The sequence below is a fragment of the Snodgrassella sp. CS2 genome, assembly GCF_050310315.1.
Lineage (GTDB): Bacteria > Pseudomonadota > Gammaproteobacteria > Burkholderiales > Neisseriaceae > Snodgrassella > Snodgrassella alvi_E.
On the sequence record NZ_JBNPBA010000001.1, the window covers coordinates 343,470 to 401,140 of the forward strand.

Consider the following 57,671-nt stretch of genomic DNA (forward strand, 5'->3'; position numbering starts at 1 on the left):
ATTTGTGCCACACTGCAATCAACCAGTAATCCGGCAAGGTCGCGTCCATTAAAAGAAATACTGTGATTATTTTTATCTATCACTTCATTCTGATGGCCAATAATACCTGTCATGACCAGCTGCTGATTAATCAACACCTCACATTGCAAAGAACTATAATCCGCTAATAAAGCCTGATTTTGTGACACATTAGTAACAAAACTGAACGCATCTGCCGGTATCAAAAAATCACTGTCAATATCATAACTAAGCCAATCTTTATGTTCTTTACCGCCAACCCGCACCACCACTTCATTACCATAAGGATAAGGTGCCAAATCACTTTCATTTAACATAATAATTAATCCAGTCATTACGCTTAATGAAAGAGGGGTGGCACAAATGAGGATTGAGACGGATCAACTCACTAGCTCGGTTTAAATCTTGGTAAAGTAAATAAGCCAATTGATGAATCGTTCCACTTATTCCGGCTTTACGTGTACGCATAGGTGGCTTTTGATTAATGACAGACAAAATATAATCATTAAACTGAGCAGCTATATTGGCCAGCATCTGTATTAAAATTGTCGTCTGCGTATAAAAAGCAGCAGCATTAATACTTTTTATATTTTCAGCATAATCATAAGTTCCACGTAAACTATTAATTAAACCTTGTATACGTAGCCGTAAATTATTATTAATAAGTTGCAGCTCATTAGCTGTAACATGATCACTATTTATTTCAATGATATTAACTGTAATCTGAACCAAATACACAGTACTTAGAAATTGTAAAATCTGAGCAACCGGTTTCATCTGAATTTCCGCAATTCTCTGTACATGATTAATTGCTGCCTCCTGAGATTCCTGCACATTCTGATTATGAAGAATATTTTCTGGTAATTGGTTCAAAATATCTACACGATTACCTATCAAATCAAAAGCCTGTCTGCTGCTTAAACTACCTGTGCCAAAATTACTTTCGTTATTCAAACCAGAACACACCATACTGGCCATAGTATCAATTAGTCCCCTGACATCCTGACTAAAAGTAATTGAAGAATAATTTTTAGAAGTCTGATATAGCAAAGGATCAAGATCAAAAAAACGTCTCACACTCCCAGCTACCCCACATAAAGCAGCAAACACACCATTACTACTCCCCCAAATTAAGACCCCCCCCTCACGTACCGTTAACAATACGTTGCCATATGCCAATAACTGCTGCGTAAACTGATCAAGAGAATTCTGAATCTGTTCTAATTTGACCAACCATTGATTTTCAAATAAAAATAATGGTGCTGATTCTTTGGCTTCAAAAAACGTTATATCCAGTGCAACATAATTAACTGCTTCAGCCTCAGTACGAAAAGACCAGCTGGCAGCAATCATATTGGGCAACAAACCCAAAACCGGATGAACCAGCGTACCAGCACCAGGTTCTTCAAGCACGGTAAGAAGCTTCATCAACTGCGAATCAAAACTTGAACCAAAGTAAACAGCCGCAATCTGACATTGCCGCCCCTGTGCACCCAGGTCTTCAATATCAGAGCCATTGGCGAAAGGTCGGCCATGTCTTACCAGCGATTTTTCATTTTTATCATTAATAGAAATGACATCAAAAGCAATATTTTTATAATTGGCTTTTTGCAGATTATTTTTCCACATGGTCATTATTGTGCTCCCCCTCGGTTATACATTTCCACTTGATTACGTGAAACTATATTACTGATTACTCTCCCATCCAGCGTCAAAGTTACATTATTCTGTATAACCTGTTGCTGACTCGAAAGTATGGTAGCTATTTTGTCTAAACGTATACCCAGTTCCAGTACAATAGACTGGAACGCATTTTGAAATTGCTCATTCTGCTGTACCAACACAGATTGCCCAGCAGGCAACTGATTTTCATCAGCATGCATATTGGCAGGAATATTTTTATACGACATCATCATCGCTGTGGATGTCATCATATAATTGCCATTCAGCATCTGCTCCCTATCACTAGTCAATTTGAATTGGCTAGACAATGCAGGATTAGCGCCATAAGCATTATGCCAATCTGAAGAAACTCTCTGTCCACTGAATGTATTTGCAGCTGTATGTATATCTTCATTTTCGTTGGTTTGGGTAACCTTATCGCCTATTTTATCGCCCAACATACTGCCGCCGATGCCACCAATCAAACCACCAACTAGCCCACCCAAAACAGTACCTACACCTGGAAATATAAATGTGCCTATTGCCGCACCAATCTCTCCACCAGCCCATGCACCAGCCATACTTCCCGTTGTTGAGGATGCATTTTTTATTTGAGCGGTCTTTTTCTGTTCAGCAGTTAAACTGTCATCATTTGCAATTGCAATTCCATTAGCTACACCACCAATAGCAGATAAAGCTAAATTACCCCGGCCCAGCACTTTACCAGCCATTTTTGCCGGAAATTTTCTGGATTTCAAAGTTGTCTTAGAAGATGATGGCGTTTTACTACCTTTGTTTTTACTGTTTTTATTTCTTTTTTTATCAAAATCGTCACCACCATCAATCTCGATATCATTTTTCTGTCCAGATCCAGATAGTGAACTCAACGTTTGCAATGCAGTAGCAGCACTGCCTGCTGCTGCAGCTAAAGCAGTTACCGCTAAAGTCAGTACCGGAAACTCCGCTGACAATTCAGTTAATTTAGTTTGAAAGCCAACAAGTGGTTCTACAGCCTCACTTCTACCCAATGTTGTCAGCGCATGATTTTTTTCTTGCTGAAATTCTGGATTAGCAGCTAAAACAGCTGCATGTCTATCTGATGAACTTTCACCAGATTGCGTAAATAATTTTGTTTGCGGTTGTAACAGATTTTGGTTACTTAAATTAGCATGAACAGCATCTTTCGCCTCTTCTGGTATAAATGATAGAAGCTTATCTTGTCTAGCCTGCATCAGCTGACTGGAATACAAATCACCAGAGTCAGCTTTTTGCTTTAAATTCTGATAATTTTTATCTTTTGCTAAGATTTCAGTACAAACCTTAAGCAAAGATTGAACATCATTTAGGCCTTGCTTGCCACCCTCTTCTCTTATTTTATTCCAGTCTAAATGTCTGTTTGGTGAATTAGGATCTTTAACACGACTCAGTTTCTCTGTAAGACTAGGATCAGCCAGAGCCCCAAGCAAAGCCTTAACACTCTTACCAGCATCCTCATTCGAATCAGAATGGGTAGAAGTAGCTTGTAAACTAGAAATCAAATAATCAATACCACGAATATCTGTTAACCCAGCTTTTTTTCCAGATGATAGTAATTCTGGTAGCTCACCACTAAGCTCAGCTATCGAAAACTTACCCTGCTTAGTTGAATCAATAATATGATCAGAAACCTGATGATAATCTTGATTTTTTAAACCATAATCTGCAAAAGATTTAAACAGTTTAGCCGTATTTTCATGATCATATTTACCCACTTCAGTGGATGAATTTATCATACTACGATGGGCATAAGGAATAGTGGCTTTAACTTGATCAAGAGTCATGTTTTGTTGCAACATATCATTGATCAAATCTAGAGCAGCTTGTGAAGTCCCACCATTTGAGGCAACCAGTCCTTTCACCAAAGACTGAATTTCTTTTACACCCTCAGTTTTAATCCATTCAGTTGATTTACTTTTATCGGATACATAAGCTTTAGCAGCAGTTTGTAACACACCCGAACGTAATTTTTTTTCATCATCAATTGATGGACTAACAGCATCATATACAGCTTTGCCACCTTTAATAATAGCGCTACCTGCAGACTTAGCTGTATTCCATCCGGAATTTTTTGAAACCCCCGAATTTTTCTGAATTTTAGAGCTTTTTTCTAACTCTTTATTTAATTCGCGAATACTATTGCGTGATGCCTTACTAGCATTCTGAATCTGTTTTTGCGCAGCACTGGCTGTGGCCGCAAAATTTTTATAAGCATTCCCACTTTTGATGATTTCACGCTGAATCTGCTGCTCAGCACGCAACTCCTTGCGTAAACGTACTTCAGCTGTTCGTTGCTGTTCTCTCTGAATTTGCTGAATAATGCGAATTTGTGATTTACCCGCCTTTTCACTTTCCCGAATAGCAACTGCTGCCGTTCGTTTTATCTGCTGTTCAAGCTTTTTAACTTCTTCTGTCATTTTCACGATAGAAGCCTGCTGTTTTGCCAACGAATCCTGATTGGAAGACATATCAATACTCTCTCTTAATTATAGTTATATTAATTCCAAATGATTAAATGAATTGAAAGAAATGAATAGACTTCAGCAGCATCAATGCATAATCCCAGCCACAAGACAGGGATTATGCATTTAATCAGGCTAATTAGCGGCCAAACTTTCTTTAACCGGCTGAAAAGGTTTTGGTTTTCTCTGACGTAAAGAAATAATTACATTATCATCATCATTTTTGATGCCCATACTTTCCAGCACCGTCTCAATCCACACTGATACTTCTGAATGACACATCCTGCTTACCATTTCAGGAGTAATCAATGATTTGGCCAGTAATATACATGCCTGTCTATAATTTTTATGCGCTACTTCAAAGCTTCGTTGCTCTCGGCTTTTTCGGATGCCGCTGGGTCTGACCGGCCAGCGGCAATCGATTTTGACCGAAGTGATTCCATACTTGTTAAAATTGACTGATAATCTTCAGATGCCAGATTATTAAAAAGAAATTCAACACTTAGATTTTCTGGTTCTATACCTGGCACTTGCAACTGTTGCGCCCAATAAGCCAGAGTAGTAATAATCGCTTTTTCTGCATCTGGAACATCAGTGATTAAACCAGTATCCTCCAATAATTCCAGTGCCTTAAGTTCATCGGCCAAAGTCAATGGCTTAACAGTATAATCAAAATACATCTGCTGATTGTATTCCAGACCATAAACCAGTTTTCCAGTCTCTTTTAACATTATTCAATCACTTTATCCAATGCAAACATTTCAATATCACGACGTGCTTCATTTTCTACACTGTATTCTTCCGAGCATTTTGTACTGGTACAGCCAATATAACTAATGCGAGCTTCATCAGCATTACGCGGATAAATAGTAATTTTGGCGTTAGTAATATTGTCCCAATCAATGCCACTTTCATCCAAAGGAATAGCCGCACTAACACTCATGGTATATTCAGTCACACCATCCGCATAACCACGAACCTTACCGGATTTATTCATGGTTTTTACCACCTTGCGTCCGGTAGTTACTTCCGGCTTAAAGCTAATAATTTCCACTTCTCGTCCGTTTACTTCCATAATTACCGCACCTGCATATTTAGCACCTGTTTTATTTGCCATATAATTTCCTTTATATTTAATAAGGTGTTAATGAAAAATTAACACCTTTAATAATTAATTTATAAATACAGATCCACGCGTGCAGCCAATACATGCAATCCATTAACTACATCAGCCGGTATCACTGCATCCAAACGATTTGGATCGCTGGGATTACGCTGTACAATCAATTTTTCTTTATTTTCCATTACCTGTTCCAGAATTTCTGCGCTTTCACATTGATTTAAAACATCCAGAATTTCGGAACGGACTTTTAAAGGTGTACGTTCAGACAGTTTTTCTCGTGGAAAACGTAAAGCTATGCGTTGATTAATCGCATCTCGAACATAATCAAGAGTACGGATAGTAGTAATATCCAACAATGCCGGATCATCAGTACCAGTTGCATTTTTTACATATGTTGAGACTGCTCGCATAATCTGTACGCGGTTAGATACAATATGCAACGGTGAAAGACCATTGTATAAAGCACTATTAAACTCAGCAAATAAAGGCCAGCTGGCATCAGACGTAATACTTAGACCTTTTATTTCAAGAGTATTTAATGGGCGGGCGGGATCAGTTTCACTGGCAATTACAGCTGCATAGCCTGCAGCAATAATGGCATTACCTTCTACAGCATTTTTATACCATGCTATAGTAATACGTCCACTGTTGATGTTATTAGCAAAAGTTGTTCCCGTACTTAGGGTACCTCGCCAGCCCATTACACCTATACAGCCGCGCTTTTCAATTGCATTTGATACCAGATCTATATGATCCGATAATTTTTTAGCATTCAGACTATCAGTAAATGCATTACAAATAATCTGATAATGCTTACCGGCTACTCTCTGCAGAGCAGCACTGATATCGGGATTAAGCTGTCCACCTTCAAATGGTTTGATATCCAGCACTACACTGCTGGCGCTGGATGTGTCTGTATTAAATGATGCCGACAAAGTAATTTCATTACCAATCGAACCTTTATTTTTAGCGGTTAACTGAATTTTATCGCTTACAACCTCTGCTATAGCTAATGTGTTTACTTGGTTAATTATATTTGCCAGCCGGTTATAAACTTCTGCGTTAGTATCACCATTATTGACTGTCAGCTGACATTCCGTGCCGCCGATATTAATCGTAAGGATACCTGAGTTAGCACCCGGATCTGCAATCGTAATGGCTATGCTGGCTTTAGCAGCAATACTTTGTTCAGCATCATTTACACCAATAATAGTTAAATCCAAATAAGGATTATTAGTAAATGCCTGTTTGACACAATAATGAGCCCATGACCCCTCACCAAAGAGATTAGCAGCATCGGCGTCACTAAATAATTGTACGGGTGCTAATGCCGGCTGTCTGCCTGTTGGTAGCATAGGTGCAATCAGCAGCATCTTCTGCGGATTAGCGGGCAATCCTCTTACTGCTGTCCGGGTATTGAATTCAATATACCGTCCTGGTACACGAATATCATTTCGCACCGTATCAAACTGGATATTTTCTATCATTCATTCACTCCTGTTTTATTTTCTTCGAAATTTTCAGTTATCATTATCAGATCGCCATCAGCCACCAAACGACGGTAGTAGAGAGTGTCCGGTACGTTAACCAATTGAGTTGTTATATAAGAATTAACGCGTTTTTCTTTTGGTACGCGCAAACCATCTGCTGCTTTAACCTTCATCTTCTTTCTCATGAATAGTTAGAACTTAATCCTGCCAAACTTAATTTTCTATTTCTTCTATATTCACCGTCAGTGAAGTAAATGGAGCATGTGGTTCGGAATGACTACCATTAAATTTACTAAATAAATAGTCAGGATTACTTACATCGTTGGTATATTCGGGATATTGATCACTTTCCAGCCCATAGATATCAAAACCTGCCTCAAATTCAATGGCATAAATATTCAAATCTTTACTATTGGCATCAGGAGGATTAAAAAAAACCGGACGAACCGATTTGGGCTGCAAACCTAAACTATTTAAGTGTTCATTTAATCTCTGTCCACTCAGCAGACGTAATACGGCATAAATTAAGTCATTGATATTGGTATTCTGCAAAGATTCTGAATCATTAATCTCATTATTTACACAAACTACATAAAAATTAGCTATTAATTCGAAACGTTGGCGTTCAGAACTCTTTATTTTTATATGTGCTTGATTAAGAGTTAATAACACAGCTGGTTTTTTTTCTTTATTGATGAAAGCATCTTTATTTTCAAGCCCACCAAAAAAAACTTTTATATCTGTGACTAAACATCCCAACCCCTGATGTAATCGATCAATAATTGCATTTTGGATTTGATTAAGCACAATAAATACGTTTCTCCTTTCTTTAAAATACATATTAAGCATAAATAATATTTATACAATATATAATTAGATTATTCATACATTCACTTATCTATTAAATAAAAAATTTAATAAATTGTGCTTCATTCAGTTTTAAAAAACATGTATTTTTTATATAAATCATATATTTAAAATATATTAGTCATTGGCATATTTTCAGATAAAATTCATTTTTGTATAATTAAAAATTATTTTTCAAAAATATGATGAAACATAAATAATCAATGTTATGCCTTTACTGCATTTCTTGATGAGTGGGTTTTAATATATGTTTTGATCATCAAGCGTAGAGTGTTTATTCATTTTAGTTATTAACCCTAACTAGCGCAGTTACGATTTAATCATTCATTTAAAACAAGCTACAAAGATAAATTCAAACAACAAATTAAATTTAACTACTCTCTTAATTCTGTCATTTAGCTCGCAACTTATCCTTCCTAATATATAACATTACCTTATTCGCCTGTTATCCGATAATTTCCTTTGCTATATTTATAAGATGATAATTTTCATTTTACCTATGAGGATTCATAAATATCATTCAAAAATTAATACAGGTAATTTAAATTTGTTCTGAGCAATCTTAATGAATATCATTGCTCAATATATATCATCAAAACCTACGTAAAAAAATTTTTTTAATTTGTAAAATCAACAGCAAAAGTTAATAAATATAATACCTGCACCTATACTTAATCTAAAATGAATACTACTATAAATTCATATGCAATCAATTTATTTAAATAACATCCTATAATTTATTATAAAAAAGATGCATTAGCAGCTTTTTTATAGATTGGTAAATAAAAAGTTACGCGCTCAACTCTCTTAATTTCAATTTTGGCATAATAACCAAGTATCTAAAAGACTTGGACAAATCTTCCCATTTCAACCAATCACATCTAATCACTTAAGATTACGTCATCTTAGATAGTCTTTAAACGGTTCATCCATAAAAATACATCGGAAACTCTATAAATATAGCAAAATTGCTGAAGAGGAAGGGATTCGAACCCTCACTACACCATTAAGGTATACAATCTTTCAAGACGAGCGATTCCAACCCCTTATACATTTCTACGAAATTAAAAATGCATTACAAATTAAAATACACACATATTTCGTTCAAATTTTTCTCTATTTTTGATAAAAAACTCTTCTGTTAAAGGATCACCACCTCCAAAACCACTGATTTTTTCGTTATTTTTTGCACAAATCGAATAAATAATATTTTGATTTTTATCAATTATATCAGTACGCTTAAGTAATGAGCCAACTACTGGAAAGGCAAAATTTCCACCTTTTGGACACCACCAATAACCATCTTCTACCCATGAAGATCCATCATTATATGATGTACTATAATGTCCATATTGATATCCGTTTGGATTATTCTTAAAATCCGGTTTTGGTAACACCTTTTGTTCTTCACCATTGGTGCTGATAGAGATATTTAGTTTGTTTTCCATTTTTCACTCCTTTTAAATAAAAATAAATAAACTGCATAATGACATATCATGCAGTTTATTTATTTCTGATTTGCAAATTATTTTATAAAAAAGTAACAATTAATGTTATAAATTTTATATTCATAAAAAAATCCGCTTATTTGCTAAGCGGATTTTTCATTAAATCTGGCGGAGAGGAAGGGATTCGAACCCTCGATACGCTATTCACGTATACACGCTTTCCAGGCGTGCGACTTCAACCACTCATCCACCTCTCCAAGAAATGGAAGTGGGCGCATTATAACGAGCGAACCTCATTCTGGCAAGAACTTCAGGCAATATACCTATAGAATTAACGACAGTAATCCGGCAGCAATCAAAGGTCCCACCGGCACTCCACGCAGGAAAGCCACTCCGATAATCGTACCTATCATCAAACCAGTCACAATGGTGGGATTCATTTGCATTAGTTGTACTCCACGGCCACCCAGCCACGCAACGACCATGCCTACTACTACAGCAGCAATGGTTTTCCAGCTACTGGCCAAGGCTGCAATCTGCGCAGGCTGCACCTTACCTGTAATCAGCGGTGCCAATACACCGATCATCAGCAGCATAATTCCAAGCTGCAGCCCATATTTTTCTAATAGTGGTGCATATTTCAATAACGGCGTTTGCTGCACCAGTAGGATAATCAATGCAGAAATCGTTACTGAAGGATTATGTCCGAAAATACCCAACGCCACAAACAACAGTAGCAACAAAGCATTTGCATTACTTGCCCAAAAAGACATATCCATCCCTTAATTAAAGCTTACAGATTCCAAAATATTATGTACCACATTTAATCTAATAAAGTAGATCGGTACAAATGGTTAAACAATAAACTATAATTTATACTAGAGCAAATTCAATCTTTTTTTACGGCAGCTGTTTCGATTTCATGCGGATTCAGACGCGGGTTGTCTTCCTGTCCGAGCCCAACCAAACTACGCAGACGCGTCATATAAGCATTCACATCCAGCCCCTGCCCATAACGCTGTGCCAGCCAGAGGGTTTCCGCCAATGCTTCTATCATATCGTGCTCGGCTTTGACCCAGTCACCTGCATATTGTTTACATAACTGCTGATGGATTGCAGCAATACCAAATGGCTGATCAATCGCAACCTGCTCCTGTACTGACAAATGTAATGACAGATGCAGAAACGGATTCGTTTCCCCTTCTTCGGGACGCCATGTACGGTGAAGATACTGTTCAACATTTTCTAGGTAGGGAGCATATTCGCTATGCTCTGTTATAATCCGCAACGCTTTCTGCTGCAAAGCATCCAGCAACTGCGGCTGCTGACGCTTACGCCAAACATCTGCAAAAAAATGACGCACATCATCAGTATTGACATCGTACATATCAACTTCATTTCAGAATCAATAATACTAATTATAAATCAATACCATTATTCTGAGTAAATCTTCACTCAGTTCAAAAATAATATAAAATCTAAGTTTATTCTACCAAGAAAATTAAATTAATTATCAATTATTCAAAAACGTCAACACCCAAAAGCTAAATTATTATCGCATACAGTTTGCTTGAATAGGAGCTTCACTAATCTGACAATAACTTGCACCTTTAGCATATAACACTATGTAATGCCTAGTCCCTGCATACTTGCAGACTAAATAAGGTTCTATTTTCGAGTCAATAGACCATATTGCTTCATTCTTTTTAAATTCTGGTACTAATTCTACATTATCAGTTATTTTACCATCAAATAAACTGGCATTAGAGATGTGGTAGATACGATGATTATCAGAAAAAGTTGTTGGACAACTTACAACACGAGTCTGAGCATTGCAATAGAATGGTATTATGCTAAGTAACATAGCAATAATTACTATCTTTATATTTTTATTATTCAATAACATAAAATTGATCTCCATCATTAGATACGTAGCCCATACCCTTGAATTCTATCACACGATCATTTAATGGCCGTCTATTCCATTGATCATAAACGTTAATTCCTATTGTAGTTTGATTAATATATATCGCAGCATGACCATAATATCTTCCATTTTTATCAAATGTTGCAATTGCAGTACCAGGTTGAATATTGTTATTGCCTTTAACTTTGGCTCCCTTTTTCCAAATTATTGTTTGAGGGGCTTTGGCAAAATATTTTACTACAGCAACACATTCATGAGATTCTCCGACAAAAATTCCATTTTCCCTCTTTTTATTTTCATCAACGATTTTCTTAACATCATTTAGACTGGCTATATAAGGCATATATTTTCCTTTAATTTCAATTGGCATTTTTCAAAAATCAAACATTTTTTAAAAAGAAATAATTTTGATATATTTTGTAATTAAATGTCAATTACAATGACAATCTTTGAATAATTAAAGGTATAACTCGTTCTATATGTGAAAATTGAATAATCCCAAAATAATTTTATAAGGATGAAAGATTTTTATATCAATTTAAGATGCTTCTATTTTTTTCTTAGTAAACGAAGGTGAATTAAACCAAATCAATTTTTTAACACTATGCATATACATAAAAAAAAAGTATAATCGTTAGACCATCTGGGGGCGACCTTGGTTTCGACGGGGGCTGCAAAGCAGATGCGTGCATACCGGGGTCTCAGATTCCCGTTAAACCCTGAATTTATATAGTCGCAAACGACGAAACTTACGCTTTAGCCGCTTAAGGCTAAACGTTGCAACGGTTCGCCAATGGGCCGTGTGAGGCAACTCACCGCAACGACATTTACATTGGCTGGTTTAATGTCGTGTTGTCTGGCATTAAACGAGATTTATGGCAACTGGTTTACAAACAGCCTGTCTGTCGGCGGTTTGTGAATAAGATTCGAAGTTGGCAAGACTAAGTATGTAGATCGCTCTGTAGAGTACTTTCGGACGGGGGTTCGATTCCCCCCGCCTCCACCAACTCAACAGTATATTTCTTTTAAAACTATTTAATTTAATTCATTTCCATATCACCTGATTTTCAATCTGATTTTATTAAAACGTTTTTATATTCGTTTCCCCAGAACGCAAAAAAGCTCCCATTTAGGGAACTCATCTATTCAGCTGTTTAAGGTGAAGCATACCTTTGATTTGAATTTATTATAGCATTTATTATGTATAAGTCAATAAAATATTTTTAACCAATTGAAATAATTATATATTTAAATTTTAATAATTCGATTATCATATTTTCATCCAGCCAGACTTAATTCTGAAACAATTTACCCAAACAGATTTAATCATTCGTTTTTAAATGTTGATGAGATAAATATCAAGCCATTCTTATATATATTAAGTAAATTTTCCGATTATCATTCGAGTAATAAATTTGGAGGCAGATATTTAGCTTCTTAGAATAATCTAACTAATAGAATTGATCATATTTCTCAAACATGAATGATTGCTATATTCTTTTGTATTATCTCAGAGTCAAATTTTAGTTTCATCGCAGCATAATGATGAAATTATATAGACTATCCATTTTATGACAAATTTAATAAATGTATTGATTACCAATAAATAATGACAACAACACAACAATTCCATTAGTGCTATTCAGTGGAGTTATACCTCAAAATGAGGATAGTCTTTGCTAGTTTTCCAATCCCCACCCCATACAATTTTTACATTTAGTTCAGCTGCTGCTTGCTTCATTGCCAAAGCAATGGTGCGGAATTTATGCAAATCGTTCCAGTCTACTGGATACGGTACCAGATCTATTGCCTTACCAGTAACATGTTTACTGGCAAACGGATTATTTAACCAGGTAACTTTACTTACGGCTGGCTGTGCATATTTTGCTGGCACACCTTTTAGTGTACATTGCTGCTTGGTGCGGCCTTTACCGTAATTAATGCAACATTGTTCTCGTGTGCGTAGGCCTTCTGTTACCATAAAATCTTGAGTGGTCAGTTCTATTGCCCTTTTTACCACTCTAACTAAACCGTTATCTACCCCATATAGTCGCTGCAATGAGCGATTACTTAATTTATACATTTTTAATATCCAAAAAAAGCAGCCTTTCGGCTGCTGATACTCATTTATAATTATTATTTTGTTGTATCATCGTGACCAACAAATTGTTCTGCTTTTCTACTTACAATATCAATAATGCGCTTTGCCAGTCCTGGCGCGGCGGCTTTGAAGGCATCAAGAAAGGATGTTGTAGACATACCTGCAAATACTCCTACACCAGCAAAAAGCCATGGGCGGTTTGGCGGAAAAAAGTAATCGGTCACTGCTGCTGCAAATATCATTCCCAGTAATACAAACAGTATGGTCATAAACCAACCGTAGCGTTTATAATCGGTGACCAATAAAGAACCAGCTAGCCCGCCTATCAGCGCAAATAAAATACAGACGGAAAAAGCATTTTTTATTAACTCCATACTTTATCGTCCCTTGTGTTTCAAATCTTCAACCCGTTTTGTGTAGTTGATTTGATTACGTCCGGCTAGTGCACACACAATAGCTAATACCGGATAAGTTGTCATTCCGGTGGTCAGTGGTGGATAAGAAGCCCAAAACGTAGCCGATATGACTGCCCATATCAGTGCGGATAAAATCAGTAAATAACCACAAAGTACGTTGCAACGATTAGATTTAAATATGGTTACAAGCAATTGCAATACGGCCATACCAATCAACAGTACCGAAAGAGTCAACGGATGTAATAACAAAAAGCCTTTATACAGTTTGAGATTAAAAACCTCGCTACCGCCCAGCAGAAATATGCCGGCAAAACCGATCATAATCAGTGCGCTGGTTACGGTAATAACGCGTGTACCTGTATGAAACAACCATTTTTGTAATTTATCCGGCAAAAATCTTAAATCCAGCAGTGAATAAAGTAACTGTAATACCATTTCCACATTTTTCATAAATCAACCATCAAATCCTCAGAAAACAAAAAAACCGGCAAATGCCGGTTTTTGTACCCATTAATAATAAAATTTTCATATTTAATTTATTGTATAAATATTTGTTTTGTTTTTGCAATATTTCTCCTTCTGTGATTTAGTCATTAATTCAAGATTTTCTACCAGTTTCATCAAATGAAAACTGTTTATTATCATATTCTGTGCAAAGCAGTGTGTAAGTTTCGCTTAGTACCAAACTCTTGGGAAGATTACATCAGCTTAGCCAGATGCTTGCGCGCAGATTCTTTAATTTCTGATTCGGGCATTTTGTCAAATAAGGGTAGAAAAGTCTTATAGCAGTTATTAAAGACATGTTCTATTTCATAGGCATATTTATGGACCTGATTTTCATATTTGCTGCCAAAAATATGCAATGCTGGCAGTAAATGCTCAAACATAAGACGCATATTCTGTGAGCATACAAATGATTCATATAGATTATCTAGTTGAGCCGGTGGTACCATTATGTCAGTAAAACCATTGTTATCTGGTTGTGCATTACCGAGACTAACTTTTTTAACAGCTACGCGGCTGAGTAGACACAGCACTTCACTAAATTTGGATGCGGGTACATGCTCGTAGCTGACACCATAGCGGGTTTGTACTGCCTGCCATAATGTCATGGCCAGTTCTGCCTGTTTTTCTTTGGCAACGGATAATACAAGTTGCCGATGCAGTGCTTTTATCACAGCAATCTGGTCAGGTTGTAAGCCGGATTTATTTTTGTCTACTGGTTGTGGACAGCACGGCTTTTTTAACGTACGTGGTTTACGCCAGTAAGCCTGTATAGCTTCTGCACACTCGCTCTGATAAATTACTACGGTGTCTTTAAGGCTATCTTTCACTTTTTTGGGATTGATGCTCTGCAGCCAGTTACTTAGCTTTTTTAATGGAATTGCTAATATTTTTTTGGTGCCATTTTTAATTGGTATGGATAAAAATCCACAACCATACATTTGATAACAGCCTCTGAGTTTTCGATGCTGGGTCGACCAGTCTAGACCGATTCCGCTGACTACTGATTTCATGCACACGTAAACTGTATTCTTGATTTTAACTGTAGCCAGACTACTCCCATTAAAAGAAACAAATGTGATACTATTATTCATTCAAAACTCCTTAATTTGAACTTGGGATTTTGTTTACTTAATACCTCAAAGGTGGCAGCCTTTGAGGTATTTCCTTTTAAGTTGCTATTCTCATTAAATATATTTAATTTTTTTTATTTTCACCTTGTATTAGTTTATTGTTGATTTAAGTTTAAATAACTTAAAACTCCTTTGGGTTAAACTTAATGGCAGTTTTGACTCCATATAAATTAAGGTAATATACCTATTACGGTTATTTAATATAGCCATTTATGGCTATATTAAAATCTATAAAAGATAATTACAAGCATTTAGTGGCTATTTTTAACCATTCTTTGTCATTTTTCGATTAAATTTTTATTTATTAACATATTATGTTTTTACCATGAAATTTGCCATTCAACTTAAAGCGGCCAGATTGGCTGCTGGTCTTTCTCAAAAAGAGCTTGCCTTTAAAACTGGCATTACGCCTTCTCTAATTTCCCGTTACGAACTGGGTAAAGTTGCGCCCAGACTAGAAACGGTTAACCGGATTATGCAAATCCTTAATTTTCAGCCCAGTCAAAGCATATCGGATGGCCTGTTTAATGATGATGCGTTTATTCCGATTCCCCCTCTACCGTCTCAAAACACTCATTCAGAAACTTCTCAGCTTCAACTGTACCGAGAGGATATCAAGCTGAGTAATTTGCAGATAGACAATCTGGTTAGTATTACCATGAGTGGTGATTCGATGCATAATTTGTTAAAAGATGGTGACAAGCTTGTTGTGGATATTTCCAAAAAAATACCCGTAGACGGTAAGATTTATGCATTTAATCAAGGTAGTCTGCTCAGAATCAGGATACTGCAAAACTTACCTAATGAGCGGGTAAGAATGAAAAGTTATAATAATCATGAATACCCAGATGAAACTGTTGGATTAAATCAGATAGAAATTATTGGACAAATTGTATACAAAGCCGGTTTTATATAAATGTTCCCAGATTCAACTTTTGCTACTCACAATATTCAGTTTTTTGTTTGTGTAAAGCCGAATACGCTTTCAAGTATTCGGCTGATATAGTAAATACAGTTGTTGAGTTCTGTAATATACATATCATTCATTTTAAGGGAATAATGAGATAATTTTTACGTTTGTTATTTAACTTATGAGATTAGTTTAACATAGTCAGATCCCAAGCCATTTTATCTGAAATCTGACCAATTACGAATTTTCCTGACCATTTTCATTCTTCCTATGTTTATTAAAGATATTTTATTGTTAGTTTAACCTAAATAAGTTCATTTATAATGTTTGATTTTATGCGCTTAACAACTCAGATACCGTTGTTAATATAAGCTCATATCTGCTTTGTTAAATATTTTAGTTATGGTCTGGTTGACCGCATCTTCACTGCCTATAAAGGTATAAAAAAAACGGATTTCTGTACGCAAAATCCGTGCTGATGATAAATCTCTTATTTTTGTTACTTATGCGCTGCCATAATTTAACCGGTTTCGTAATCACCAGATGCAAAAAAGTTCCCTTGCGGGAACTTTATCAAACAGCTGTTTAAGGTGAAGCATACCTGTAATGTATAATTTATTATAAGCTGTGATGTGATTATGTCAAGTATTATAGCGAAAATATTTTTCAAATTGTGGCTGAAGTTTCATTTCCTGCCAAAAACGCCATAAGCTTTGTTCTATTGCTTGATTCCATTCTTTGCTGGAGTAGCGTCGGCGCTGGTTGCGTTTAACGGAGTTTTGATTCTGGCGTTTATATAAAGGGCTGAGTTTGCAATATTTACTAGACAGAGTGGCAAAGGCTTCGCGGTCTTTGTAAAACAGGTTGCCCATAGTGTTTTTTACCATGTCATACACTTCGGGCTGATAAGTAGGATAAAAAGCTTGCTGGGTGCTTTTAATAGGTGCTTCTGGCTGATATTTCCATTCTATACTTCGGCAATGTCCCTTTTTGATGCTATCTTTCATGCAGTACTCATACGCGCGCAGTACTTTTTCTGCAAGATCAATTTCTGATTTATAGTCTGTCATAGATTCACCTTGTGTAAGTGATGTGCCAAAACCATTAGGCGATACTTAATTAATGTATTGTTTAAGCAAAACTAGTTATTTGCTTTTTTTAAGTTACTCGCCATATTATGAGATAAATGTTTATTTTTAAATTTTCTTTTGAATCATATTTTTAAAATTTCAGAGTTTCTAAAATTTGAAATCAATCATATGACTGAATACTAAATCACTGTGTGAAGATTATTTTCTAACACCTTATTAATTATCGATAATAATTAACAAAATAGTTTATTTCGTTTTAATACGAATATAATATTAAGCTAATATCTAACAAAATGCAAATCATTGCCTAATTATAATAAGTCTAAATAAGATTAGGTAAACACTAAGGATAGTTATGTACACTGGTAAACAATTAGGTGATGCAATTAAAACTGCTATTGAGCTTAAGGGTGTGCGAAAAGCTGATGTGGCGCGCGCTTTTGCGATAAAACCTCCCTCGGTAACGAGCTGGATACAGACTGGGCGGGTTGATAAAGCTCATATTGATAAGTTGGTATCCTATTTTGCCGATGTTGTGAAGCCGGAACATTTTGGAATCGGTGCATTTGAAGATAATGAAGTTTTGTTTAATGGTTTTAAAATACCATTGTTGTCGTGGATAGATGCAGCTAAGCAGCTGGATAGAAAAACTTTACCGGTTGCCAGTAATATTTGGGTACCTGCATTGCGCAAGCCCAGTGCGCAGGCGTTTGCATTGGAAATCAAGGGCGACAGTATGGAACCAGAGTTTACGGCAGGCGATAAAATTGTAGTAGAGCCAGAGCTGTCGGTACAACATGGCAATTTTGTGGTGGTGCGCGAAAGTGGTAATGAGGCGATGTTTAAACAATATGTAAGTGAGGGTAATCGCCATTATCTGAAGCCGCTGAATAATCGCTACCCGATTATCGAGATGTCGGATCAGTTCCATATTTGCGGCATTGTGACTGAGAAATTTAAAATTTATATTTAAAATGTTACACAAGAATCTTACAGGCAAGTTGAGAGATACTGAAAAGTGACAACGCTGACTGGATGTAATAGACATTTTTTTGTGGATTACGCATTAAGAATGCGATGATTTCTAGCACATTATGCTAGATAAGCCTGTGGTAAATCAATTTTTTTAGTGGATTTATTTTTGCTACGGTTTGGCTGTCATAAATTTAAGGCAATACTGAATATCAGTATTGCCTTAAATTGTTCTAAGCAATTGTTTAATAACGTCTGCTTCTGACCAACTGGGCTTGGCGTTTTAGGTACACTAATGCGCCAAATCCACTCCAAATATGTACTAGCCGAGTAAATGGAAAGATAACAAATACGCTCATGCCCATAAATAGGTGAAGTTTGAAAATCGGATGAGTATGAGCAATGATGTCAGCTGCTCCGCTGCGGAAAGTGACGATATGCTGCGCCCATTGCATCAGGCTAATCATTTCCTCCCCGTCCAGATGGTGTGCGGAAACATGAATGGTTCCTAATCCCAGACACAGGGTAATTAGCAGCCAGATTAATACCAATTTATCACGCCACGTGCTGTTGGCGAGTAAACGCGCACTACTGAAACGGCGATAAATCAACATCATCAGACCGATTAAAGCCAGTGTTCCCATGATGCCACCGGCAATCATGGCTGTGAGCTGCTTGGTTTCATGACTGATGCCCAGCGTATCCCACACGAACACTGGTGTTAATAATCCAACTAAATGGCCAAAAAACAAACCCAGTACGCCGATGTGAAATAGGATATTACCCATGCGCAATAAGCGCGGATATAGTAGCTGGCTGGATTCGGATTTCCACGAATATTGGTTGGTATCAAATCGAATCAGACTGCCCAGAAAAAAGATACTGGCGGCAATGTAGGGAAAAATGCCGAATATGAATTGATTAAGATAATACATGCTGTCTCCCGGCTTAGCTGAGTTTTTTCTGGCGGAAAAATTGCACTTCCTGTACGGATGGCTGGTTTAACAGAGGTTCGAGTCCTTCTGCGGTGGGGCCAAATTTTTCCAGGGCTTCATCCATATTACGTACCGGTGCTGCCTTTAATGGCTGCGGTGCCACTGGCGACAAGGCCACTACTGCATCCATTACCGGCGCATAAATGGACTGGCTTTTATGCAGATTGGCCGCAATGTATGCAATGACATGCACGGCATCAGCTAGCAACTGCTGCGCCTGCTGGCTGTCGATGCCGGATAGAAACTCCAGAAATAAGGGCAGATAATCCGGCAGTTCGTTATTTTCTGGTTCTAGACCATGTGCCTGATATTCTGCTAGCAAGTCGACCATTGCCTGCCCACGTGCTTTGTCTTCACCATGCAGATGTTCAAACAGATGCAGGGCATGGTTGCGGTTGCGGTCGAAAGTATCGACATACACTTCCTGAAGGCTAATTTCATCGTATGCACGCAAATGATTAAAAAATGGTTCCAGCGCTGCGGACTGTTCCAGTGCAGCATACTGGTTGACAGCAGTATGCAGTTCTTCAATATGGCTCAGCCATTGTTGCCGCGGATAGCTCAGTAAAATGGATAATATCTTATACATTTTCTGTTTCCTTATACTGACTGGCGTTCGTTTTTCTTACGCAAACCATGAAATACTATCGGTGCAGCTTTACGAGTACCAAACAAGCTCTCTTTGCTATGGCCATTGTGGCAGCCATCACCAAAGGTGAAACCACATCCAGCTTTTTCTTCAAAGGTATTGCTAACCAGTTCTTTATGAGCACTGGGGATGACGAAACGATCTTCATAGTTGGCAATAGCCATAATCTGATACATTTCTTCGATTTGCTGCGCGCTCAGTCGGTGGCCTGACAGCTCCTGCAAAGCCTGTTCAGCAGAATGGATTGTTTTAGTACGCATGTATTTACGCATATCAATCATGGTTTGAAGGGCATTGACAATTGGTTCTGTTTTGCCGGCTGTGAGCAGATTGGCCAGATACTCGAGCGGAATACGCATTTCTCTAAGCTCTGGTATGAGGCCATGCTCACCAATCACTCCTGATTCCAATGCTGACTGAATCGGAGATAATGGTGGTATGTACCATACCATTGGTAAGGTGCGGTATTCTGGATGCAATGGGAACGCTACTTTCCATTCAACGGCCATTTTATATACAGGAGAATTCTGTGCTGCCTGTATCCAGTCGGCAGGAATGCCTTGAGCAAGCGCTTCGCGGGCAATTTCTGGATCGTTTGGATCAAGGAAAACATCTAGTTGCTGTTCGTATAAATCCTGAGGATTTTCTACAGCGGCGCTGGAGCTGATACGGTCGGCATCATACAGCATTACCCCTAAATAACGGATACGGCCAACACAGGTTTCCGAACAAATAGTAGGTTGACCACCTTCTATACGTGGATAGCAGAAAATGCATTTTTCTGCTTTACCTGACACCCAATTGTAGTAAATTTTCTTGTATGGACAGCCGGAAACGCACATGCGCCAGCCTCGACATTTATCCTGATCTATCAGTACGATGCCATCTTCTTCTCGTTTATAAATGGAGCCAGAAGGACAGCTGGCCACGCAGGCTGGATTAAGACAGTGCTCACACAGGCGTGGCAGATACATCATAAAGGTGTTTTCAAAAGCAGCATAAATGTCCTTCTGTATGCCATCAAACAGTTTGTCCTTTGAGCGTTTGGCAAATTCACCGCCCAGATCATCTTCCCAGTTTGGCCCCCATTCGATTTTGTCCATCTTCTTGCCAGTTAATACCGACACCGGCCGTGCCGTTGGTGGGGTTTGCATCAGTGGAGCAGCTTGCAAATGCTCGTAATCATAGGTGAACGGTTCATAGTACTGGTCGATGGCCGGCATATTTGGATTAGCAAATATATTTGCCAGTATTTTTAGGCGATTACCCTGCTTTAGCTTAAGTTTACCAGTACGTTCGCGTACCCAGCCGCCTTTATATTGCTCCTGATCTTCCCAGTTTTTTGGATAACCAATACCGGGCTTGGTTTCGACGTTGTTAAACCAAGCGTATTCCACACCATCACGGCTGGTCCAGACGTTTTTGCAAGTCACGGAACAGGTATGGCAACCGATGCATTTATCCAGATTCAGCACCATGCCGATTTGTGCACGTATTTTCATAATTTGTGTTCCTTACTTATTCAGCCGCCGGGGTTGTGGCCGGTGTATCCAGCCAGTCCACCTTGTTCATTTTGCGTACTACCACCAGTTCATCGCGGTTGGTACCTACCGTACCGTAGTAATTGAATCCCCAGGACAATTGAGCATAGCCACCAATCATATGAGTCGGTTTCATTACTACTTTAGTCACAGAATTGTGGATACCGCCACGTTTGCCAGAGAGCTCCGAACCGGGCACGTTGACAATTTTTTCCTGTGCGTGATACATCAGAATCATGGTTTCCGGCACACGCTGACTAACAACAACGCGCGCGGTTAATGTGCCGTTGACATTAAACACTTCCACCCAGTCGTTATCCTGCAAACCGGCACGTCTAGCATCGATTTCCGACATCCATACATGCGGACCACCACGAGATAGAGTGAGCATGCGCAAGTTATCAGAATAGGTACTGTGAATCCCCCATTTCTGGTGCGGGGTGATGAAATTCAGCACAATTTCTGGATTTCCGTTGCTTTGATGGCCTTTGACATTGAGGGTGGTCTTCAGGTCTACCGTTGGCCGGTAAGAAACCAACCCTTCACCAAACATGCGCATCCATTGATGATCTTGATAAAACTGCTGACGTCCTGTCAGCGTGCGCCATGGAATCAGTTCATGCACATTGGTATAACCAGCGTTGTAGCTGACTTTTTCACTTTCCAGACCAGACCAAGTTGGCGAAGAAATAATTTTGCGCGGCTGCGCCTGAACATCACGGAAGCGAATGGCATCGTCTTCACGTGCAATCGCCAGATGAGTATGGTCGATACCGGTATTTTTAGACAAAGCCTCCCAAGCCTTAACAGCTACATGGCCATTGGTTTCCGGCGCTAAAGTCAATATCATTTCTGCTGCATCAATAGCACTGTGTAGTTTCGGCTGTCCTTTCGCCACACCATCGCAATGTGTATTGTTAAGCTTGCGCAGTAAATCCACTTCTGCCGCGGTCTGCCAGCTAATCCCTTTGCCTCCGTTGCCAATTTTTTCCAGCAACGGTCCTACAGAAGTAAATTTTTCATAAATGGCGCCGTAGTCACGCTCCACTACCGTCATTTTTGGCATGGTTTTACCCGGTACTGGTTCGCACTCACCCAGTTTCCAGTCTTTAGGGTCAAATGGCTGAGCCAATTCTTCTGGACTGTCATGCATCAATGGTGTTAACACCAAATCTTTGCGCACGCCTAGGTAATCTTTTGCGATTTCGGAAAATGCCTTGGCAAGACCACGGTAAATATCCCAGTCTGTACGGCTTTCCCATAATGGTTTCACTGCCTCGCTTAATGGATGAATAAACGGATGCATGTCCGAAGTATTCAAATCGTCTTTTTCATACCATGTAGCTGTAGGCAGCACGATATCAGCATATAAGCAAGTAGTAGACATACGGAAATCTAACACTGTAAGCAAATCAAGCTTACCTTCAGCAGCAGGCCGTATCTTCACATCCATCGGCTTAATGGCATCGGTTTCATCGCTCATTAATGCATTCTGTGTACCCAGCAGGTATTTCAGAAAATATTCATGCCCCTTGCCCGAAGAACCAAGAATATTTGAACGCCATACAAATAGGTTGCGCGGGAAGTTTTGTGGATTGTCTGGATCATTACAAGCCATATCCAGCACACCGGCTTTCATCTGCTCAACCGCAAAAGTAATCGGGTCTTTGCCCTGCGCTTCCGCGTCACGGGTCACATCCAATGGATTGCGCGCCAGTTGCGGTGCAGAGGGCAGCCAGCCCATACGCTCCGCTTTTACATTGAAGTCAAGCTGACTCATATTGGCCATCTGGCCTGCATGAGTAGGTGCAATCACTTCTGCCATATCCAGCTTTTCGTGTCGCCACTGGCTGGTATGTGCATAAAAGAACGACGTACCATTCATTTGCCGCGACGGACGGTTCCAGTCTGCAGCAAAAGCAAGCGGCGCCCAGCCAGTTTGCGGACGCAGCTTTTCCTGTCCTACGTAATGGCACCAACCACCACCACTCTGGCCAATACAGCCACACATCATCAGCATATTGATAATGCCGCGATAAGCCATATCCATGTGGTACCAGTGATTCAGACCAGCCCCCACAATTACCATACTGCGGCCATGGGTTTCATGCGCATTTTGCGCAAATTCGCGCGCCACCTGAATCACCAGCTCTGGCTTAACACCCGTATGCTTCTGCTGCCATAGAGGTGTATACGGTACATCAGCCAGATAATCATCTGTCACACCATCACCACCAAAGCCGCGGTCGATACCATAATTGGCACACATCAAATCAAATACTGTGGTGACCAAAATTTCTTTGCCATCGACACCTGTAATTTTTTTAACCGGAATATTTTTCACAATTACTTCGGCTGCATCTTCGCCACCAAAGTAATCAAAAGACACCCCCATAATCGCATCATGATTTTCGGCCAACGAAATCTGAGCCTGAATATCGGCACTGTCGGATTTTTGCGCGCGTAGATTCCATTTTCCCTGCTCGCCCCAGCGGAAACCAATCGAACCTTTTGGCGCTACAATGTCGCCGCTATTTTCATCAATTACCAAAGTTTTCCATTCAGGATGATTAGTTTCATCCAGACCGCCGGCCATCTGGCTGGCACGCAGGAAATAACCCGGCAGCAAACGACCATTGTCCCGATTCAATACCACTAGATTCGGCATATCGGTTAAGCGGCGGCAGTAATCGACAAAATAAGCCGATGGATTCTGCAAATGAAACTCTTTCAGAATCACATGTCCCATCGCCATCGCCAGCGCTGCATCTGTACCCTGCTTCGGCGCCATCCAGATATCACTGAATTTCACCATTTCGCCATAATCAGAAGACACCGCAACTGTTTTCGTACCCTTATAACGTACTTCAGTGTAAAAATGCGCATCTGGCGTACGTGTCATTGGCACATTTGAGCCCCACACCATCAGATAGTTGGCGTTGTACCAATCCGCAGATTCAGCTACATCTGTTTGTTCGCCCCATGTCTGCGGACTGGATGGCGGCAGGTCACAATACCAATCATAAAAGGACAGCGGCACCCCGCCAATTAAGCTTAGATAGCGTGAACCAGCAGCATAACTCACCATCGACATTGCCGGAATCGGCGAAAAACCAATTACACGATCAGGGCCAAATTCCTTAATTGTAAATGCATTGGCAGCGGCAATAATTTCATATGCTTCATTCCAGTCCAAACGCACAAAACCACCCAAACCACGCTGAGATTTATATTTTTTTGCACTTTCTGGATTCTGAGTAATACTCTGCCACGCTTCAATCGCGCCCAGGCTTTTACGTTTCTCGCGCCACATGCGCAGCAAAGACGCACGAATCATCGGATATTTCACCCGCTGAGCTGAATATACATACCAACTGTAAGAGGCACCCCGCGGGCAGCCACGTGGTTCATGATTTGGCAAATCGGCACGCGTACGCGGATAATCTGTCTGCTGCATTTCCCACGTAATCAGCCCATTCTTAACAAACACGCGCCAGCTGCAGGAACCTGTACAGTTCACCCCATGTGTCGAACGCACCACTTTGTCATGCTGCCAACGCTGGCGGTAAGCATCCTCCCACTCGCGTCCTTCAGCTACCACCGCACCATGTCCGGCAGAAAAAGTTTCCTTGGTTTTACGTAAAAAATTTAGTCTGTCTAAAAAATGGCTCATGAATTTGTGCTCCACAGAGGCCTCAGCCCCTAACAGTTTCTTATTGATTTATAATTTTTAAGCGCTATCGTCCGCGACCACAGCGCCATAACAGCAAACTAGCAGCGCGTTACTGATTGCTTACGCACATAAAACCAGTAATTAATCAGCAGACAGCTCACATAGAAAACAATAAAGCCCCACAATGCCATCGAAACACTGCCAGTAGCCTCAATCGAAGAACCGAAACTTTTTGGAATTAGAAAACCACCATACGCGCCGATGGCACCCATAAAGCCCAGCACCGTGGCTGATTCTTTAGTAGCATGCAATTCCGCACTCTTAACATCACCCTGATGCAAGTGACGGTGAAACAACGAAAAAATCCGTGGTGCCTGCGCATAAGTCGAACCATTACCAATACCACTGAACGCAAACAACAGCATAAAACTACAAAAGAAACCAACAAAATTGCCAGAATTGCTACCGATCGGCTGGCACACCAGCACCCCGATTACCCCGACAATCATCATGGCATAGCTGATTTCAGTTAATTTTGCTGCCGACATCCGGTCAGACAGCCAGCCACCGACTACACGCAGTATCGCGCCAACAAACGGACCCAGAAATGCTAGCTTAATGGCATCAATATGCGGAAAAGAACGGCTAATCAACAACGGAAAAGCAGCAGAAAAACCAATAAACGAACCAAACGTACCCACATACAGCCAGCACAAAATCCAATTATGCAAACGTTTGAAAATAATTGACTGTTCTTTTAAAGAAGAATGCAGGCTACCAATATCATCCATACCAAACCAAGCTGCCAACGTACTGAGTACGATAAATGGCACCCAGATAAAGCCGGCATTTTGTAACCACACCTGCGTTGTACCCTGTGGTGTCGTAATAGTTTGTGCATCACCACCCAGTGCCCCGAACAGGCAGGTCGTAATCGCCAGTGGCACCGCTATCTGCACAGCAGATACCCCTAGATTACCTAGACCAGCATTAATACCCATGGCCTGACCTTTTTCCGCTTTCGGAAAAAACAGACTGATATTGGACATCGAAGAGCTAAAATTTGCCCCGCCGAAACCACACAACAGTGCCAGCACAAACATCGTACTGTATGAAGTATTAGGATTCTGTACAGCAAAACCCAAACCTAATGCAGGAATCAGTAAGCTGGCAGTGGAAATCGTTGTCCACTTGCGTCCGCCGAAAATCGGAATCACAAAAGAATAGAAAATTCGTAACGTGGCACCCGAAAGAGCAGGCAGCGCAGCTAGCCAAAACAGCTCGTTACTGCTGAACTTAAACCCCACAAGTGGCAGTTTCACCACTGTCACACTCCAAACCTGCCAGATAGCAAACGCCAGCAACAAAGCAGGAACAGATATCCATAGATTTCTGCGAGCCACCGTACGGCCTTTGCTTTGCCAAAACTGACTGTCCTCTGGACGCCACTCTTTTAAAATTTTACCCATATCAACCTCAGATTATTGATGCTTCTGATTTTTCAGAGAAAAATGCATCCAGATTAAGCTAATACACACGGTACCAAACATCAGCATAAATGAGCTGGAACGAACACCAGTCCAGTCCACCAACACACCGAACATAATCGGTAGCAGAAAACCACCTAGCCCACCAGCCAAACCGACCACGCCTGAGACAGTGCCCATATCTTCCGGAAACTCATCAGAGATAAACTTAAATACAGATGCTTTACCTATCGCCAAAGCCACACCCACAACAAATAGCAAAATCGTAAATACCGTAGCATTCAAACCAATATGCATATCAAGATGACCGCTTACCGTACGGATAGACATCTGCGTCTGCGGATAAGACAACAGAAAAAATGCAATCCAACAAACCCACATCACAGCCCAAGTCACTTTATAGGCACCGTATTTATCCGACAGCCAGCCTCCGAAAGCACGCAACACTCCTCCTGGCAAAGAAAAACACGCAGCCAGTAAAGCAGCTTGTGTGAGTGAAAAGTGATATTCACCAACGTAATAACTCACCATCCACAAAGAAATACCCACATAACCGCCAAATACCACAGAATAGAGTTGACTATATTTCAATACTTGAGGATTTTTCATCAGCAATAGCTGTGCTTTCAGACTAGGCTGTTTGGCATTGGCTAATTTCGGTTCTGGATAACTGAAAAACCAGAAAAGCAAAGTAATCACCAATAAAATTACTGCATATACCCGCGGTACTGCCTGCCAGCCATAAGCAGTAATCAAAACCGGTGCCAGAAACTTATTCAGCGCTGCGCCCGCATTGCCTGCGCCAAAAATACCCATGGCAAGACCCTGCCGATCCTTACGAAACCACTTTGCCACATAAGGTGTACCAACAGAAAAAGAACCGCCTACAAGACCCAGCCACAATGCAATCCACAAAAACTGGCTATATGTATGCGCATATTCCAGCAGCCAGACAGCAGGTACACACACCAGCATTAAAAGAAAAAATACAATCCGGCCACCAAAACGATCTGCCCAAATACCCAACGGCACCCGAATAAGCGAACCAGACAACACCGGCATTGCAGTTAGCAAACCAAACTCTGTTTCATTTAAATGCAGCTGTTGTTTAATCGGCAAACCTAGTACAGCAAATACCATCCAAATCATGAAGCAAATGACAAAAGCAATCGTACTGGACGTCAGCACTGTTACCGACTTTCTGACTTCAGAATTCATCTTGCACTTCCCCCAAAAAAATTTATCCTAGTGTACGTAATCCCTCTTTCATATCCCATTAGTCATCAGATGCAGAATCGATACTTCAAAAGAACAACCATATATAAGCAAACTGGCCTATTGACAAAATCAATAGACCAGTTCAAAACGCAAAATTAAAAAAATTACACAGCTACTATCCCATCACTATTTATCCAAACCGTGTTCAACAGCATAAACTGCTGCTTGAACTCGGCTCCCAAGATTAAGCTTGCGCAAAATGTTCTGCATATGAACTTTTACTGTACTTTCAGTTACTTCCAGATTACGCGCAATAAGCTTATTACTGTTACCACGTGCCAGCCAGCGTAAAATCTCCCGTTCCCGTGGCGTTAGCGGTTCCTTCAACTCATGATTTACAGGCTCCTTCCGCCTAAGCTGCGTCACCAACTTACTGGTCATTTCGGGTGAAAGCACACTGTCACCATTGATCGCTTTTTCAATACTATCAAGCAAAAATTCTGTATCAATATTTTTAAGCAGATAACCCCGTGCACCTAGACGCATACATTCCACTAAATCACCACCGTCTTCAGATACAGTGAGCATCAGCACCACTTGTTGAGGATTATGGCTCATCATTTGCGGCAGTGCCTCTAACCCACGCATCACAGGCATATCTAAGTCCAGCAACACAGCATCAGGTTGTAACTGCTGTTGCATTTTTACCCCTTCCAGCCCATCAGTAGCCTCACCCACTACTTCAAAACGCTCACAGCTATCAATTAAAGCACGCAAGCCACGCCGAAAGAGCGTATGGTCATCCACAATCAGAATCCGGTACTTTTTTTCATTAGCCATCATTAATTTCCCAAAAGAATTACTCCTGAGTATGGATATACTGACGTGGTACCATCAGCTCCACACATGCTCCACCCCCCACCCGTGCAGAAATTTTCAACTTTCCATTAATTTTAGCGGAGCGCTCTTTCATTATATGTATACCCACATGTCCTTGCTGTTCCTTCTGCAGGAGTGTATCTTCAGCAAAACCAACACCATCATCCTCAATTTTCAGATTCAGCCGGTCTGCCATATAAGCCAAACATACTTTAACTGCATCTGCATGAGCATGTTTACGCACATTTGACAAAGCCTCCTGCACAATAAACACTACCTGTAACTGCACCTCAGGCTCAACTTCATAAACATCACCTTCAACAGACCAATCAACAACGATATCAGTTTGTTGTTCAAATCGCTTCATTACTCCTTGCAATGAACTAATCAGCCCTTCCGTTACCAGCCTAACACGAAAATTCGATAACAATTCGCGTACATCATCATAACATTGCTGAATGCCCTCATTAATAAATTCAAGAGTCTGTGCAGCCTGTTGTTCTTTATGCTCACCTAACGCTTTTTCCAGCACCTGTACCTGAATATTCAAGAAAGAAAGCGACTGAGCAATACTGTCATGCAAACCCTGTGCCATCAGATTACGTTCTTCCAGAATAGCCATCTGTTTGTCCAACTCATTTAGACGCATACTTTCAATAGCAATCCCAAACTGACTACACACAGTAGAAATCAAGCGCTGATTTTCTTCACTCAACGCAAAGGGCACTTTAGCAAACAGATGCAGCATACCAATTTCATCATCCACAGACTTCACCGCAAAGGTTAAACAAAACGGCAAAACCTGTCTTATCTGGCAGAAACGATTACGCTCATCAACAATAGCCAATGATTCAGTTTCAACTACCGGCACAGATTGCAACATCTGAGCACAACGCCCACCATCACAGCGATAATCTCTGAATCTATCCACCTGCTCTTCAGTCAGCCCATCAGATCCAGCCAGCTCAAGCCTCTGAGAATGCCGATTTTTCAACTGCACCACACAGGCATCCGCACCACTAAACACCTTCATTTTATTCATAAACACCTGCACAAGCACTAATAACTCATGCTGTTCTTGAAACAATGATGTCATAGCATACAAAACAGCCAAATCTTGATTACGCTTTACTAGCGCCTGTGTTTGTTCCGCTACCCGATTTTCCAGAGTGTCATAGACTTCATTTAGCTTAGCAGCCATTAAGTTAAAGCCTTGCGCTACCTTACCAAATTCATTAGCTGTGCCCACTTGCAAGCGCGTATCAAAACGGCCTTTACCAATCTGACCAATACCCTGATTCAAACGGAGTAACGGTGCGATAACTAAATGGTGCAGTAACAGAAGAGAAACAATTGCAGAAAAAATAGCCATCAACAGCACAAGCACCTGTAACCAGCGCAACAACTGAATATTATGAGTATTATCCTGCTCAATCAGCAGTACCAGACGATCAATCACCGCAGTAAATTCACGGGCTTCAGCCAAAAATGCCGCATCGCTCAGACGTCCATTTAAATAAGCATTACGGTCACCAAGAAAATCCTGTAACTGCTCCTCAATCTTTATTACTTGTTGCAGAAGCTGCTGATGCCGCCGTCCATTAACAAAACCGGTTTCATGCAAATCATGCAAATGCGTCAGAATTTCTTCAAACTGCCGTTGCTCCTGCTTAAACTGTTGCTCCGCTCCTGAAGTTTTCGTTACCAACACCATATAAAATACCCGTTTGCGCAGACTCCCAGCTTCATTTATTGCCATACCCAGCTCTTCAAGCCGCCAAGACGTATTCAGCGACAACCCTACTAAACTGGTAGCCAAAAACAGCCACACAGCAATAAGCACCACCAATACTTTAGAAAGCTTCTGCCCACGTAAAAACCAATGGTCAAATTTTTGCCACAAACTTTTCATATCACCCTTGCCAATAACAGAAGGCACAGTAACTTAAACTATAACTATAATATTATTTTGAATTTAAAATCCGCTAACATGATTGCGAGCATCAAATAAATTATTATTTTTTGAAATTTTGTTTATCATTCAAAATAAATTATTCAGATTATAAAACACCAACTATCATACTATTTACCTATTCTATTATTTTTTAAATACTGAAAAAAATTAAAACATGACAAAGCATGAAAACACTAGAAACCAAGTTAATCACATTTAAGGTTTAAATATTTACATCGTCAGTATTTCCAAAATAAAAAAATAAGGTGTTAACAACATTAACATTTTTAGTTTATTGACACATATAGACATATTCCCTATTTTTGCCCAGAAATTTTTGATCGATATGGACAATTTAATTTACTGTCTTCTGTAAGAAACAATATAAGAAGATAGGAATATAACTTGGAGCAAATTGTTTTAAATCAGTTAGCTTTACAAAATCCTATTTTAATTTATTTTATATTTAAGATAGACAATGCCAACATATACACTTTATAATCATTATTAACAAATTCAGTAATTTAATTTACCTGTATTTTCTTAATAAGAGGATGAAATGGCAAAACCTGACTTCAAAACTATGTGGACAAATTTTCAGTACGTTAATGTACCCGTTAAAGAAGTAGGGAAAAAAATTGGAGGTAAAGTTCAACAAAATATTGATTCAGAAATTTTCCAGAATGCTTGTGCAATACGAATGAGCTATGCATTAAATTATTCAGGTTTTCCTATCAATCGAGATTCAAGATGGAGCACATCTTCCGGTGCCGACAAAAAATGGTATATATTTAAAGTTACTGATCTAATTCGATTTTTAGAATGTAATTTTGGTAAACCAGACATTATTACCAAATCTACTACGAATATGAGTCAATTTAATGGAGTAAAAGGTCTATTAGTATTTAATGTTTCTATTTGGTCGGATGCGTCGGGTCATGCCACATTATGGGATGGAAGCAAATGTTCTGACCACTGCTATTTTGACGATGCAAATGAGGTGAAAATGTGGAAATTAAAGTAAAACTAATTTTTAGTCTAATAGTAATTTCGATTTCTTCTGCATTCGCACAGGTACACTCTCCGCTAAAAAATGATTTGGAAAATTTTACCTTGAGTTATTGTCTAGCTCAGAGTGAAAGCGGAGACATTATGCAGCGGGAAGCAAAAGCGGCTGTAGGCGCCTATGTTGAACTTGGTCGTTATCCCGCTGAAGCTTATGAAGAAGCAGCACTGATTGCACGCAATTACTCAAAGCGTCCTTATAAAAGTTATCAAGAAGGCGTACAGCTAATATTAATGAAATGCATAGATGCTTCACAAAGCAAAGAAATAAAATCAATTAAAAACCGTTTTTCTCAGAGAAAATAATTTTTTACTGAAAATTATATAGATGAAACAAAATTCCTGTTTTCAGATTATTCATTTACAGATAATTCAATTATTTTAGTCGTATTTATATAACTTTAATTATCAGGTTTATCCCATCTTAATTAGGCATAAACGAATATACCTTTTCATCTCGTGGCAGATGTAATCGTTTCCAACTTTCACAATAAAATAAATTTTTTGGTGTATTAGTTTGTGATCTAAAACAAATTATAATTATTTAAATACAGTTAATATATTTTTAGTAAATCTTTAATATTTTATATATATTTGCTCTAATCAAGCTAAAATCCTTACTATGTATAGTAAAAAATTTCTAAAACTCATACCTTATTTTCTGGTATCAATATCAATCAACACCATTTCCCAAACATGGGCTCAAAATATATATACCATCGAAAAAATATCTCCCAACGGATTGATTACCGTTTCTTTATCTGTACCAGTTGATACTACCAACAATAAAAATACGCAACTATCCTTACGCGACGATATACCAGTTACAAAACCACAAGTTATAAATGTAAGATGCGGACAAACCAAACTGAAACATGACAAATCAGGAAACTGGCTGCTCCCAACAACTTGTAATAAAGTTACCTGGCAAGTAAAACCCGAGCTATCAGATAATAAACCCATAGATTTAGCTAACCAATTAACACTTAAACTGAAAAAAGCAGGCTGGATATTATTTTCAGAATCTTCTTCTTTATTGCGGATCAAACATTCTGAGAGCGCCTCTGTACTCACTAGTACAAACAATATCCCCTTGCTTGGCGCCACTTCAGCATTGTACGGATGGGCTATCCCTCCGGTAGGTACTGCGCCAGAATTTTACATCATCGGACAACCCGAAACTCAGCAAAAAATCATAGCAAACCTTCCCGTCACCTATGTAATAGACAATCCACAACAAACCAATTGGTCTGAATTGCAGGCTTTACATCAAAAAACCCTACGTTATTTCACAACTATTCTTTCTCTACCCGCAGATCTACCAAGCAATGAAAAATCATTATTGCTTATTTGGTTAGGAACAGAAGCTAAAAACAAACAAGTAAATGGAGCAGCAGGCAGAAGAAGCTTTATCGCCAATTATGTTTATGAAAGAAATCACCGAATCAGTACAAGTGATAATATGCATAGCCTTTTAGTTATTGCCCATGAGCAATTTCACCAGTATGCCGATATGGTACGTTACAAGTACCCTGTAGATACATCTGTCTGGATAGAAGAAAGTTTAGCACAGTATTACGCTTTAAAATCTATGCAAAAAGCTTTATCTGCAGATGAATTTGAAACTATTAAAAATAAATTCTTGTCACAAGATCAAACTATTTATTTCAAATTTAGTGAGATTGAGCAACAAATTAAAGAAAACAATTACAAAAACTATTCCCTCTTATACAGCCAAGGACCAAAATTTTGGTATGCCATGGATCAGGCACTGCTGTCTTCTTCACAAGGTAAATATGGGCTCGATTCATTATTACCTGTACTAATAAACTCTGACTGCCAAAATGATCAACTTCCAGCTGCTTTCGTTCAAAAAGCAAACGAAATTGGAGGTAATCAGATAAATAATCTCTTAAAACAATATGTTCAATAAAAAGTAAATCAAGATATTTGAAAATAAAATTTTAAATAAGGAAAATTTCTTCTACAAATAACCGTAGTATAAATATACTATTTTAAATCAGATACAACCATACAGATTTTGCTATTGTAGTGAGTTTTTTCGCATTCTTTTTATTATTTTCTAAAACATAGAATGAATGAATTAAATCATATCCGGTAAACACCGTTCACAGTGGAGCGAAATGTTTCCTGTTTTTGCAAATCATACTTCTACTTCAAATCATCCGTATAAGAATTTATATAATTCAACAAATTAAGATTCAACAGTATAAGATAATCTGAGGCCTATTCGGGTTTATTATAATTTCACAACTTGCTACAAATTCTGCATCCATCTATTTTATCGCAGTAAGTTTATGATTAAAAAAAACTATACAGAATATATGATAAGTTTTTTTACTAAAACAGCTATTTTCAATGGCTGTTGATATTTTAAAAAATATTTTTTTACCAATTTCATATTTTGTACTGATTATTCATAATTCTATAAATATCTACAAAATAATAAAAAAAGAAATGGATTAATGACTATCAATTCAGTTTCTAACTCTTTAAAAAAGATTATTAATAAATTTGATACCAGTAAATATATCGCAAAAGAATACAGGCTTCGGCAGCTATCTATTTCATAAAACCTAAGCTGCCGAATCAAGATAATCAAACAATTTCGAAGTAAACAATAAAATGTCTCATAAAGAATTTATTGCTATTTATCTGCCAAATAAACGTATACCGTAAATCTGCTTAAAACATTCTCTGTTCAAATCGATTCGGTTTACCTGGCAATAACATAAGAATAATAAACCAGATTTGACCAATAATCGGTATCAGAGTAATCAAAATCCACCAACCCGAGCGATCAGTATCATGTAAGCGCCTAAACTGTAATGATAAAGTAGCAATCCATACTACAAATCCAATTACCAAAACTACAAAATTAACTGTCCAGTCACCCCATGTATAAATATCATTAATCGGATGTCCAAGCATTTTTTCAAGTACATACATCAGCAACATACCCAGTACATAGTTGATAACAATCGGCCACCAATAATCAGCACGGTTAGAAGTTCCAGAAAAATTAAAAATGTTGTGCCAGAAACGTTTATAAGACTCAATCATAAATCTATCTCCTAATAATAACCTGTATATATTTACACACTTAAAGATATAAATTTTTATTTCATAAATAGCCAAATTCATCTTAAAACTTATTTTTTTTCACTTCAAACCGTTTAATAATCAAAACAATTAATTACAAAATTTATTTTTCTTATAAAACCTTACTTAAATATTGAATGTTTTATCTTTTACCTTTTTAATTGATACAATATTTAATTACTTATCAGCAATATTTTGCACTTTCATCTACTATTTATTTTATTAAACATTGCTGACAAAGCAATACCAAGTAAAACAGCCAAAAATGATTTAATAAAATTTGCCTGTTTATTGATTTTTTTCAAAATAACTGTTCATTAAAACAACAGAATCACAACATATTAATTAAATCTATACATATAAATACGCTGTTTTAACCATAACTCTAGAATAATATCAATCAGATTAACTAATTAATAAATATATAGAAATCATAATAATAATATAATAACTCATAGAATGAATTGACTAATCAACTCATAAATAAAAAAACCGTATACATAAAGTACACGGTTTGAATAATCGATATTTAGAATAACTAATCATCTAGATGGTTATTTTGCGGAGCAAGTACAGTACGATTACCATTTCCTTCTGCAGCTGAAACAATTCCCTCTGACTCCATCTGTTCCACCAAACGAGCTGCACGGTTGTATCCAATACGCAGCTGACGTTGTACCGAAGAAATACTCGCTTTTCGAGTTTTTACCACCAGTGCCACTGCTTCATCATAAAGAGGATCCAACTCTTCTTCACTATTGCGTGGTGACGCATTGCTAAACATATCATCATCACTGACACCGGCCGTTAAAATATCATCGATATATTTCGGCTCACCAAACTGTTTCAAATAATGCACCACACGATGCACCTCTTCATCAGCCACAAACGCCCCATGCACCCGTTCTGGATAAGCTGTGCCGGGAGGTAAAAACAGCATATCACCCTGTCCCAGCAGATTCTCAGCGCCCATCTGGTCAAGAATGGTTCGGCTATCCACCTTGCTAGATACCTGAAAGGCAATTCGTGTAGGAATATTGGCTTTAATTAAGCCAGTAATCACATCTACACTCGGCCTCTGTGTCGCTAGTATCAAATGGATACCGGCCGCCCGAGCTTTCTGCGCCAAACGGGCAATCAGTTCCTCGATTTTCTTGCCTGCCGTCATCATCAGATCAGCAAATTCATCTACCACAACCACAATATAAGGCAGCTTTTCTAGTGGTTCTGGGTCGTCCCGATTCAGCGAAAACGGATTAAATAGCTTTTTATTTTGCGCTGCTAGCTCAGCAATTTTCTGATTGAAACCAGCCAAATTACGCACACCAGCATGGCTCATCAACCGGTAACGTTTCTCCATTTCATTTACACACCACGTTAACGCATTCGCCGCCAACTTCATATCCGTCACTACTGGTGCCAATAAATGCGGTATACCTTCATAAATGCTTAATTCCAGCATTTTAGGGTCTATCATAATGAGACGCACATCTTCCGGAGTAGCTTTAAACAGCATCGAAAGAATCATCGCATTAACACCCACTGATTTACCCGATCCAGTGGTACCCGCTACCAATAAATGTGGAGCTTTGGCCAAATCGGTCACCACCGGCTGTCCAGTAATACCCTGACCCAACGCCAGCGTTAGTTTAGAACGTGATTGCTGAAATACCGGAGCCGAGAATATCTCACTCAACCGAATAATCTGCCGTTTCGGATTAGGAAGTTCCAACCCCATACAGGTTTTACCCGGAATAGTCTCAACCACACGTATAGATGCAAAGCCCAGACTGCGCGCCAAATCCTTTTCTAAGTTTACAACCTGACTGCCACGCACACCCTGAGCCGGTTCAATTTCATAGCGGGTGATAACCGGACCAGCAAAAGCATCTATTACTCGTACCTTAACTTTGAATTCAGCCAGTTTTTCTTCAATGGTAATCCCATTTTCAAGTAAGGTTTCTTCACTCTGTCGTGCAGCAGGGTCATAATACGGCGGCAATAATAAATCCATACCCGGAAGCAAAGGTTTTAAAGACGGTGCGGGTATTGATTGATGAGAAGCATTCTGATTAAGCGCTTTTCGTAATGCCATCCCGATTGCCGTCTGAGCCTGAGTTGCCGAAGAATTTATTTGCTCTGTTGGCAGCGGTTGTTGATTCAAACGGGTAACCACACTCACGCTTCTAACTTCTGGTTCTGTTTCAGATAGACTTTTTTGCACCTGTTCCGGCACTAAATCTGGAGTTGTTTCAGACTCATTAACGCTGGAAGCATCTGACAACCAATAATCAGAAACTTTTGAATCAGTATTTTCTTCTTCCGCTGCGGCCTGCTCAGAATAAAAAGACGGTACTTCTTTCTGCTCTTCAGAATCGTTGAAATACGGGTCTTCAGTGGCCAGCACAGGATTTTCAACCACATCCGCTTCTTTGCTGCTTTCTTCATCAGTGTAAGAAATAACTGCATTATGGATCGGATTCGAATCACTAAAAGACGTCGTATTTGTATAGCCGGTACCACTACTTATACCTGACACCGGTGGTGGTATATCCGGCGCATACTGAAATTGATTTCCTACAGAAGGATCAGCATCATGCATAATGCTGTCACGATGTTCGTCCTCATCAAACACTGAAGAGTTGTAATCATCATCTACAGTAAAAGAATCATCCGCTGATGGTACCGTAACTACTGGCGCAGCAGCTATGGCTGTCGGCATCGGCTGAAAAGGTGTAAAACGTGTAGATAGTGGTGTATGTTCACTGCCTGCCACTCCTGTATAGGGGCTTACGGCCGACATATCAGCTACAGGAGTAGTCATCCGCACAGCATGGCGCTTACCAATTCGAGCAGCCGCCGGAATCACACTTTCGCGTACTACAGGCCGCTGAAATTTCTGCTTATTTAAAGGTGAATCGGTTTTAGCCAGATTAGCGTAAATTTCATCTTCCGCAATAACCGGTACACTATAGCCAGAATTAGTATGAGTGGACGTTTCCTGATGGCGCTGACGAGCCAATCTCTGGCGCAACAAATTTAAACGGATATCTTCTTCATTTATGACATGGACTCCATTGTGTTCACTACGCTGTCTAGGTTCGTGATGAGCGTGAGCAGAAAGGGAGTTTGCTGCATGTGCCAGATGTGAAGGAACGCCAACTGAGTTTCCCAATTTGCGCTGAGTAGCCTGCTGTAAATCATTTAAATCGAAATTTTTCAGCGCTCGAGCTTTAAGCAGGGCGGCTTGTTCAGCCTTAGTATGCAAGCGAACTCTGTTTAACGCCGGATCATCAGGAGTAATTTCTCTGGCATGCCTATTCTGCTGTTTTTGACTATTTACTGGCTTATGCTGCCAGTTAATCTGTATCACCTCTAGCGCCGGAGCAGATTCAGCTACCGCATCCGTTAGAGGATGCGTAGCTACCTTACGCGTGGCTTCTGCTAATGTGATAACTTCCAGTTTTTTCTTCTGATTAAATACCACCGCTGGCTCAGCCACTTCTTCACTGCTTACCAAAATTTTTTCTGTAGTGGACTCTTCTTCCGTATCTGCTATCAGTTCCTTATCAGTGTTGGAGACATCAACCACTTTTGGTTCAGACTCAGTTTTATTTTCAACGGAAGATTGCATTTTCTGTGTTGAGAAAGAATCTGCTATCGGCAACTGTGTGTTGTTTGCTTCCGGCATCTCTTCAGCAGTTTTTGCCTTCGACTGTAGATATTCTTTATCTAGCGTAGCAGGATGAGGCGTTTCGGCTTTTAAAGGTTTCGGGCTTGCCTCAGTTACAGTAATCTGTCGGGCTAGAGGATGTTTTATGGGCAGCTGAGACTTGCTCGCTACAGAATCCATTGCATCAGGCTCAGTTTGTACATTCTGCTCTGATGTAGCTGACGCAATTTCCACCGGTGCTGCTGGTACTTTCTGTAAAGAATGTTGTGATTCTGCTGACGATTGTACTTTCTGTTGCTGCTGACTGCGCCGCACTGCTAATTTTCTCACTATACTTTTCAGTAAAGATACAGGAGCCGGAGCTGAAGACGACACTTTACTGTGCTTTAAATGCTCTTCATAGCGGGTTAAATAGGTCATTTCCAGCTGCCATTTACGCTCTTCAATATTGCGCCACCAGAGTAATGCGCCTATAGCCATAATTAACAGTAATAATACAATCCACCACATACGTATTCACGCTGCCTTTTGGTTAAAATCCGGTTTACAGACTCTTTTATTTTATTCGTGCTCCAACTGCACTTCTAAATTATCAATTAGACGCGTCGTCCCCAGTATAGCAGCCGCAACAATTACCAGATTTTTATCAGAAATCTGAGCTTTTGTCAGCGTTTGTGCGTGTCTGACTTCAATATAATCCACTTGCCAGCCATGCTGTTGCAAATAGGTTGCTGCACTATTTTCTAAAGCAGCAAATTGCCGATTTCCTCTTCGCATTGCTTCAGCCATAGTCCTCAGCTGTGCCGATAGCTGCGCTGCCTGTTCACGTTGTTCAATTGTCAGATAGCCATTACGGCTAGACAAAGCCAAACCACTATCAGCACGCTCAATTTCAACTGGAATAATGTCAATATCCATATTCAGATCCTGCACCATTCCCTTTATTACTGCCAGTTGTTGATAATCCTTTTTACCAAAACACGCCACATCCGGCTGCACAATATTAAAGAGCTTTGTCACAATTGTGGCCACACCTCGAAAATGGCCAGGACGACTACGGCCGCAGAGCTCATTCTGAATAGCCGGCGGTTCAACAAAATATTGCTGCGTTCCATTTGGATACAATTCTGTTTCTGACGGCGCAAACACCACATCAGCACCGGCCTCAGTCAGCTTTTCCACATCCTCAGCCAATGTCCGCGGATACAGATCAAAATCTTCGCCCACTCCAAACTGAATGCGATTAACAAATATGCTCACCACTACCGCATCAGCGTGTGCTTTGGCAGTACGCACCAAAGCTAGGTGACCGGCATGCAAGTTTCCCATTGTCGGCACCAGAGCCACCCTTTTCACTTGCTTGCGCCATGAACGCAGTTCAGTAATGGTATGAAATATATGCATTATTTATCCTGTTAGACTTAATCAAATTAAAACAGCACAAAATTATGTAAAGTCATGTCTCCATGAAAGCGGGATTATAGCACCGCTAAGCAGTAACACAGTGTACGGATAAAGCTTGTTTCAACAGTGAAATATGTTACTATCAAGCCAGACATGGCGGTAAGGATGCATATTTTGAAATGCAAACCATTGTATTGTAAGCAGCCTTCAGCCAATAATTTCAATAAAATTCAGGGAGTGTATATGAAAATCAAATACTGGCTGACCGCTGCAGCCGCGTGTTCTGCACTGATACTATCTGCCTGTGGTGGCAGCAACAGCAATTCTGCTTCTGCGCCTGCTCAGCCCAATGCAGATAAAACCTTTATAGTTGGCACCAATGCAGAATTTGCACCTTTTGAATCCCGCACAGCCGACGGTTCGCTCACCGGTTTTGATATTGATTTGCTCAACGCCATGGCCAAAGCTGGCAATTTCAAAGTACAGTTTAAAGATCAGCCATGGGATGGACTATTTGCTAGCCTCAACAACGGCGATCTAGACATTGTGGCTTCCGGTGTGACCATCACTGATGAGCGTAAACAAAGTATGCTATTTAGTGACCCGTATTTTGATATTTCTATGATGGTACTCACGCCAAAAGCCAAAACATTCCATTCGCTGGCTGAATTAAATAACATGCATCGCGTAGCCGTAGCCACAGGCCAAACTGGCGATTTGGCAGTACAAAAAGTATTGGGTGCACAAAGCACGAAAATTGCCCGTTTTGACAGCGTCCCCCTGGCCATCAAAGAGCTTGAAAATGGTGGTGTAGAAGCCATGGTATCCGATGGTGCCGTAATCAGTAATTATGTTAAAGCCAACGGTGCTGATAAATTCACCATTAATAAGGTACCCGAATTCGGTGTTGACCATTACGGCTTTGTGGTTCGCAAAGGCGATACAGCCACAGTGGAGAAACTGAATGATGCACTGAAAAAAATCCGCGCTAGTGGCGAATATGACAAAATATACGCAAAATACTTTTCCAACTAAACTTTAATTTGCATTCAGAAGAAAAAAACAGCCCGTTATCCTGAATAGCGGGCTGAACTGTATGTATCAGCATTCTGGCCAAAGCCATATTTACTTTAGTTTCCATTTCTTCAAAACGCATCTGCACATTTGGCTTTTATTTCACAGCGTTCTAAAATAGCCAACTCGTTAAAATAAGCTAAAACTAAAATGAGTTATCAAATAACGGTTTTACCAGCCGGTGAAACTTTTCAGGCACCAGAGGGAACATCACTGCTACAGGCAGCAATCGATCAGGGGATCATGCTACCGCATGCGTGTAAAAGCGGCTGCTGCGGAGCGTGCAAAGCTCAGCTAGTCAAGGGTCAAACTACTGAAATCAACCCACAGTCTGCCCTGAACAGTAATAACACAAATCAGCAGGATATATTACTGTGCTGCCAAAGTGCCAAAACAGACCTAACTCTATATTTGCCCAACTATAATGGCCATTCAGCACAACCAGTACAAACGCTGACTGCACGAATTGAAGATATTCGCTATTGTGGCCATACTGCCATCCTATCGCTGAAGCTGGCACAGCGAAAACCATTTCATTTCACTGCCGGCCAATATATCGATATTGTGCTATCCGAGAATCAGCGCCGTAGTTATTCGATAGCGGGTTTTGACACAAACCGCCGGCTGTTAATTATCCATGTACGACGTCACCATGGTGGCGTCTTTTCCGAACAACTCTTTGATGGCCGCTTGCGCCCGAAAGACATTCTGCATTTTCACGGGCCACTGGGCAATTTTCAGTTAAACAGCCAGCAAAAACCACTTATTATGTTGGCCTCCGGTACCGGTATTGCACCGATTGAAGCCATGCTGGAAACACTGAAACAACAGCAATTTCAACTACCGGTATCAATATACTGGGGTATGGCAGCAGAAGAAAATTTGTATGATGCTGCCGTGCTGGATAAGCTTTGTTCAGAGTTAGCACAGGCACAGTGGTCAGCAGTATTGTCGCATCCATCAGCATCATGGAAAGGTGCACGTGGCTATGTTCAACAAGCGGCACTGGCTGCTCATCCAGATATGAATAAATATGAAGTGTATGCATGCGGCCATCCGCAAATGATACATCAGGCCAAAAATTTATTTACAAATCAGGCTGGATTGCCTGAAGACGCATTTTTTGCTGATAACTTCACCCCAGCTGTCTGAGTGATCTATGAAACTAACGCCCCGTAAACATTATGCACTGAATGTATTACTCTTACTTATTTACAGCATCGTAATGATTTATGCACTGGCCTACCCGCCAAATCCTAACCGCATAATTGAAACATGGCTGGTCAGCATATTATTGCAACGTTTCTGCTCACGACTATGGTGCATCATGATGTGGCTGAGCGCAATCATTGTTCTGTTCTATCATCCTACTGCTACTCTGTACGGAAAACCGAGTTTTGGCATCGTCACTTCATTACTTAGTACCACAGCCAGTGAAGCAAGTGAATACATAGCAGCCATATCATGGCATACCTATGTAATGACAATTGTTCTGGCCGCTATACCGCTACTCATTATGCGTTTCAGCCGCCATACGGCTATCCCACGCTGGCGCGGCTACTGGGCTATTCCGCTTGTAATCGTACTAATGGTAATGACAATACAGACAGCGCGCAAAGGCTATACTACCGGTGGATTTGCCCTACGTGCACAGCCAATAGAATTTCTGGCCGATGCATATCTGCAACCGCGTGCCTACTTCGCCGAACTAGCAAAGATGAAAGCCGACTTAGCTAAACCAGATAATTGGCAAATTAGCAGTAGTCAACAGCAATACCGCAACTATGTATTGATTATTGGTGAAAGTGCCCGCGCAGATTATTTACATCTATACGGATTCAAATATCCGGACACCCCATTTCTGGACAAGCACGCCAGCATCATCATGGATAACATGCTGTCTGCCGGTCCCAATACGCCCATCTCGCTCTTACATGGTCTTACTCTCAGCCATGGTAAATCATTCTCAATTCAGAATAATGTGATTACTCTGGCGAAAAAAGCCGGTATGGATACAGCATGGTTGTCAAATCAGGGGGCACTTGGACAATACGATACATCTATTTCAACGATTGCTCATCAGGCCAATCACGTCACATTTCTAAAAACTACCGGCTACGATTTCGGCCAACGCAGTTATGATAATCAGCTCATTGAGCCATTGCAGAAAGTACTGGCTCAGCCTCTGGTTGCTGGTCAGTCCCGCCTGATTGTATTGCACATTATGGGTTCTCATCCCAATCCATGCGACCGGCTGCCCAACCCGCCACAGCACTATGTGGAAAATAACAACAGTAATTGCTATATCGATACCATTCGTCAGACAGACACTCTATTAAGCCAGATATATACAACATTGCAGCAAAATGGTGAGCCTTTCAGCATGTTGTATTTTAGTGACCATGGCCTGAGTCATGACAAAAACACCTTTGAGAAAAACAGTTTAGTACGTTCTTCAAGCATCCTGCGCCACAACGACCATTTTTATCAGAATTATCATGTCCCGCTAGTCATTATCAACAGTGATCAGCCTAGGCAGACACACAATCAGGCTCAGCGTAGTGGGCTGGAACTATTAGACGGAATTGCACAATGGCTGGGCATCTGCTCACCACAACTACCATTTGCCAATCAGTTTTTCAGCACGGCAAACAGTAACAATCCGCAGGTTCTCGACTTCAACCAGCATTTACAATCCGTCAAACAGCTACGGGATGATCCTTTGCCTGCAGATTTACAGTAAATAAACTCACTATACTAACTATCTGTAATAAAAAATAAATATCCCTGCCTAATTTATTCAGCAGGGATATAACATTAATTTTGATTTAATTTTCTTAAACATTTTCATTTGATTTGTATCAAAACACACTCAAATGAAAACATTATAATGAATTTACTTTGATTGGTTTCCTCTTGATGTGTGTGTTTAAGTGTGGCGTTTCGCCACACTTTTTTTTATTTTAATTTTAGCTTTCTTAATCAAATCATTCAATTGTTACCGATTCCTTTTTCTTAGAGCCGGATTGATTGGCAGTAGAAAAAACTAGCTTCACTTCATCAGACTGCGGCAAATAATCAATCAATACATCACCTCCTTCACTCAGACGGCCGAAGAGCAACTCATCAGCCAGCAGCTTACGAATACGCTCCTGAATCAACCGGTGCATGGGACGAGCACCCAATGCAGCATCAAAACCGTGTTTGGCCAAATAGCTGCGTAAAGTTGGTGTGAATTCAGCCACCACCTGTTTAGCCAGCAACTGCTGCTCCAGTGCCAACAAAAACTTATCCACGACTTTCGCAATTATTGCTTGATCCAGAGCTGTGAATGGCACAATTGCATCCAGACGGTTGCGGAATTCAGGCGAAAACGCTTTCTCAATAACGGCCAGACTATCAACCTGTCCGCGCTTTCCTGTAAAGCCCAAATTAGGCTTAGCCAATTCAGCAGCACCGGCATTGGTGGTCATAATCAGAATAACATTCCGGAAATCCGCACTGCGTCCATTATTATCCGTAAGATTGGCATAATCCATCACCTGCAACAACACATTGAATACATCCGGATGTGCCTTTTCAATTTCATCCAGCAGCAGCACACAATATGGCTGTTTATTGACTGCATCAGTAAGTAATCCGCCCTGCTCAAAGCCCACATAACCCGGCGGAGAACCAATTAGACGCGAAACAGCATGTGGTTCCATATATTCCGACATATCAAACCGCAGCAAAGGCAAGTCCAGCAGCTGCGCCAGCTGTTTGGCAACTTCAGTTTTGCCAACGCCAGTCGGGCCGGCAAACAAAAAGCTGCCAATCGGCTTATCAGGCTGTTTGAGACCAGAGCGCGCCATTTTAATCGACGCTACCAGTACATCAATAGCTTGATCTTGTCCAAATACTTTTGCTTTTAAATTATCAGCCAGAAAGCGCAATACCTGCTTATCATCATGCGAAACAGTGGTTTCTGGAATACGTGCAACTTTTGCCACAATCGCCTCAATTTCAGCACGGCCGATAACTTTACGTTGTCTGGATTTCGGCTGGGTTTTTTGTGCTGCCGCGGCCTCGTCTATAATATCAATAGCTTTATCTGGCAGAAAGCGCTCATTAATATAGCGAGCAGACAACTCAGCAGCTGCCTGAAGCGCACCTCGCGTATAGCGTACCTGATGGAAATTTTCAAATGCAGGTCGCAACCCTTGTAATATCTGCACCGTTTCAGTTACCGATGGTTCTACAATATCTATTTTCTGAAATCGTCGGCTTAAAGCATGATCCTTATCAAAAATAGTACGGTATTCCTGATAAGTTGTGGCGCCAATACAGCGCATACTTCCTTTAGCCAATGCCGGCTTAAGCAAATTAGAGGCATCCATCGTGCCGCCAGACACACTGCCGGCACCTATAATGGTATGAATTTCATCAACAAACAATACCGCCTTATCTAGTTCGCCCAATTCTTTAATAACGGCTTTCATGCGTGCTTCAAAATCACCGCGATACTTGGTACCGGCAAGCAAAGCGCCCATATCCAGCGAAAAAACCACTGATCCTTTGATAGATTCTGGCACCTTATCATGTACCAGCATATAAGCCAGCCCCTCTGCCAGTGCCGTTTTACCCACACCGGCTTCACCTACCAGTAAAGGATTATTTTTACGCCGCCGGCACAAAGTCTGAATCAGGCGTTGCATCTCCTCATTACGGCCAATAAGCGGGTCAATTCGGCCGGCAAGAGCTTCCCTATTCAGATTAACAGTATAATTTTCTAAAGCTTTTACTTCTGCCTTGCCCGCATCTGCCTCATTATTTTGTTCAGTATTTTTATTCTGAACCGGATTATGATTGCCAAGTGTCAGATAGCGCAGCACATCCAGACGGTTCACGGACTGCGATTCAAGAAAATAAACCGCGTGGCTGTCCTTTTCTGACATAATGGCCACCAGAACATCCACAGGTGTCACCTCACCTTCAGTATGCGCAGCACGTACATGCACAATTGCCTGCTGCAATACACGCTGAAATCCAAGCGTAGGCTCCAACTCAGACTGCTCTGCCACACTTTCCGGCAACACCGGTGTATTCTCATGAATACTTTGCTGAAGCTGTTTGGCTAGCAATTCATTATCCACCCCTACAGCCCGTAGCACCCCGCTCACATCTTCACTTTGCTGCAACAGGCCGAGCAGTAAATGCTCCACACCAATAAACTCAAACGCATGGTTCCGAGCCTCGGCATAAACATACTGCAGAATTTTTTCTAGTTGCGCCGAAATCATACCCGACCTCCTGACAAAGTAACATTTTCAATTCAGAATGCAACACACAGCATTATCAGCATATACATGAAGCACTCACGTTAAAAATCAAGTAACACCCGCCGAGTGTACCGTGGCATCTAGGTTTTAATACAACATCTCATTCTTCTTCAGTCAGACAACGCAAAGGAAAGCCAGCAGCTTCGGCACGTTCAAGCACCTGATTGCATTTGGTTTCGGCAATATCCTTCTGAAACACCCCACACACACCGCGTCCAGACTCATGCACCATCAGCATAATGGCAATCGCCTGAGTATGTGGCAAATGAAACACTTCCATGAGTACAGTTACCACAAAATCCATCGGTGTGTAATCATCATTCAACAATACCACTTTATAGCGCTTCGGTGGCTTTAACATGCTTTCCTGATTCTGGCTAACAGTTTGTGTTCTAGTATTTGACATTGTGCATAAATCTACATGTATCTGTGGGTTTTTAGTAACGGTTTTAATAATTTTATCATTTTTCGGTAAGCTTGCTTGACGTTAGTTCTTAACCTATGTAAAAAGACTACTTAACAAGTCAGACATAGACTGCCAAACAAATAGTTGTACACCTGTTCACTAATTTGTAGGTTCTACTGTGTCGCAAACTTGTTCTTTATTTTGTTTTTTATGTATAGGAAGTTTCATGGCAACTGGTATTGTTAAGTGGTTTAACGACGCTAAAGGTTTTGGTTTTATTACACCTGATGAAGGTGGTGAAGATTTGTTTGCTCATTTCTCTGCAATCAATATGAACGGCTTCAAAACCTTGAAAGAAGGTCAACGCGTATCTTTTGACGTGACCACCGGTCCAAAAGGTAAACAAGCGGCCAACATTCAGGCAGCTTAATCTTAGCCGGTTGTCCGGTTAGACAAAAATAGCGGCAATGCCGCTATTTTCTGTTTGATACTGAATATACTTACATTCTGCAATTACCAGTAGCCTGTCATTTATTCATATCAGCTCAACTAGGACCAGTTGGTTAGTTTAGACACATCAAATTTAATAGAATTCAAATAAATAACTGAATTTGCTAAATAAATAGCTGGTCCGATTTTTAATTTATTGTACTTAAAAACCTGAATAATGTTCTGATTCAGAAAATCCTATCCGTTCCCCATCAGAATACAATTTTCATAAGTAACTATATCAAGCACACTGTTGCTCTCTTTATCTAAACTTCTTACCATTCTGCACAAAAAAACCGCAGCCTATTAGAAGCTGCGGTCTTCAACTCAAATCTGATAGTTATTCTGCTTGAACGGTTGTTCCGGCTGGAAGCAGTAAATTCAGCACTATCGCCAGTAAAGCACATAGTCCTACACCAGCAAAAGCCATGGTACCGATTTTCACAACCATGCCACCTACACCCACAATCAAAACAGAACTCACAATCACCAGATTTCGCGGTTGCATTAAATCCACTTTAGCATCAATCAGCGTTTTTAGCCCCAGAGAAGCAATCGTGCCAAATAGTAGCAACATGATACCGCCCATTACAGGCAACGGAATTGAGCTCAGAAAAGCATTAAATTTGCCAAAAAAGGCCATTAAAATCGCAAACACAGCTGCCCATGTCATAATTACCGGATTACTATTCTTGGTAATCATCACCGCACCGGTAACTTCACCGTAGGTTGTTACCGGAGGGCCGCCGATTAAACCGGCAATACACACACCTAAACCATCTCCAGCTAAAGTTCGATGTAAACCGGGGTCTTTCACATAATCATTACCCGTCACCTTACCAATAGCCATAATTCCGCCAATGTGCTCAATAGCCGGCGCAATCGCTACCGGCAGCATAAACAGCGCAGCCTGCCAATTAACTTGCGGAGTAGCAAAATGGGGAACAGCAAACCACGGCGCCGCAGCCATAGCACTGGTATCCACCATTCCGGTTAGCAATGCCATTATATAACCGGCTGCCACACCTATCAGAATCGGAATCAAACGCATCATCTTACTGCCGAATACCGTCACTATTACTGTTACCGCAAAAGTAAAACCTGACAAAAACAGCGAATGCGCATAATCCACAACTTGTTTATCACCGGACTTACCCATAGCCATATTACAGGCTACCATCGCCACAGAAAGCCCAATTACCATAATCACCGGACCAATAACCACCGGCGGCAGCAAACGGTGCACCGAAGCCAGCCCGCGCCACTTAATCAGCGCAGCAAAGACAAAATACATAAAGCCAGCAGCGAACAGGCCAAACATAGTCGAACCCAACCCCCATTCCTGCATGGCATATATAATCGGGGCAATAAATGCAAACGAAGAACCCAGATATATCGGCACCTTACGTTTAGTACAAATCTGAAATAATAACGTGCCAACACCCGCACCCATCAGCGCCAGAGCTGGATTTAGCCCTGTTAACAACGGCACCAGAACCATGGCACCAAAGGCCACAAACAAAATTTGTGCGCCGGCCAGCGCTAGTTTAAATTGGTGTCCCACCCAGACACTCCCCATAAAATAATCAAAAACTCTTCATTATAGTCTAGTACCAAATAAAAAATAGTTATAATTTGTCGCCAATCAGCTAAAGCTTGAATAATTTAATTAATTTTTAAATCATAGCCTTATTTGTAAATTTAAAAAATAATTCCTATTTACTCTTGCGTATTTGTTCATTATTGCGCATAATGCGCCTCTCTTTAGCCGGCATAGCTCAGTTGGTAGAGCAGCTGACTTGTAATCAGAAGGTCCCGAGTTCGACTCTTGGTGCCGGCACCAGTTAAAAAAAAGCGTAATCAAACGATTACGCTTTTTTATTTGCAATTTAATCATTACATCTCTCGAATAATCAGTCCACAATCTAAGTTTTTCCTTCTACACACCTGATCTAATAATAACGCACCCGCCATATATAACCTATGGATTACAACGCTAATCAGCTGAGCCAGCCTAAACGAATATCCGGTACAAATAAAATACTGACTTTTTATTTTCTGAAGATTTAGAGTCGAAGAAGCCTCCAACTCCTTCAAATCCATTGAGTATCTTGCTTTTCAAGTCATTCCCAACGCTTTATTAGCACCTTCACCCATAAAAACAGCCATAACTCATCCCAATTTACATAATTGATGACTGAAACAATTAATTCAGGTATTTATATTTACTTTAAAATAATGGTTGTGTTGTTAAACTCTCATCTATGTCCAAAAAATACTGTTAGGCAAGACTATCCAACTACATTAGATGCAACCAATAAATAAAACTGATTAATAAATTTTAGTATTTATTAATCAATCCATATAAGAGCACCCTCATCACAAATTAATAATTCAATACAGCAAATAACAAAAAATTTAATTAAAATAAATTGTTAATCAATAATCTTCATCTCAAGTAACTATTACATCTGTTAAATTATTGTTAGCAGAAACCAATAATTTGTTTTAGAATATGCAAAAGCTGAACCAACATCGCCCATCCACCTGAGCTGCTCAGGATTACTGGATGGCGTTTTTAATTGTGGCCGACTCAGCATAAATGTAAATTGCAATAATCAACTCATGTCTCATACTACCTATCAGTTAAAACCGCATGAACGCCCAATGATGGCCGGTTCCCCTTCCTTTCCGGACCATCCGTGGAAACGCCGCGTCTGCTATGCCATCATCGGCGTGATCGTAGGCTTAACTGCCGGATTTACCAATGGCATGATGCTGGCCAATATTCCTCAGATTCAAGGCTATTTGGGGCTGACACCCGAGCAAGGAGGCTGGATACAAGTCTCTTATTATATGTTTAGTGCCATCATTAGCGTCTTACTATTTAAAATTCGTCAGAATTTCGGGTTGCCACGTTATGTTAGCTATATCGTTACGGGACTAATCATTACCAACTGCCTGCAATTCTTTTTCCATGATTATCATATGGAATTATTTGCTCGCGGTATGAGCGGACTCGTAGGTGGCAGTTTAAATAGCATGGCCATGTACTACATGATGCAAGCCATGCCCGCTATACATCGCGGTAAAGGCATACTACTCGGCCTCGGCTTGACCCAGCTAAGCCAGCCGCTGGCCAGATTTCTTTCTCCTTTGCTGTTGCAGCACGAACAATTTCAGCTGGTGTTCAGCTTTCAGCTTGGCATGGCGTTGCTGGTATGCGGAGCCGTATGGCTACTTCCTATTCCTTCTGGCTATCTGGAAAAATCATTCGAAAAAATCGACCTAATTAGTTTTCCTCTAATGGCTGCAGGCATCGCCTTTATTTCCGCTGGTGCAGTGCAGGGACGCATTGTCTGGTGGGACAAAGACTGGATTGGCTGGCTGTTTGTTGCCGGCGTTGTATGCTGTATGCTTTCCGTAATTATTGAATACAACCGCAAGCGGCCAATGTTTGATATCAAATGGATGATGCATACCAACGGCATGTTACAGGTATTGGTTTTCGGCTCACTTATCCGCGTAGCCCTGTCCGAGCAAAACATGGGTGCAGCTGGTCTAATGACAGCATTAGGTCTAAGTAACGATCAGATGATTCATTTCTATGCCGTAACATCTTGTGGCGCAGCATTGGGACTAATGACTAGCGTACTAACATTCAAACCTACCGATATTAAATTACCACTGGTGATTTCATTCGCCATCATCGCCATTGCCAGCTTTATGGAAGTTGGACAAAATCAGTGGTCGCGACCAGTGAATTTTTACCTACCAGAATTCATGATTGCTTTTGCATCATTATTCTTTTTCGGTCCTGTGATGATGGAGGGTATGATTCGCGCGCTGGCCAAAGATCCTGTTTACATCATGAGCTTCTCCGCTGTATTTGGATTTTCACAAACTGTCGGTGGTCTAATTGGTTCAGCTCTGCTGAACGCCTTTATCACCATTCGTACCCGTGTGCATTTAATCAATAGCGCCGATGGTTCCTATTTAACTGACCCTCAGGTTAATCAACTCATCCAGCAAAATGCGCAAGCCAGCCAGCGATTCAGCTTCGACAGCACATGGAATCACGCATATGGCGTGAGTAAATTGATTCAGCAAGATACCATGCTGGCACAAGTAGCCGCTTACAATGATTTATTCGTTACCGTAGGCATTGGTTCATTAATCTGTTTTCTAGTAGTTGGCGCACAACGCTGGTGGCATCAGCTGCATGGCACCAACCCTATCGGAAAAGAACTCAGAGGCTTTGCAGCAGCACGCCAGCGCGCGATGCAGGAACCGCCCAAACAATAAGCTGAAATAATATTTAGGATAATAATGACAAACACACCACAAAACACATCTGGACAAAAACCAGATACCGAAACAAACAAGCCTGAAAACTCGGCATCTGCCACCCAAAATTTAGGCAGCGCCTCTTCATCAGCACAGACCGGTGACAAACAGACCAGTTCAAATCAAAACGACGGTGCTGCGGCCGCCGGCCAGAATAACACGTCACCCACTCAGCCATCAGCCAATCAGTGGCAGCCACCTAAACGCAAATGGTTTGTCACCGCTATGCTGGTACTGGTGCTGATGCTAGGTGTTCTAATGATTTTACGCGCATGGAAATTGCCACCATTTCGCAATTCCATGGTTTCTACCGATAATGCTTATGTACGAGGCCAGACCACTATCATTAGCCCACAGGTCACCGGCTATGTTACCAAAGTATATGTACAGGATTTTGACGAAGTAAAAGCTGGTCAGCCACTTATTCAGATAGATGATCGCATCTATAAACAGAAAGTAGCGGCTGCGGAAGCCGGAATTGGTCTGCAAGATAGCTCCCTAGCTAATTACGAACAAAACCGCCGTATCAAAGAAGCCAATCTGGTTGCCAGAGAAGCAGATATAGCCAATGCACAGGCTCAGCTGGAAAAAGCACAGGCCGATATGGCAAGGGTAAATGTACTGGTGGCAGACGGCTCTCTGTCTTTGCGTGAGCGTGACCAGACACGTGCCGCATTAAAACAGGCACAAACCGGCGTTGCAGAAGCCAAAGCCCAGTACCGCGTTGCTCAGGAAGACCTGAAAAGCACCCATGTCAATAAGGGCGGCCTGAAAGCCAATGTGGATAATGCACATGCCCAGCTAGGTCTGGCACAGATTGACCTGTCCAATACGGTAGTGAGAGCGCCGGAAAATGGCCGTCTAAGTGAAATCAGCGTTAAAAATGGCCAACTAGTAAATGCAGGCACACAATTAATGTTTCTGGTACCGGCACGCAAATGGGTAGTGGCCAATTTCAAAGAAGCTCAGACAGCTAATATTCGAATTGGCCAGCCGGCATGGTTTACCGTAGACGCATTAAACGGCGCCAAAATCAGAGGCACAGTGGAAAAAATCTCACCAGCTGCAGGCAGTGAATTTTCCGCCATCAAACCTGATACCACCACTGGCAACTTTGTCAAAGTACCGCAACGCATTGCCGTACGCATCCGTATCGATAACCATAATGAACTATTTGAACGCCTGCGTCCCGGCATGTCGGTAGTAGTCAGTATTGATACCACTAGGGTGAAAGCATGAACGCCCCATTTATTAAGTTATCCTTACTTACGGCTATGGCTATCAGCCTCAACGGTTGTATTCCTCGTATACCGGCTGTACCGGCCACAGCACGAGTACAAGCCCCCACTCACTGGCACGAACAATCCACAACAACTAGTCAGAACGCAGATGCTCAATGGTGGAAACAGCTGAATGACCCTGTGCTGGATCAGCTCATCAATGAAGCTCTAACAAACAATATTGATTTAGCTCTGGCTCAGACCCGTATTCAGGAAGCACTAGCTCAGGAACATGCCTCGCGCGCCTCGTTGCTACCCACACTGGAGGCCAGCGGTGGCACCACCCGCCAGAAAAGTCTGAATGCGTTTGGAGTGGCCACTTTAACACGATTAGAACAGCCTAGTTTTCAGGCCGCCTATGAACTGGATGTATTCGGTAAAAACCGCCATGCCTATCAGGCTGGCCGTTTAAACCGACAAGCCACTGAAACGGCCGAAGCTGCAACACGCCTGAGTGTAATCAGCACCACAGTAAAATCCTATATTACCCTACGAGCTCTGGATGAAAAACTCAATCTGCTACAAAAAACATTAGATGCACGACAGTGCGAACTGAAAATTGCCCAGTCCAAAGCTAATGTTGGTTATACATCCAAACTTGAGCTAAATCAGGCACAAGCAGAGTATGCCGCCACATTGCAGCAGATTCCGGTAGTCCAATCGAGTATCAGCCAGCAAGAACATGCATTGAGTATGCTGGTTGGTTCCAGCAGCCGCACCATTGAGCGTGGTTTACCATTATCCCAACTGCAAGCACCGGCCATTCCTGACATGCTGCCGTCTGAACTGATGCAGAATCGTCCAGATATAGTTCAATCTTCATTATTACTGGCTGCCAGCGATGCCAATCTGGCTTCAGCGCGAGCACAGTTTCTACCGTCAGTGAAAATCAGTGCTGCTTTTGGCCGTATTTTTTCCACTGCTCCGATTAAAGAACCGGTAAACGTCTGGAGTATAGGCGGCAGTATACTGGCACCCATCTTTGAAGGCGGTAGTATCAAGGCCAACTTTGATTTGAATGTAGCCAGACGCAACGAAGCTGCATGGAATTATCGAAAAACCGTGCTCACAGCGCTAAAAGAAGTGGAAGACCAGCTCTCCGCTAGCTACCGTCTGCAAGAACAGGAACAGGCATTGGAAATGGAGCAGAAAGCACTGGCAAGTGCTCTACATCACGCTAGCAACCGCTATCATGCCGGATATTCACCTTACTTAGACGTACTGGATAGTCAGCGCAATTTGCTCAGTGTAGAAAGTCAGCTAATTCAGAGTAAAGCGGATTACCTGAACGCACAGGTTTCACTATATCAGGCATTGGGTGGCGGCTGGACTCCAGCCAGAAACACTGATACCCATCATTGATACTTGGACTTATTTCTCGAAACAAGCATAATTTTTTTAACGGTCAGTCAGCACCCTGCTGCAAATTGGCACAACAACCAGTATGTTAAAATTGATTTTTAATTAGTATTCGTTTAATCAGTTTTATTATGTTTATTGCTTCAGAACACATCGACCGGCTATTACCACAAACCCAGTGCAGGCAATGTGGCTATCAGGGCTGTGCCCCTTATGCACAGGCATTAAGCCGAGGCGAGGCAGCCATTAATCTGTGTACACCGGGAGGAATGGCAGTTATCTGTGATCTGGCGCAATTACTCAATGTACCGGTGATCCCTCCTGCTGACATTAATAAAGCTCAGCAGCCTAAGGCTATAGCCATCATTGATGAAGACGAATGTATTGGGTGTACCGCCTGTATCAAAGCCTGCCCAGTAGATGCCATTTTTGGTGCAACCAAGCAAATGCATACCGTTATTACCAGCGAATGCAGTGGATGTGAATTATGTCTACCCCCCTGTCCGGTAGACTGTATCCATATGCAGCCAGTAGCAGACCAATGGTTACCCCGCTCTCGTCTTTTAACTGAAGACATTCAAAATGAGCGCTTTGCCGCGGCTAAACAGGCTCATACCCGTTTCCAACACCGTAACGAACGCTTGCATCGTCTACAAAAACAAAAACAACAGCAACTACAGGCACGGCAGAAGAAAACCACAGCCACAACAACTAAATTAAATTCAGCAAGCAACATCAATTCAGCGGCTCTGATTGCCAAAGCCATGGCTAAAGCTCATACTCAGCAGCAGCAACGACGTGTGCCGGATAATCACGATTCATTTCAGCAACAGCAGATTGCCAAAGCTCAGCAACAGGCCAGCTACCGCCGCGCCATGCGTGATTTCCAGTATGGAAATGAAAAGCAAAAAGCAGAGGCACAGGAATGGCTGCGTTTATACAAACAACAGCACGAATCCCAACAATAATGCGCTTAACCTGACAAAATTAAATAAAAATGCTAAAATTATAGGCTAAATTAAAATTATTTAGCTGTATAAATTAACGAAATTAAACAAATGAAAAAGCTGAAACTGATTCTGGCTACCGTGACTGCCCTGTTAATGGTTAGTGCCTGTGCCATTGCAGACAAACCCAATACCCGTTATCTGTCCGGTAACTGGCAAATTCGTACTTTAAATGGTGAGCCTACTCCTGATACCAGCGCTCGAATCCGTTTCGACCCAAATACACATCAATATTATGCTTTTTTTGGCTGTAATCATATCCAAGGTAACTACCGAGATTTTCGCCACACTCTGCATCTAAGCCAACCGTTCGGTATCGATAAAATGTGTGCCAACATCGAAGATGAACGCACCGGTACCGGTACCCTCGGTTTCGTTAATTCATGGCGTATCATAAACGATACCACCGGAGTGCGGCTGCAACTGTTAGATAAACAGCACTATGTACGTGTCGAAGCTCGTTTAATAAAAGATGCCGACAACGAACAACATTAAGCTTTCCATTACATTATTAGCAATAAATAATCTACAAGCACTTACAAAACAAAAATAGCCACATTGTCGTCCGCGACAATGTGGCTATTTAATTACTCTGAATTAATGCGGAGCAATCATATCTTCAGGAATCACCCACTCATCAAACTCTTCGGCAGTGAGGAAACCCAGCTCAATAGCAGCCTGTTTCAGGCTGGTATTTTGCGCATAGGCAGTTTTGGCGATTTTAGCAGCTTTTTCATAGCCGATATGGCGGTTCAGAGCTGTAACCAGCATTAGAGAATGATGCAAATTGGCATCAATTTTCTCACGTACCGGCTCAATACCTTCCGCACAACGCAGATTAAAACTATTACATGCATCTGCCAATAAGCGAACTGATTGCAGAATATTAAACACCAGCACAGGCATAAACACATTCAGTTCAAAGTTACCGGACGCACCGGCTACAGTAATCGTCGTGTCGTTACCCATTACTTGTGCTGCGACCATCGTCATAGCCTCACACTGAGTAGGATTCACTTTACCCGGCATAATACTTGAGCCAGGCTCATTGGCGGGAATAGTAATTTCACCAATGCCACAGCGCGGGCCACTGGCCAGCCAGCGGATATCGTTAGCAATCTTGTTCAGACTTACTGCCAGTGTCTTCAGGCTACCAGAAGCAAACACCACAGCATCACGGCCAGCAAGTGCTTCAAATTTATTTGGTGCAGTTACAAACGGTAAACCAGTCAGTTCTGCTAGTTTTGCTGCCGCTTTTACCGCATATTCCGGATGGCTGTTCAGGCCAGTGCCCACAGCAGTACCGCCCAATGGTAACTCATACAACCAGTGCAATGCCTGCTGCAAACGTTCTAAACCATGATCCAACTGGCTAACATAGCCACTGAATTCCTGTCCTAGTGTCAGCGGTGTAGCATCTTGCAAATGTGTACGGCCAATTTTAACTATATCCTTGAAGGCTTCAGCTTTCGCCGCCAATGTGTTTCTCAATGCTTTTACTGTTGGCAACAAATGCTGATTAATTTGGATAGCCGTCGCCACATGAATGGCTGTCGGGAATGAATCATTGGTAGATTGAGCATGATTCACATGATCATTTGGATGCACTGGTTTGTAGCTACCACGAGGCTGTCCGGCAATTTCGTTTGCCACATTAGCCAGAACCTCATTCATGTTCATATTGCTCTGCGTACCAGAACCAGTCTGCCACACAACCAGAGGAAACTGATCTGCCAGTTCGCCAGCCAGAACACGTTCTGCCGCCTGTACAATCAGTCCGGCACATTCGTCACTGATGCGTCCGAGCTGCTGATTGGTCAATGCAGCTGCCTTTTTTACCAAAGCCATGGCCTGAATCATGGCTGGCGGCAAAGTTTCACCACCGATATCAAAATTTTGCAGGCTACGCTGAGTTTGCGCTCCCCAATAAACATTTTCAGATACAGCGATCTCACCCATGCTGTCATGTTCAATACGTGTATTCATAACGTCTCCATGATTACGCACACATTTTATTTAAAATAAAACAAATATTTGTGCAGCGGTCAGGCATTAACTACACTCGCAGACCCTCTGGAATATATTTAATCCCCATTCTAAAGAAGCTTAATTGTGCAGCGATTCAGCTATCTTAGCCACCAATTTATCACATTTGTAAATAGATATTAATATAAACATAAGATTTGATTATAAATTTCCAACATCATTTACCTATCAACACTTAACTGAACTTAGATACAAATTCCTAAGCTAAGATCCTAACTTCATGCCACTCTAACAGCAATTGATTATGAAAAAAAATAATATAGGGAACAGTTTGTGGCAGAATAGAAACTACCAAACAACACATATAAAATAATGGATATAGCCTTTCAGTTTTCAGCATTACTGGCACTGGGCATAGGTGCACAATGGCTGGCGTGGTATCTGAAACAACCATCCGTACTGTTTCTGTTGTTCACTGGCATAATCATTGGGCCAGTGCTGGGATGGTTTCAGCCTGATAAAGTCATGGGCGACCTCCTTTTTCCGTGTATTTCTTTAGGTGTAGCCATTATCTTGTTTGA

The 57,671-nt window shown here is 40.8% G+C and carries 49 protein-coding genes, 2 tRNA genes, 1 other RNA gene and 1 pseudogene (1 of these 53 only partly in view); 17 read left to right on the forward strand and 36 right to left on the reverse strand.

Going from position 1 to position 57,671, the window contains the following annotated elements:
* The 15 genes from ACQP6D_RS01720 to ACQP6D_RS01790 form a co-directional block, all read right to left on the reverse strand.
* Positions 1-335 (reverse strand): phage baseplate assembly protein (locus tag ACQP6D_RS01720; protein ID WP_427857279.1); only part of this gene is annotated, 335 nt, incomplete at its 3' end.
* Complete coding sequence (locus ACQP6D_RS01725; protein WP_427857280.1) at positions 325-1,653, reverse strand: DNA circularization protein; 1,329 nt, start codon at positions 1,651-1,653, stop codon at positions 325-327. The genes ACQP6D_RS01720 and ACQP6D_RS01725, both read right to left, overlap by 11 nt.
* Positions 1,653-4,184, reverse strand: a complete 2,532-nt coding sequence (locus tag ACQP6D_RS01730) for a hypothetical protein (RefSeq protein WP_427857281.1) — start codon at positions 4,182-4,184, stop codon at positions 1,653-1,655. The genes ACQP6D_RS01725 and ACQP6D_RS01730 overlap by 1 nt, the downstream gene beginning before the upstream one ends.
* A 129-nt stretch (positions 4,185-4,313) precedes the next feature.
* On the reverse strand, positions 4,314-4,460 hold the full coding sequence (locus ACQP6D_RS01735; protein ID WP_180295877.1) for a hypothetical protein: 147 nt from the start codon (positions 4,458-4,460) through the stop codon (positions 4,314-4,316).
* 71 nt (positions 4,461-4,531) lie between these two features.
* Complete coding sequence (locus ACQP6D_RS01740; protein ID WP_100152456.1) at positions 4,532-4,909, reverse strand: hypothetical protein; 378 nt, start codon at positions 4,907-4,909, stop codon at positions 4,532-4,534.
* Positions 4,909-5,295: a phage tail protein gene (locus ACQP6D_RS01745; RefSeq protein WP_100140057.1), complete on the reverse strand. Its 387-nt coding sequence runs from the start codon at positions 5,293-5,295 to the stop codon at positions 4,909-4,911. The genes ACQP6D_RS01740 and ACQP6D_RS01745 overlap by 1 nt, the downstream gene beginning before the upstream one ends.
* A gap of 59 nt (positions 5,296-5,354) precedes the next feature.
* Entirely contained in the window at positions 5,355-6,785 is a 1,431-nt protein-coding gene (locus ACQP6D_RS01750) for a phage tail sheath subtilisin-like domain-containing protein (protein ID WP_427857467.1), read from the reverse strand.
* Complete coding sequence (locus tag ACQP6D_RS01755; protein WP_100156897.1) at positions 6,785-6,964, reverse strand: DUF2635 domain-containing protein; 180 nt, start codon at positions 6,962-6,964, stop codon at positions 6,785-6,787. The genes ACQP6D_RS01750 and ACQP6D_RS01755 overlap by 1 nt, the downstream gene beginning before the upstream one ends.
* A gap of 40 nt (positions 6,965-7,004) precedes the next feature.
* Positions 7,005-7,598: a phage protein Gp37 gene (locus ACQP6D_RS01760; protein WP_427857282.1), complete on the reverse strand. Its 594-nt coding sequence runs from the start codon at positions 7,596-7,598 to the stop codon at positions 7,005-7,007.
* A 1,142-nt stretch (positions 7,599-8,740) separates the two neighbouring features.
* On the reverse strand, positions 8,741-9,106 hold the full coding sequence (locus tag ACQP6D_RS01765) for a hypothetical protein (protein ID WP_427857283.1): 366 nt from the start codon (positions 9,104-9,106) through the stop codon (positions 8,741-8,743).
* 166 nt (positions 9,107-9,272) lie between these two features.
* Positions 9,273-9,363, reverse strand: a tRNA-Ser gene (locus tag ACQP6D_RS01770).
* A 66-nt stretch (positions 9,364-9,429) separates the two neighbouring features.
* Positions 9,430-9,879 (reverse strand): DUF441 domain-containing protein, encoded by a 450-nt coding sequence (locus ACQP6D_RS01775; protein WP_427857284.1) that lies wholly within the window; start codon positions 9,877-9,879, stop codon positions 9,430-9,432.
* A gap of 116 nt (positions 9,880-9,995) precedes the next feature.
* Positions 9,996-10,493, reverse strand: coding sequence for a DUF1841 family protein (locus tag ACQP6D_RS01780; RefSeq protein WP_427857285.1), 498 nt, complete (start codon positions 10,491-10,493; stop codon positions 9,996-9,998).
* A 165-nt stretch (positions 10,494-10,658) separates the two neighbouring features.
* Positions 10,659-11,012 (reverse strand): STY0301 family protein, encoded by a 354-nt coding sequence (locus ACQP6D_RS01785; RefSeq protein ID WP_427857286.1) that lies wholly within the window; start codon positions 11,010-11,012, stop codon positions 10,659-10,661.
* Positions 10,999-11,376, reverse strand: a complete 378-nt coding sequence (locus tag ACQP6D_RS01790; protein ID WP_427857287.1) for a BPSL0067 family protein — start codon at positions 11,374-11,376, stop codon at positions 10,999-11,001. The genes ACQP6D_RS01785 and ACQP6D_RS01790 overlap by 14 nt, the downstream gene beginning before the upstream one ends.
* 302 nt (positions 11,377-11,678) lie before the next feature.
* Between ACQP6D_RS01790 and ssrA the strand changes: the two genes are divergently transcribed.
* Positions 11,679-12,039: a transfer-messenger RNA gene (ssrA, locus tag ACQP6D_RS01795) on the forward strand.
* A gap of 645 nt (positions 12,040-12,684) precedes the next feature.
* Here the strand turns inward: ssrA and ACQP6D_RS01800 are convergent.
* The 4 genes from ACQP6D_RS01800 to ACQP6D_RS01815 all read right to left on the reverse strand — a co-directional run bounded on the left by ACQP6D_RS01800 (position 12,685) and on the right by ACQP6D_RS01815 (position 15,148).
* Complete coding sequence (locus ACQP6D_RS01800; protein WP_427857288.1) at positions 12,685-13,116, reverse strand: M15 family metallopeptidase; 432 nt, start codon at positions 13,114-13,116, stop codon at positions 12,685-12,687.
* A 53-nt stretch (positions 13,117-13,169) separates the two neighbouring features.
* The gene (locus ACQP6D_RS01805) at positions 13,170-13,508 is read right to left on the reverse strand and encodes a hypothetical protein (RefSeq protein ID WP_267390178.1); all 339 of its coding nucleotides are present in this window, start codon (positions 13,506-13,508) and stop codon (positions 13,170-13,172) included.
* 3 nt (positions 13,509-13,511) lie between these two features.
* Positions 13,512-14,000, reverse strand: a complete 489-nt coding sequence (locus ACQP6D_RS01810) for a hypothetical protein (protein WP_427857289.1) — start codon at positions 13,998-14,000, stop codon at positions 13,512-13,514.
* A gap of 248 nt (positions 14,001-14,248) precedes the next feature.
* A complete protein-coding gene (locus tag ACQP6D_RS01815; RefSeq protein WP_427857290.1) occupies positions 14,249-15,148 on the reverse strand; it encodes a phage antirepressor N-terminal domain-containing protein in 900 nt (299 codons plus the stop codon).
* A 364-nt stretch (positions 15,149-15,512) separates the two neighbouring features.
* Here ACQP6D_RS01815 and ACQP6D_RS01820 point away from each other — a divergent pair, with 364 nt between their 5' ends.
* Complete coding sequence (locus tag ACQP6D_RS01820) at positions 15,513-16,103, forward strand: helix-turn-helix domain-containing protein (RefSeq protein ID WP_427857291.1); 591 nt, start codon at positions 15,513-15,515, stop codon at positions 16,101-16,103.
* Positions 16,104-16,738: 635 nt separating this feature from the next.
* Here the strand turns inward: ACQP6D_RS01820 and ACQP6D_RS01825 are convergent.
* Complete coding sequence (locus tag ACQP6D_RS01825; protein WP_427857292.1) at positions 16,739-17,167, reverse strand: hypothetical protein; 429 nt, start codon at positions 17,165-17,167, stop codon at positions 16,739-16,741.
* A 376-nt stretch (positions 17,168-17,543) separates the two neighbouring features.
* On the opposite strand from ACQP6D_RS01825, the gene ACQP6D_RS01830 reads away from it, so the two are divergent.
* The gene (locus ACQP6D_RS01830) at positions 17,544-18,161 is read left to right on the forward strand and encodes a LexA family protein (protein WP_427857293.1); all 618 of its coding nucleotides are present in this window, start codon (positions 17,544-17,546) and stop codon (positions 18,159-18,161) included.
* A 244-nt stretch (positions 18,162-18,405) separates the two neighbouring features.
* Here the strand turns inward: ACQP6D_RS01830 and narI are convergent, their stop codons facing one another.
* The 9 genes and pseudogenes from narI to ACQP6D_RS01875 all read right to left on the reverse strand — a co-directional run.
* Entirely contained in the window at positions 18,406-19,095 is a 690-nt protein-coding gene (gene narI / locus ACQP6D_RS01835; RefSeq protein ID WP_267390172.1) for a respiratory nitrate reductase subunit gamma, read from the reverse strand.
* A 13-nt stretch (positions 19,096-19,108) separates the two neighbouring features.
* The gene (gene narJ / locus ACQP6D_RS01840) at positions 19,109-19,744 is read right to left on the reverse strand and encodes a nitrate reductase molybdenum cofactor assembly chaperone (protein WP_100156886.1); all 636 of its coding nucleotides are present in this window, start codon (positions 19,742-19,744) and stop codon (positions 19,109-19,111) included.
* Positions 19,745-19,755: 11 nt separating this feature from the next.
* Positions 19,756-21,306 (reverse strand): nitrate reductase subunit beta, encoded by a 1,551-nt coding sequence (gene narH / locus ACQP6D_RS01845; protein WP_267390170.1) that lies wholly within the window; start codon positions 21,304-21,306, stop codon positions 19,756-19,758.
* 16 nt (positions 21,307-21,322) lie between these two features.
* Positions 21,323-25,018 (reverse strand): nitrate reductase subunit alpha, encoded by a 3,696-nt coding sequence (locus ACQP6D_RS01850; protein WP_427857294.1) that lies wholly within the window; start codon positions 25,016-25,018, stop codon positions 21,323-21,325.
* A 98-nt stretch (positions 25,019-25,116) separates the two neighbouring features.
* Complete coding sequence (locus ACQP6D_RS01855) at positions 25,117-26,487, reverse strand: MFS transporter (protein WP_370470036.1); 1,371 nt, start codon at positions 26,485-26,487, stop codon at positions 25,117-25,119.
* A 12-nt stretch (positions 26,488-26,499) separates the two neighbouring features.
* Positions 26,500-27,723, reverse strand: coding sequence for an MFS transporter (locus ACQP6D_RS01860; protein WP_267390166.1), 1,224 nt, complete (start codon positions 27,721-27,723; stop codon positions 26,500-26,502).
* Positions 27,724-27,909: 186 nt separating this feature from the next.
* The gene (locus ACQP6D_RS01865; protein WP_100140038.1) at positions 27,910-28,563 is read right to left on the reverse strand and encodes a response regulator; all 654 of its coding nucleotides are present in this window, start codon (positions 28,561-28,563) and stop codon (positions 27,910-27,912) included.
* Between the two features lie 19 nt (positions 28,564-28,582).
* Positions 28,583-30,514, reverse strand: coding sequence for a histidine kinase (locus ACQP6D_RS01870; protein ID WP_427857295.1), 1,932 nt, complete (start codon positions 30,512-30,514; stop codon positions 28,583-28,585).
* Between the two features lie 44 nt (positions 30,515-30,558).
* Positions 30,559-30,633: pseudogene (locus tag ACQP6D_RS01875) on the reverse strand (hypothetical protein); the annotation flags it as partial.
* Between the two features lie 482 nt (positions 30,634-31,115).
* On the opposite strand from ACQP6D_RS01875, the gene ACQP6D_RS01880 reads away from it, so the two are divergent.
* The 3 genes from ACQP6D_RS01880 to ACQP6D_RS01890 all read left to right on the forward strand — a co-directional run bounded on the left by ACQP6D_RS01880 (position 31,116) and on the right by ACQP6D_RS01890 (position 33,554).
* The gene (locus ACQP6D_RS01880; protein ID WP_100140036.1) at positions 31,116-31,580 is read left to right on the forward strand and encodes a type VI secretion system amidase effector protein Tae4; all 465 of its coding nucleotides are present in this window, start codon (positions 31,116-31,118) and stop codon (positions 31,578-31,580) included.
* Positions 31,565-31,927, forward strand: coding sequence for a T6SS amidase immunity protein Tai4 family protein (locus ACQP6D_RS01885; RefSeq protein ID WP_427857296.1), 363 nt, complete (start codon positions 31,565-31,567; stop codon positions 31,925-31,927). The genes ACQP6D_RS01880 and ACQP6D_RS01885 overlap by 16 nt, the downstream gene beginning before the upstream one ends.
* A 316-nt stretch (positions 31,928-32,243) precedes the next feature.
* Positions 32,244-33,554, forward strand: a complete 1,311-nt coding sequence (locus tag ACQP6D_RS01890; protein ID WP_427857297.1) for a hypothetical protein — start codon at positions 32,244-32,246, stop codon at positions 33,552-33,554.
* Between the two features lie 773 nt (positions 33,555-34,327).
* Here ACQP6D_RS01890 and ACQP6D_RS01895 read toward each other — a convergent pair.
* The 3 genes from ACQP6D_RS01895 to panC all read right to left on the reverse strand — a co-directional run bounded on the left by ACQP6D_RS01895 (position 34,328) and on the right by panC (position 39,821).
* The gene (locus ACQP6D_RS01895) at positions 34,328-34,705 is read right to left on the reverse strand and encodes a DUF805 domain-containing protein (RefSeq protein WP_100140033.1); all 378 of its coding nucleotides are present in this window, start codon (positions 34,703-34,705) and stop codon (positions 34,328-34,330) included.
* A gap of 577 nt (positions 34,706-35,282) precedes the next feature.
* The gene (locus tag ACQP6D_RS01900) at positions 35,283-38,927 is read right to left on the reverse strand and encodes a DNA translocase FtsK (RefSeq protein WP_370470033.1); all 3,645 of its coding nucleotides are present in this window, start codon (positions 38,925-38,927) and stop codon (positions 35,283-35,285) included.
* A 51-nt stretch (positions 38,928-38,978) separates the two neighbouring features.
* A complete protein-coding gene (gene panC, locus ACQP6D_RS01905) occupies positions 38,979-39,821 on the reverse strand; it encodes a pantoate--beta-alanine ligase (RefSeq protein WP_267408059.1) in 843 nt (280 codons plus the stop codon).
* A gap of 243 nt (positions 39,822-40,064) precedes the next feature.
* Between panC and ACQP6D_RS01910 the strand changes: the two genes are divergently transcribed.
* The 3 genes from ACQP6D_RS01910 (at position 40,065) to ACQP6D_RS01920 (ending at position 43,638) form a co-directional block, all read left to right on the forward strand.
* A complete protein-coding gene (locus ACQP6D_RS01910; protein WP_267408060.1) occupies positions 40,065-40,856 on the forward strand; it encodes a basic amino acid ABC transporter substrate-binding protein in 792 nt (263 codons plus the stop codon).
* 189 nt (positions 40,857-41,045) lie between these two features.
* A complete protein-coding gene (locus ACQP6D_RS01915) occupies positions 41,046-42,047 on the forward strand; it encodes a 2Fe-2S iron-sulfur cluster-binding protein (RefSeq protein ID WP_427857298.1) in 1,002 nt (333 codons plus the stop codon).
* Positions 42,048-42,054: 7 nt separating this feature from the next.
* Positions 42,055-43,638: a phosphoethanolamine transferase gene (locus ACQP6D_RS01920; RefSeq protein ID WP_427857299.1), complete on the forward strand. Its 1,584-nt coding sequence runs from the start codon at positions 42,055-42,057 to the stop codon at positions 43,636-43,638.
* Between the two features lie 244 nt (positions 43,639-43,882).
* On the opposite strand, the gene clpA is transcribed toward ACQP6D_RS01920, so the two are convergent.
* Both clpA and clpS read right to left on the reverse strand, forming a co-directional pair.
* On the reverse strand, positions 43,883-46,177 hold the full coding sequence (gene clpA / locus ACQP6D_RS01925; protein WP_427857300.1) for an ATP-dependent Clp protease ATP-binding subunit ClpA: 2,295 nt from the start codon (positions 46,175-46,177) through the stop codon (positions 43,883-43,885).
* A gap of 139 nt (positions 46,178-46,316) precedes the next feature.
* The gene (gene clpS / locus ACQP6D_RS01930; protein ID WP_100140028.1) at positions 46,317-46,622 is read right to left on the reverse strand and encodes an ATP-dependent Clp protease adapter ClpS; all 306 of its coding nucleotides are present in this window, start codon (positions 46,620-46,622) and stop codon (positions 46,317-46,319) included.
* Positions 46,623-46,848: 226 nt separating this feature from the next.
* On the opposite strand from clpS, the gene ACQP6D_RS01935 reads away from it, so the two are divergent.
* Positions 46,849-47,052 (forward strand): cold-shock protein, encoded by a 204-nt coding sequence (locus ACQP6D_RS01935; RefSeq protein ID WP_025330479.1) that lies wholly within the window; start codon positions 46,849-46,851, stop codon positions 47,050-47,052.
* A 399-nt stretch (positions 47,053-47,451) separates the two neighbouring features.
* On the opposite strand, the gene ACQP6D_RS01940 is transcribed toward ACQP6D_RS01935, so the two are convergent.
* On the reverse strand, positions 47,452-48,675 hold the full coding sequence (locus ACQP6D_RS01940) for a uracil-xanthine permease family protein (RefSeq protein ID WP_369608122.1): 1,224 nt from the start codon (positions 48,673-48,675) through the stop codon (positions 47,452-47,454).
* A 203-nt stretch (positions 48,676-48,878) separates the two neighbouring features.
* Here ACQP6D_RS01940 and ACQP6D_RS01945 point away from each other — a divergent pair.
* The 6 genes from ACQP6D_RS01945 to ACQP6D_RS01970 all read left to right on the forward strand — a co-directional run bounded on the left by ACQP6D_RS01945 (position 48,879) and on the right by ACQP6D_RS01970 (position 55,599).
* Positions 48,879-48,954 (forward strand) — tRNA-Thr (locus tag ACQP6D_RS01945).
* Between the two features lie 782 nt (positions 48,955-49,736).
* Complete coding sequence (locus ACQP6D_RS01950; protein ID WP_100140026.1) at positions 49,737-51,416, forward strand: MFS transporter; 1,680 nt, start codon at positions 49,737-49,739, stop codon at positions 51,414-51,416.
* Between the two features lie 24 nt (positions 51,417-51,440).
* A complete protein-coding gene (locus ACQP6D_RS01955; protein ID WP_427857301.1) occupies positions 51,441-52,697 on the forward strand; it encodes an HlyD family secretion protein in 1,257 nt (418 codons plus the stop codon).
* Entirely contained in the window at positions 52,694-54,100 is a 1,407-nt protein-coding gene (locus ACQP6D_RS01960) for an efflux transporter outer membrane subunit (RefSeq protein WP_427857302.1), read from the forward strand. Before ACQP6D_RS01955 ends, ACQP6D_RS01960 begins: the two co-directional genes overlap by 4 nt.
* A gap of 128 nt (positions 54,101-54,228) precedes the next feature.
* Positions 54,229-55,065, forward strand: coding sequence for an RnfABCDGE type electron transport complex subunit B (locus ACQP6D_RS01965; protein ID WP_427857303.1), 837 nt, complete (start codon positions 54,229-54,231; stop codon positions 55,063-55,065).
* A gap of 90 nt (positions 55,066-55,155) precedes the next feature.
* Entirely contained in the window at positions 55,156-55,599 is a 444-nt protein-coding gene (locus tag ACQP6D_RS01970; protein WP_367577990.1) for an META domain-containing protein, read from the forward strand.
* Between the two features lie 102 nt (positions 55,600-55,701).
* Here ACQP6D_RS01970 and fumC read toward each other — a convergent pair whose 3' ends face one another.
* Positions 55,702-57,090 carry a class II fumarate hydratase gene (fumC, locus tag ACQP6D_RS01975; protein WP_100140021.1) on the reverse strand — a complete coding sequence of 463 codons (1,389 nt, stop codon included), beginning with the start codon at positions 57,088-57,090 and terminating at the stop codon, positions 55,702-55,704.
* Between the two features lie 372 nt (positions 57,091-57,462).
* On the opposite strand from fumC, the gene ACQP6D_RS01980 reads away from it, so the two are divergent.
* Positions 57,463-57,671 carry the start of a cation:proton antiporter gene (locus ACQP6D_RS01980; RefSeq protein WP_427857304.1) on the forward strand. The gene runs 1,558 nt beyond the window's last position, so the window shows 209 of its 1,767 coding nt (coding positions 1-209); its start codon is at positions 57,463-57,465; its stop codon lies off the right edge, out of view.

Coding starts and splice junctions, on each gene's coding strand:
- ACQP6D_RS01890 (WP_427857297.1), top strand. CDS start 32,244: ATGTATAGTAAAAAATTTCTAAAACTCATACCTTATTTTCTGGTATCA.
- ACQP6D_RS01825 (WP_427857292.1), bottom strand. CDS start 17,167: ATGACAGACTATAAATCAGAAATTGATCTTGCAGAAAAAGTACTGCGC.
- ACQP6D_RS01870 (WP_427857295.1), bottom strand. CDS start 30,514: ATGAAAAGTTTGTGGCAAAAATTTGACCATTGGTTTTTACGTGGGCAG.
- ACQP6D_RS01865 (WP_100140038.1), bottom strand. CDS start 28,563: ATGGCTAATGAAAAAAAGTACCGGATTCTGATTGTGGATGACCATACG.
- ACQP6D_RS01785 (WP_427857286.1), bottom strand. CDS start 11,012: ATGTTATTGAATAATAAAAATATAAAGATAGTAATTATTGCTATGTTA.
- panC (WP_267408059.1), bottom strand. CDS start 39,821: ATGCATATATTTCATACCATTACTGAACTGCGTTCATGGCGCAAGCAA.
- ACQP6D_RS01850 (WP_427857294.1), bottom strand. CDS start 25,018: ATGAGCCATTTTTTAGACAGACTAAATTTTTTACGTAAAACCAAGGAA.
- ACQP6D_RS01725 (WP_427857280.1), bottom strand. CDS start 1,653: ATGACCATGTGGAAAAATAATCTGCAAAAAGCCAATTATAAAAATATT.
- ACQP6D_RS01960 (WP_427857302.1), top strand. CDS start 52,694: ATGAACGCCCCATTTATTAAGTTATCCTTACTTACGGCTATGGCTATC.
- ACQP6D_RS01755 (WP_100156897.1), bottom strand. CDS start 6,964: ATGAAGGTTAAAGCAGCAGATGGTTTGCGCGTACCAAAAGAAAAACGC.
- ACQP6D_RS01830 (WP_427857293.1), top strand. CDS start 17,544: ATGTACACTGGTAAACAATTAGGTGATGCAATTAAAACTGCTATTGAG.
- ACQP6D_RS01965 (WP_427857303.1), top strand. CDS start 54,229: ATGTTTATTGCTTCAGAACACATCGACCGGCTATTACCACAAACCCAG.
- ACQP6D_RS01745 (WP_100140057.1), bottom strand. CDS start 5,295: ATGGCAAATAAAACAGGTGCTAAATATGCAGGTGCGGTAATTATGGAA.
- ACQP6D_RS01735 (WP_180295877.1), bottom strand. CDS start 4,460: ATGTGTCATTCAGAAGTATCAGTGTGGATTGAGACGGTGCTGGAAAGT.
- clpS (WP_100140028.1), bottom strand. CDS start 46,622: ATGTCAAATACTAGAACACAAACTGTTAGCCAGAATCAGGAAAGCATG.
- ACQP6D_RS01955 (WP_427857301.1), top strand. CDS start 51,441: ATGACAAACACACCACAAAACACATCTGGACAAAAACCAGATACCGAA.
- ACQP6D_RS01950 (WP_100140026.1), top strand. CDS start 49,737: ATGTCTCATACTACCTATCAGTTAAAACCGCATGAACGCCCAATGATG.
- narI (WP_267390172.1), bottom strand. CDS start 19,095: ATGTATTATCTTAATCAATTCATATTCGGCATTTTTCCCTACATTGCC.
- fumC (WP_100140021.1), bottom strand. CDS start 57,090: ATGAATACACGTATTGAACATGACAGCATGGGTGAGATCGCTGTATCT.
- ACQP6D_RS01900 (WP_370470033.1), bottom strand. CDS start 38,927: ATGTGGTGGATTGTATTATTACTGTTAATTATGGCTATAGGCGCATTA.
- ACQP6D_RS01855 (WP_370470036.1), bottom strand. CDS start 26,487: ATGGGTAAAATTTTAAAAGAGTGGCGTCCAGAGGACAGTCAGTTTTGG.
- ACQP6D_RS01820 (WP_427857291.1), top strand. CDS start 15,513: ATGAAATTTGCCATTCAACTTAAAGCGGCCAGATTGGCTGCTGGTCTT.
- ACQP6D_RS01765 (WP_427857283.1), bottom strand. CDS start 9,106: ATGGAAAACAAACTAAATATCTCTATCAGCACCAATGGTGAAGAACAA.
- ACQP6D_RS01895 (WP_100140033.1), bottom strand. CDS start 34,705: ATGATTGAGTCTTATAAACGTTTCTGGCACAACATTTTTAATTTTTCT.
- ACQP6D_RS01730 (WP_427857281.1), bottom strand. CDS start 4,184: ATGTCTTCCAATCAGGATTCGTTGGCAAAACAGCAGGCTTCTATCGTG.
- narH (WP_267390170.1), bottom strand. CDS start 21,306: ATGAAAATACGTGCACAAATCGGCATGGTGCTGAATCTGGATAAATGC.
- ACQP6D_RS01780 (WP_427857285.1), bottom strand. CDS start 10,493: ATGTACGATGTCAATACTGATGATGTGCGTCATTTTTTTGCAGATGTT.
- ACQP6D_RS01920 (WP_427857299.1), top strand. CDS start 42,055: ATGAAACTAACGCCCCGTAAACATTATGCACTGAATGTATTACTCTTA.
- ACQP6D_RS01935 (WP_025330479.1), top strand. CDS start 46,849: ATGGCAACTGGTATTGTTAAGTGGTTTAACGACGCTAAAGGTTTTGGT.
- ACQP6D_RS01860 (WP_267390166.1), bottom strand. CDS start 27,723: ATGAATTCTGAAGTCAGAAAGTCGGTAACAGTGCTGACGTCCAGTACG.
- ACQP6D_RS01880 (WP_100140036.1), top strand. CDS start 31,116: ATGGCAAAACCTGACTTCAAAACTATGTGGACAAATTTTCAGTACGTT.
- ACQP6D_RS01790 (WP_427857287.1), bottom strand. CDS start 11,376: ATGCCTTATATAGCCAGTCTAAATGATGTTAAGAAAATCGTTGATGAA.
- ACQP6D_RS01815 (WP_427857290.1), bottom strand. CDS start 15,148: ATGAATAATAGTATCACATTTGTTTCTTTTAATGGGAGTAGTCTGGCT.
- clpA (WP_427857300.1), bottom strand. CDS start 46,177: ATGATTTCGGCGCAACTAGAAAAAATTCTGCAGTATGTTTATGCCGAG.
- ACQP6D_RS01800 (WP_427857288.1), bottom strand. CDS start 13,116: ATGTATAAATTAAGTAATCGCTCATTGCAGCGACTATATGGGGTAGAT.
- ACQP6D_RS01805 (WP_267390178.1), bottom strand. CDS start 13,508: ATGGAGTTAATAAAAAATGCTTTTTCCGTCTGTATTTTATTTGCGCTG.
- ACQP6D_RS01740 (WP_100152456.1), bottom strand. CDS start 4,909: ATGTTAAAAGAGACTGGAAAACTGGTTTATGGTCTGGAATACAATCAG.
- ACQP6D_RS01970 (WP_367577990.1), top strand. CDS start 55,156: ATGAAAAAGCTGAAACTGATTCTGGCTACCGTGACTGCCCTGTTAATG.
- ACQP6D_RS01915 (WP_427857298.1), top strand. CDS start 41,046: ATGAGTTATCAAATAACGGTTTTACCAGCCGGTGAAACTTTTCAGGCA.
- ACQP6D_RS01910 (WP_267408060.1), top strand. CDS start 40,065: ATGAAAATCAAATACTGGCTGACCGCTGCAGCCGCGTGTTCTGCACTG.
- ACQP6D_RS01775 (WP_427857284.1), bottom strand. CDS start 9,879: ATGTCTTTTTGGGCAAGTAATGCAAATGCTTTGTTGCTACTGTTGTTT.
- ACQP6D_RS01810 (WP_427857289.1), bottom strand. CDS start 14,000: ATGAAAAATGTGGAAATGGTATTACAGTTACTTTATTCACTGCTGGAT.
- narJ (WP_100156886.1), bottom strand. CDS start 19,744: ATGTATAAGATATTATCCATTTTACTGAGCTATCCGCGGCAACAATGG.